The organism is Streptomyces sp. SAS_272 (assembly GCF_052543235.1).
In genome coordinates, this window is record NZ_JBMNDR010000067.1 from 1 (window position 1) to 52,389 (window position 52,389).

The 52,389-nt window shown below is 72.6% G+C and carries 48 protein-coding genes, 5 tRNA genes and 1 pseudogene; 33 read left to right on the forward strand and 21 right to left on the reverse strand.

Translation table 11 applies throughout. The features are described from left to right. Positions 1 to 29: 29 nt before the first annotated feature. The gene (locus ACN6LD_RS30300) at positions 30 to 887 is read right to left on the reverse strand and encodes a 3-hydroxybutyryl-CoA dehydrogenase (RefSeq protein WP_445044869.1); all 858 of its coding nucleotides are present in this window, start codon (positions 885 to 887) and stop codon (positions 30 to 32) included. Positions 888 to 1,068: 181 nt separating this feature from the next. Between ACN6LD_RS30300 and ACN6LD_RS30305 the strand changes: the two genes are divergently transcribed. Next, positions 1,069 to 2,289, forward strand: coding sequence for a glycoside hydrolase family 10 protein (locus ACN6LD_RS30305; RefSeq protein ID WP_319187525.1), 1,221 nt, complete (start codon positions 1,069 to 1,071; stop codon positions 2,287 to 2,289). Between the two features lie 28 nt (positions 2,290 to 2,317). Here the strand turns inward: ACN6LD_RS30305 and ACN6LD_RS30310 are convergent, their stop codons facing one another. Further along, entirely contained in the window at positions 2,318 to 2,521 is a 204-nt protein-coding gene (locus ACN6LD_RS30310) for a DUF1918 domain-containing protein (RefSeq protein ID WP_319187523.1), read from the reverse strand. A 46-nt stretch (positions 2,522 to 2,567) separates the two neighbouring features. Further along, positions 2,568 to 3,482: a DMT family transporter gene (locus ACN6LD_RS30315; protein WP_319187521.1), complete on the reverse strand. Its 915-nt coding sequence runs from the start codon at positions 3,480 to 3,482 to the stop codon at positions 2,568 to 2,570. Between ACN6LD_RS30315 and ACN6LD_RS30320 the strand changes: the two genes are divergently transcribed. From ACN6LD_RS30320 to ACN6LD_RS30330, 3 genes are all read left to right on the forward strand, one after another. Next, the gene (locus ACN6LD_RS30320; RefSeq protein WP_445044870.1) at positions 3,481 to 4,968 is read left to right on the forward strand and encodes an aminotransferase-like domain-containing protein; all 1,488 of its coding nucleotides are present in this window, start codon (positions 3,481 to 3,483) and stop codon (positions 4,966 to 4,968) included. The two genes, ACN6LD_RS30315 and ACN6LD_RS30320, sit on opposite strands and share 2 nt — an antisense overlap. A gap of 42 nt (positions 4,969 to 5,010) precedes the next feature. Next, complete coding sequence (locus ACN6LD_RS30325) at positions 5,011 to 5,463, forward strand: GNAT family N-acetyltransferase (RefSeq protein WP_319187556.1); 453 nt, start codon at positions 5,011 to 5,013, stop codon at positions 5,461 to 5,463. A gap of 113 nt (positions 5,464 to 5,576) precedes the next feature. Beyond that, positions 5,577 to 6,170, forward strand: coding sequence for a histidine phosphatase family protein (locus ACN6LD_RS30330; RefSeq protein WP_319187517.1), 594 nt, complete (start codon positions 5,577 to 5,579; stop codon positions 6,168 to 6,170). Here ACN6LD_RS30330 and ACN6LD_RS30335 read toward each other — a convergent pair. Continuing rightward, positions 6,152 to 6,353 (reverse strand): annotated as a pseudogene (locus ACN6LD_RS30335) (DUF6314 family protein); the annotation flags it as partial. The gene ACN6LD_RS30330 and the pseudogene ACN6LD_RS30335 overlap by 19 nt on opposite strands. Before the next feature lie 201 nt (positions 6,354 to 6,554). Here ACN6LD_RS30335 and ACN6LD_RS30340 point away from each other — a divergent pair. The 6 genes from ACN6LD_RS30340 (at position 6,555) to ACN6LD_RS30365 (ending at position 14,147) form a co-directional block, all read left to right on the forward strand. Further along, positions 6,555 to 9,059, forward strand: a complete 2,505-nt coding sequence (locus ACN6LD_RS30340) for an alpha-L-arabinofuranosidase C-terminal domain-containing protein (protein ID WP_445044871.1) — start codon at positions 6,555 to 6,557, stop codon at positions 9,057 to 9,059. Between the two features lie 260 nt (positions 9,060 to 9,319). Then, complete coding sequence (gene argC / locus ACN6LD_RS30345) at positions 9,320 to 10,348, forward strand: N-acetyl-gamma-glutamyl-phosphate reductase (protein ID WP_445044872.1); 1,029 nt, start codon at positions 9,320 to 9,322, stop codon at positions 10,346 to 10,348. Then, complete coding sequence (gene argJ, locus ACN6LD_RS30350; protein WP_319187511.1) at positions 10,345 to 11,496, forward strand: bifunctional glutamate N-acetyltransferase/amino-acid acetyltransferase ArgJ; 1,152 nt, start codon at positions 10,345 to 10,347, stop codon at positions 11,494 to 11,496. The genes argC and argJ overlap by 4 nt, the downstream gene beginning before the upstream one ends. After that, complete coding sequence (gene argB / locus ACN6LD_RS30355; protein WP_057580417.1) at positions 11,493 to 12,398, forward strand: acetylglutamate kinase; 906 nt, start codon at positions 11,493 to 11,495, stop codon at positions 12,396 to 12,398. Before argJ ends, argB begins: the two co-directional genes overlap by 4 nt. Next, the gene (locus ACN6LD_RS30360; protein WP_445044873.1) at positions 12,395 to 13,594 is read left to right on the forward strand and encodes an acetylornithine transaminase; all 1,200 of its coding nucleotides are present in this window, start codon (positions 12,395 to 12,397) and stop codon (positions 13,592 to 13,594) included. The genes argB and ACN6LD_RS30360 overlap by 4 nt, the downstream gene beginning before the upstream one ends. A gap of 7 nt (positions 13,595 to 13,601) precedes the next feature. Beyond that, entirely contained in the window at positions 13,602 to 14,147 is a 546-nt protein-coding gene (locus tag ACN6LD_RS30365) for an arginine repressor (protein ID WP_057580416.1), read from the forward strand. A 377-nt stretch (positions 14,148 to 14,524) separates the two neighbouring features. Here the strand turns inward: ACN6LD_RS30365 and ACN6LD_RS30370 are convergent, their stop codons facing one another. The 6 genes from ACN6LD_RS30370 to ACN6LD_RS30395 all read right to left on the reverse strand — a co-directional run bounded on the left by ACN6LD_RS30370 (position 14,525) and on the right by ACN6LD_RS30395 (position 20,442). After that, on the reverse strand, positions 14,525 to 15,325 hold the full coding sequence (locus ACN6LD_RS30370) for an FAD:protein FMN transferase (protein WP_319187507.1): 801 nt from the start codon (positions 15,323 to 15,325) through the stop codon (positions 14,525 to 14,527). Next, a complete protein-coding gene (locus ACN6LD_RS30375) occupies positions 15,318 to 16,433 on the reverse strand; it encodes an FMN-binding protein (protein ID WP_445044874.1) in 1,116 nt (371 codons plus the stop codon). The genes ACN6LD_RS30370 and ACN6LD_RS30375 overlap by 8 nt, the downstream gene beginning before the upstream one ends. Before the next feature lie 56 nt (positions 16,434 to 16,489). Beyond that, entirely contained in the window at positions 16,490 to 17,872 is a 1,383-nt protein-coding gene (locus tag ACN6LD_RS30380; RefSeq protein WP_266723678.1) for a ferredoxin reductase family protein, read from the reverse strand. Positions 17,873 to 18,015: 143 nt separating this feature from the next. After that, positions 18,016 to 18,753, reverse strand: coding sequence for a L,D-transpeptidase family protein (locus tag ACN6LD_RS30385; protein WP_319187503.1), 738 nt, complete (start codon positions 18,751 to 18,753; stop codon positions 18,016 to 18,018). A gap of 57 nt (positions 18,754 to 18,810) precedes the next feature. Beyond that, on the reverse strand, positions 18,811 to 19,419 hold the full coding sequence (locus ACN6LD_RS30390) for a pyridoxamine 5'-phosphate oxidase family protein (RefSeq protein WP_445044875.1): 609 nt from the start codon (positions 19,417 to 19,419) through the stop codon (positions 18,811 to 18,813). Positions 19,420 to 19,545: 126 nt separating this feature from the next. Further along, on the reverse strand, positions 19,546 to 20,442 hold the full coding sequence (locus ACN6LD_RS30395) for a hypothetical protein (RefSeq protein ID WP_445044876.1): 897 nt from the start codon (positions 20,440 to 20,442) through the stop codon (positions 19,546 to 19,548). 221 nt (positions 20,443 to 20,663) lie between these two features. Between ACN6LD_RS30395 and argH the strand changes: the two genes are divergently transcribed. The 4 genes from argH (at position 20,664) to ACN6LD_RS30415 (ending at position 25,706) form a co-directional block, all read left to right on the forward strand. Next, positions 20,664 to 22,091 carry an argininosuccinate lyase gene (argH, locus tag ACN6LD_RS30400; protein WP_445044877.1) on the forward strand — a complete coding sequence of 476 codons (1,428 nt, stop codon included), beginning with the start codon at positions 20,664 to 20,666 and terminating at the stop codon, positions 22,089 to 22,091. Positions 22,092 to 22,306: 215 nt separating this feature from the next. Further along, on the forward strand, positions 22,307 to 23,278 hold the full coding sequence (locus ACN6LD_RS30405) for an aldo/keto reductase (RefSeq protein ID WP_445044878.1): 972 nt from the start codon (positions 22,307 to 22,309) through the stop codon (positions 23,276 to 23,278). Positions 23,279 to 23,375: 97 nt separating this feature from the next. Then, positions 23,376 to 23,918 carry a TetR/AcrR family transcriptional regulator gene (locus ACN6LD_RS30410; RefSeq protein WP_266723688.1) on the forward strand — a complete coding sequence of 181 codons (543 nt, stop codon included), beginning with the start codon at positions 23,376 to 23,378 and terminating at the stop codon, positions 23,916 to 23,918. A 264-nt stretch (positions 23,919 to 24,182) separates the two neighbouring features. Next, complete coding sequence (locus tag ACN6LD_RS30415) at positions 24,183 to 25,706, forward strand: MFS transporter (protein WP_319187493.1); 1,524 nt, start codon at positions 24,183 to 24,185, stop codon at positions 25,704 to 25,706. A gap of 188 nt (positions 25,707 to 25,894) precedes the next feature. Here the strand turns inward: ACN6LD_RS30415 and ACN6LD_RS30420 are convergent, their stop codons facing one another. After that, positions 25,895 to 26,566 carry a lysophospholipid acyltransferase family protein gene (locus ACN6LD_RS30420; RefSeq protein ID WP_107444933.1) on the reverse strand — a complete coding sequence of 224 codons (672 nt, stop codon included), beginning with the start codon at positions 26,564 to 26,566 and terminating at the stop codon, positions 25,895 to 25,897. 539 nt (positions 26,567 to 27,105) lie between these two features. On the opposite strand from ACN6LD_RS30420, the gene ACN6LD_RS30425 reads away from it, so the two are divergent. The 3 genes from ACN6LD_RS30425 to ACN6LD_RS30435 all read left to right on the forward strand — a co-directional run bounded on the left by ACN6LD_RS30425 (position 27,106) and on the right by ACN6LD_RS30435 (position 29,401). After that, entirely contained in the window at positions 27,106 to 28,284 is a 1,179-nt protein-coding gene (locus tag ACN6LD_RS30425) for a glycerophosphodiester phosphodiesterase (RefSeq protein WP_319187491.1), read from the forward strand. A gap of 67 nt (positions 28,285 to 28,351) precedes the next feature. Further along, positions 28,352 to 28,858: an RNA polymerase sigma factor gene (locus ACN6LD_RS30430; RefSeq protein WP_319187489.1), complete on the forward strand. Its 507-nt coding sequence runs from the start codon at positions 28,352 to 28,354 to the stop codon at positions 28,856 to 28,858. A 45-nt stretch (positions 28,859 to 28,903) separates the two neighbouring features. Next, positions 28,904 to 29,401: a GNAT family N-acetyltransferase gene (locus ACN6LD_RS30435; protein WP_057580404.1), complete on the forward strand. Its 498-nt coding sequence runs from the start codon at positions 28,904 to 28,906 to the stop codon at positions 29,399 to 29,401. On the opposite strand, the gene ACN6LD_RS30440 is transcribed toward ACN6LD_RS30435, so the two are convergent. Together ACN6LD_RS30440 and ACN6LD_RS30445 are read right to left on the reverse strand one after the other, a co-directional pair. Next, entirely contained in the window at positions 29,391 to 29,807 is a 417-nt protein-coding gene (locus tag ACN6LD_RS30440; protein ID WP_319187487.1) for a hypothetical protein, read from the reverse strand. The two genes, ACN6LD_RS30435 and ACN6LD_RS30440, sit on opposite strands and share 11 nt — an antisense overlap. A 1-nt stretch (position 29,808) precedes the next feature. Continuing rightward, positions 29,809 to 30,168 carry a hypothetical protein gene (locus ACN6LD_RS30445; protein ID WP_319187486.1) on the reverse strand — a complete coding sequence of 120 codons (360 nt, stop codon included), beginning with the start codon at positions 30,166 to 30,168 and terminating at the stop codon, positions 29,809 to 29,811. Positions 30,169 to 30,651: 483 nt separating this feature from the next. Between ACN6LD_RS30445 and ACN6LD_RS30450 the strand changes: the two genes are divergently transcribed. From ACN6LD_RS30450 to ACN6LD_RS30485, 8 genes are all read left to right on the forward strand, one after another. Beyond that, entirely contained in the window at positions 30,652 to 31,695 is a 1,044-nt protein-coding gene (locus ACN6LD_RS30450; RefSeq protein ID WP_319187484.1) for a methionine ABC transporter ATP-binding protein, read from the forward strand. Beyond that, on the forward strand, positions 31,692 to 32,429 hold the full coding sequence (locus ACN6LD_RS30455) for a methionine ABC transporter permease (protein WP_319187482.1): 738 nt from the start codon (positions 31,692 to 31,694) through the stop codon (positions 32,427 to 32,429). The genes ACN6LD_RS30450 and ACN6LD_RS30455 overlap by 4 nt, the downstream gene beginning before the upstream one ends. 76 nt (positions 32,430 to 32,505) lie before the next feature. Further along, a complete protein-coding gene (locus ACN6LD_RS30460; RefSeq protein WP_319187480.1) occupies positions 32,506 to 33,339 on the forward strand; it encodes a MetQ/NlpA family ABC transporter substrate-binding protein in 834 nt (277 codons plus the stop codon). Positions 33,340 to 33,495: 156 nt separating this feature from the next. Continuing rightward, positions 33,496 to 34,134, forward strand: coding sequence for a GNAT family N-acetyltransferase (locus ACN6LD_RS30465; RefSeq protein WP_319187478.1), 639 nt, complete (start codon positions 33,496 to 33,498; stop codon positions 34,132 to 34,134). Between the two features lie 95 nt (positions 34,135 to 34,229). Continuing rightward, entirely contained in the window at positions 34,230 to 35,444 is a 1,215-nt protein-coding gene (gene cbiE, locus ACN6LD_RS30470; protein ID WP_319187476.1) for a precorrin-6y C5,15-methyltransferase (decarboxylating) subunit CbiE, read from the forward strand. A gap of 365 nt (positions 35,445 to 35,809) precedes the next feature. Further along, positions 35,810 to 39,973 carry a nicotinate-nucleotide--dimethylbenzimidazole phosphoribosyltransferase gene (gene cobT / locus ACN6LD_RS30475; RefSeq protein ID WP_445044879.1) on the forward strand — a complete coding sequence of 1,388 codons (4,164 nt, stop codon included), beginning with the start codon at positions 35,810 to 35,812 and terminating at the stop codon, positions 39,971 to 39,973. Between the two features lie 158 nt (positions 39,974 to 40,131). Further along, positions 40,132 to 41,364, forward strand: coding sequence for a uroporphyrinogen-III C-methyltransferase (gene cobA, locus ACN6LD_RS30480; protein ID WP_319194574.1), 1,233 nt, complete (start codon positions 40,132 to 40,134; stop codon positions 41,362 to 41,364). Positions 41,365 to 41,428: 64 nt separating this feature from the next. Beyond that, on the forward strand, positions 41,429 to 42,247 hold the full coding sequence (locus ACN6LD_RS30485) for a TrmH family RNA methyltransferase (RefSeq protein WP_319194576.1): 819 nt from the start codon (positions 41,429 to 41,431) through the stop codon (positions 42,245 to 42,247). A gap of 191 nt (positions 42,248 to 42,438) precedes the next feature. Here ACN6LD_RS30485 and ACN6LD_RS30490 read toward each other — a convergent pair whose 3' ends face one another. Next, complete coding sequence (locus ACN6LD_RS30490) at positions 42,439 to 43,806, reverse strand: protein kinase domain-containing protein (RefSeq protein ID WP_445044883.1); 1,368 nt, start codon at positions 43,804 to 43,806, stop codon at positions 42,439 to 42,441. Positions 43,807 to 44,395: 589 nt separating this feature from the next. On the opposite strand from ACN6LD_RS30490, the gene ACN6LD_RS30495 reads away from it, so the two are divergent. The 3 genes from ACN6LD_RS30495 to ACN6LD_RS30505 all read left to right on the forward strand — a co-directional run bounded on the left by ACN6LD_RS30495 (position 44,396) and on the right by ACN6LD_RS30505 (position 46,166). Next, positions 44,396 to 44,590 (forward strand): hypothetical protein, encoded by a 195-nt coding sequence (locus tag ACN6LD_RS30495; protein WP_319194578.1) that lies wholly within the window; start codon positions 44,396 to 44,398, stop codon positions 44,588 to 44,590. 260 nt (positions 44,591 to 44,850) lie between these two features. After that, entirely contained in the window at positions 44,851 to 45,786 is a 936-nt protein-coding gene (locus tag ACN6LD_RS30500) for a phosphotransferase family protein (protein WP_445044880.1), read from the forward strand. An 80-nt stretch (positions 45,787 to 45,866) separates the two neighbouring features. After that, positions 45,867 to 46,166, forward strand: a complete 300-nt coding sequence (locus tag ACN6LD_RS30505; protein ID WP_189926259.1) for a TFIIB-type zinc ribbon-containing protein — start codon at positions 45,867 to 45,869, stop codon at positions 46,164 to 46,166. Between the two features lie 54 nt (positions 46,167 to 46,220). Here the strand turns inward: ACN6LD_RS30505 and ACN6LD_RS30510 are convergent. The 5 genes from ACN6LD_RS30510 to ACN6LD_RS30530 all read right to left on the reverse strand — a co-directional run bounded on the left by ACN6LD_RS30510 (position 46,221) and on the right by ACN6LD_RS30530 (position 46,681). Continuing rightward, a tRNA-Val gene (locus ACN6LD_RS30510) sits at positions 46,221 to 46,292 on the reverse strand. A 33-nt stretch (positions 46,293 to 46,325) separates the two neighbouring features. Next, positions 46,326 to 46,397 (reverse strand) — tRNA-Val (locus ACN6LD_RS30515). 26 nt (positions 46,398 to 46,423) lie between these two features. After that, positions 46,424 to 46,495 (reverse strand) — tRNA-Val (locus ACN6LD_RS30520). 1 nt (position 46,496) lies between these two features. After that, positions 46,497 to 46,570 (reverse strand) — tRNA-Cys (locus ACN6LD_RS30525). A gap of 38 nt (positions 46,571 to 46,608) precedes the next feature. Then, positions 46,609 to 46,681, reverse strand: a tRNA-Gly gene (locus ACN6LD_RS30530). A gap of 192 nt (positions 46,682 to 46,873) precedes the next feature. On the opposite strand from ACN6LD_RS30530, the gene ACN6LD_RS30535 reads away from it, so the two are divergent. The 3 genes from ACN6LD_RS30535 (at position 46,874) to ACN6LD_RS30545 (ending at position 49,671) form a co-directional block, all read left to right on the forward strand. After that, complete coding sequence (locus ACN6LD_RS30535) at positions 46,874 to 47,938, forward strand: chorismate-binding protein (protein WP_319194584.1); 1,065 nt, start codon at positions 46,874 to 46,876, stop codon at positions 47,936 to 47,938. A gap of 1 nt (position 47,939) precedes the next feature. Next, on the forward strand, positions 47,940 to 48,761 hold the full coding sequence (locus tag ACN6LD_RS30540) for an aminotransferase class IV (RefSeq protein WP_445044881.1): 822 nt from the start codon (positions 47,940 to 47,942) through the stop codon (positions 48,759 to 48,761). 85 nt (positions 48,762 to 48,846) lie between these two features. Beyond that, the gene (locus ACN6LD_RS30545) at positions 48,847 to 49,671 is read left to right on the forward strand and encodes a GNAT family N-acetyltransferase (RefSeq protein ID WP_445044882.1); all 825 of its coding nucleotides are present in this window, start codon (positions 48,847 to 48,849) and stop codon (positions 49,669 to 49,671) included. Between the two features lie 113 nt (positions 49,672 to 49,784). Here the strand turns inward: ACN6LD_RS30545 and ACN6LD_RS30550 are convergent, their stop codons facing one another. Then, entirely contained in the window at positions 49,785 to 50,348 is a 564-nt protein-coding gene (locus ACN6LD_RS30550; protein WP_319194590.1) for a DsbA family protein, read from the reverse strand. A gap of 302 nt (positions 50,349 to 50,650) precedes the next feature. Here ACN6LD_RS30550 and ACN6LD_RS30555 point away from each other — a divergent pair, with 302 nt between their 5' ends. Together ACN6LD_RS30555 and ACN6LD_RS30560 are read left to right on the forward strand one after the other, a co-directional pair. Further along, a complete protein-coding gene (locus tag ACN6LD_RS30555) occupies positions 50,651 to 51,097 on the forward strand; it encodes a hypothetical protein (protein ID WP_319194592.1) in 447 nt (148 codons plus the stop codon). 237 nt (positions 51,098 to 51,334) lie between these two features. Beyond that, positions 51,335 to 51,487 (forward strand): hypothetical protein, encoded by a 153-nt coding sequence (locus ACN6LD_RS30560; RefSeq protein WP_173877776.1) that lies wholly within the window; start codon positions 51,335 to 51,337, stop codon positions 51,485 to 51,487. Between the two features lie 84 nt (positions 51,488 to 51,571). On the opposite strand, the gene ACN6LD_RS30565 is transcribed toward ACN6LD_RS30560, so the two are convergent. After that, positions 51,572 to 52,132: a CGNR zinc finger domain-containing protein gene (locus tag ACN6LD_RS30565; protein ID WP_057580385.1), complete on the reverse strand. Its 561-nt coding sequence runs from the start codon at positions 52,130 to 52,132 to the stop codon at positions 51,572 to 51,574. Positions 52,133 to 52,389 lie beyond the last annotated feature (257 nt).

Sequence of the window (52,389 nt, forward strand, 5' to 3'; positions counted from 1 at the left end):
GCCGGACCCCTCCCGCAGGGCGCCGACGGTCAGTACGTGTAGAAGCCCGAGCCGGTCTTGCGGCCGAGCCGGCCCGCGTCGACCATCCGCTGGAGCAGCGGGGGAGCGGCGTACAGCGGCTCCTTGTACTCGTCGTACATGCTCTGCGCCACCGAGGCCACGGTGTCCAGGCCGATCAGGTCGCTCAGCTTGAGCGGGCCCATCGGGTGGGCGCAGCCCATCTCCATGCCGTTGTCGATGTCCTCGCGGCTGGCGATGCCCGTCTCGAACATCCGGATCGCGGAGAGCAGATACGGGATCAGCAGGGCGTTGACCACGAAGCCGGAACGGTCCTGGGCGCGGATCGCGTGCTTGCCCAGCACCTTCTCCGCGAACAGCTGGGCGCGGCCGAGCGTGCCCTCGGAGGTGGTCAGCGCCGGGATCAGCTCGACGAGCGACTGCACCGGGGCCGGGTTGAAGAAGTGGATGCCGACGACCTGGTCGGCCCGCGAGGTGGCGACCGCCAGCTTCACCAGCGGGATGGAGGAGGTGTTGGAGGCCAGGATCGCGTCCGGGCGGGTCACCACCTGGTCGAGGACCTGGAAGATCTCCGTCTTGACCTGCTCGTTCTCCACCACCGCCTCGACGACCAGGTCGCGGTCGGCGAACTCGCCGAGGTCCGTGGTGAAGCTCAGGCGCGCCAGCGTCGCGTCGCGCTCCTCCTCGGAGATCTTGCCGCGCTCGGCGGCCTTGGCCAGGGAGTTGAAGAGCCGGGTACGGCCGATCTCCAGGGCTTCGCCGGTGGTCTCGGCGACTTTGACGTCGAGACCGGCGCGGGCGCAGACCTCGGCGATGCCCGCCCCCATCTGGCCGCAGCCCACCACTCCGACCCGTTCGATGTCGGTCACATCGTCCCTTTCGCCGCGCTGACTTCGTTGGCAGGAGCACGCCCACCGGATTCCGGCAGGCCTGCTCCGATCGTGCACGTTACTAGCAAGTATCGATGATCGATCGCCGGGGTGGGGGCATGCTGGGGCCCGACACGATCCGTGACCGTACGGATCCGCGGAGTATGTGGGGATGTGTGCGATGGGGCGACTGACCCGGCGGGCGTTCGCGCTGGCAGCGCTGTCGGCGTTCACCACGACGGGTGCGGCGGCCGCTCCCGCGGGGGAGCGAAGAGCGACGAGCGAGATGCGGGGGATGTGGCTGGCGACCGTCTCCAACCGCGACTGGCCGTCCCGCTCGGGCCTGTCCGCGGCGACGCAGCGCGCCGAACTGATCGCGTTGCTCGACCTGGCGGTCAGCAGACGGCTCAACACGGTGGTCTTCCAGGTGCGGCCCACCGCCGACGCGCTGTGGCCCTCGCCGTACGAGCCGTGGTCCCAGGTGCTCACCGGCGTCCAGGGCCGCTCGCCCGGCTGGGACCCGCTCGGCACGGCCGTCACGGAGGCCCACGCGCGCGGCCTCCAGCTGCACGCCTGGTTCAACCCGTACCGCGTCGCCACCCACGACGACCTGACGAGGCTCGTCGCCTCCCACCCCGCACGCAGGCATCCGGACTGGGTGGTCCCGTTCGGCGGGAGGCTCTACTACAACCCCGGCCTGCCCGAGGTCCGCGCCTTCGTCCAGGACGCCATCCTGGACGCGGTCCGCAAGTACCCCCTGGACGCCGTGCACTTCGACGACTACTTCTACCCCTACCCGGTGGCCGGCCAGACCTTCGACGACGAGGCCGCCTACGACGCCCACGGCGGCGCCTTCTCCAGCCGGGCCGCCTGGCGGCGCGACAACGTCGACCGGCTGGTGCTGGAGACCGCCGCCCGGATCAAGGCCGTACGGCCCACGACCCAGTTCGGCATCAGCCCGTTCGGGGTGTGGCGCAACGCCTCCACCGACCCGCGCGGCTCCGACACCCGGGCGCTGCAGTCGTACGACGACATCCACGCCGACACCCGCAAGTGGGTGCGTCAGGGCTGGATCGACTACGTCGTGCCGCAGCTCTACTGGAACATCGGGCTGTCGGTCGCCGACTACGCCAAGCTCGTGCCCTGGTGGGCGGAGGTGGCGAAGGGCAGCCGCACCCGTCTGTACATCGGCGAGGCCCTCTACCGGGCGGGCGATCCCACGCAGCCCGCGGCCTGGCAGGACCCGGCCGAGCTGTCCGACCACCTCGATCTGGCGGCCCGGCACCCCGAGGTGCGCGGCCACGTCTTCTTCGCCGCCAAGGACGTGCGGGCGGACCGGGTCGGGGCGATGGCGCGCGTGGTCGCCGACCACTACCCGAGACGGGCGGAGGCTCCGCGGTGAGCTGCGGCCGCGGAGTCTCCGCGGCGCGTCACGGCCGGTGCTCCCCGGCCGTCCTGTGACGGATCTCGGTGTCGGGACCGGGTGAGCACACGCCGACGTGTCCGTCCTCGAAGCGGACGCGGTACGGGGGGTTGCCCGCCTGGCCCATCACCTCGAGGATCTCGCCGACCTTGTCGTGTTGCCCGACCACCCTGCCGTGCTGGACGAACTGGTCGCCCTCGGTTGCGCGCATCTGTAGGCCTCCTCACCCGATGCGGGAGCGGCGGCGCGTTCCTGGACTAGCCGCGCGCCCGCTGTGTGACGGCGATGCAGACGAGCACGGCTGCCGCCGTCAGCGGAGCGGCGGGCGTGAGGTGCTCGCCCAGCAGCAGCACCGACCACACCAGTGTGAGCAGGGGCTGGGCCAACTGCAACTGGCTGGCCTTGGGAACGCCCACGGCCGCCATGCCCCGGTACCAGACCACGAGGCCGAGGAACTGCGAGCCCGCCGCGACCCACAGCAGCCCGGCCACGCTGTGCGCGGTCAGGTGGGCGCTTTCGTGGGCGAGCGCCAGAAAGGCCGCGGGCACGCCGAGGGGCAGGCAGAGCACCAGCGCCCAGCCGATGACCTGCCAGCCGGGCATCACCCGGGCCAGCCTCCCGCCCTCGGTGTAGCCGGCCGCGCACACCAGCAGCGCCCCGAACAGGTACAGGTCGGCGGTGGTCACGGCTCCGCCGCTCTGCTGCACGGTGAACGCGGCCACCGCGCAGGCGCCGGCCACGGCCGCCGCCCAGAACGTGCGGGACGGCCGCACACCGGTGCGCAGGGCGGACAGCAGCGCCGTCGTCAGCGGCAGCAGACCGACCACGACGGCGGCGTGCGCGGTGGTGGACGTCCGCAGGGCGAGCGTGGTGAGCAGCGGGAAGCCGACGACCACCCCGCCTGCGACGACGGCGATCCCCGCCCAGTGCCGCCGGGCGGGCGGCGGGATGCGCAGCGCGAGCAGGCACCCGCCCGCGATCAGGGCGGCCAGGACGCTGCGCACGGCGACCAGCGACCACGGTCCGAAGCCCTCGAGGCCCCAGGCGGTGGCGGGGAAGGTGAGCGAGAAGGCGACGACGCCGAGGGCGGCCTGCAGGGTGCCGTGACCGCGTGGTCGAGAGGTGCTGACCGCTATCGCCGGCCGTGCAGTAGCGCTACTCTGTACTGTCATGCATGAGCGTAGCAGTGTCGGTGAACTGGCGGATCGACTGCGAGGGGAGCTCGACCGCTACTCTCCTGGTGGAAAGCTCCCATCGAGCCGGGCCCTGGTGGAGCGATTCCGGGTGAGCCCGGTGACCGTCTCGAGGGCGCTGGCGCAGCTGGCCGCCGAGGGCCTGGTGGTGACCCGGCCCGGCGCAGGCGCCTTCCGGACCCGGCCGACGCGCGTCACGGCCGCGCCCGCGGCGGACACCTCCTGGCAGGAGGTCGCGCTGAGCGCGGACGGCGCCGCCGACCTGGTCCCGCGTTCGGTGGACGCCTCGGGCGTCACGGTGTCGCTGTCCGCTCCGCCGCCCGGCGTGATCGAGTTCAACGGCGGCTATCTGCACCCCTCGCTGCAGCCGGAACGCGCCATGGCGGCGGCCCTGGCGCGAGCCGGGCGGCGTCCCGGAGCCTGGGGGCGGCCGCCCATGGAAGGGCTGCCCGAGCTGCGCGAGTGGTTCGCCCGGGCCATCGGCGGCTCGCTCACCGCAGCCGAGGTGCTGGTGAGCGCGGGCGGCCAGGCCGCGCTCACCACCGCCCTGCGCGCCCTCGCCCCGCCCGGCGCCCCGGTCCTCGTCGAGTCGCCGACGTACCCCGGCATGCTGGCGATCGCCCGTTCGGCCGGGCTGCGTCCGGTGCCGGTGCCGGTCGACCCGGACGGGGTGCGGCCGCAGCTGCTCGCCGACGCGTTCCGGGCCACCGGCGCCCGGGTGTTCGTCTGCCAGCCGCTGTTCCAGAACCCGACGGGCGCCGTGCTCGCCGCCGACCGGCGCCCCGAGGTGCTCCGCATCGCCCGGGAGGCGGGCGCGTTCGTCGTCGAGGACGACTTCGTGCGCCGGCTCGCTCACGAGGACGCCGGGCAGCTGCCGAGACCGCTGGTCGCCGACGACCCCGACGGAGTGGTCGTCCACGTGGGTTCGCTGACCAAGGCGACCTCACCGAGCTTCCGGGTCAGCGCGCTGGCCGCGCGCGGGCCGGTCCTGGAGCGGCTGCGCGCCATCCAGGTCGTCGACACCTTCTTCGTGCCCCGCCCGCTGCAGGAGGCGGCGCTCGAACTGGTCGGCTCGCCCGCCTGGCCCCGCCATCTGCGCACCGTCGCGGCCGAGCTGCGGACCCGGCGGGACGCGATGACCTCCGCGCTGCGGCTGCGGCTGCCCGAACTCGACCTGCCGCACATCCCGTCCGGCGGCTACCACCTGTGGCTGCGGCTGCCCGACGGAGCCGGGGACGCCTCCAGGGCTGTCGGCTCCCAGACCGAGGCGGCGTTCACGGCCGCCGCCCTGCGCGCCGGCGTCGCCCTCACCCCCGGCCGGCCCTACTTCAGCGCCGAACCCCCGGCCGCCCACGTGCGGTTGAGCTTCGCCGCCGTCGCCGGGACCGAGGAGATCGCCGAGGGGGTCCGGCGGCTCCGGGCGGCGTGCGACGAGACGCTGCCCGCAAACCGTTCGACAGCGTGAACGCCGTCCTGTGAGGATCCGGCCATGACTGCCACGGACGCCATGAACCTCACCCCGCCCCTCGCCGAGGGATACGAGATCTCCACCGACCCCGCCCGCGTCGACGCCGAGCGCGTGCACCGCTGGCTGTCCACGGACGCGTACTGGGCGGTCGGCCGCGAGCGGGAGAAGCAGGACCGGGCGATCGACGGCTCGCTGAACTTCGGCGTCTACGACACGGCGTCGGGGGAGCAGGTCGCCTACGCGCGGGTCGTGACGGACCTCGCGACCTTCGCGTGGCTGTGCGACGTCTACGTGGACCGGGCGGCGCGGGGCCGGGGCATCGGCACCGCGCTGGTCGCCGCCGTGCGCGACCACCTGCGGCCGCTCGGTCTGCGCCGCGTCCTGCTCGCCACCCAGGACGCGCACGGGGTGTACCGCCAGGTCGGCTTCGAGGCGCTGGAGAAGCCGGACCGCTGGATGGCGCTGATCTTCGACAAGTCCGGCACGGCGTGACGGCGCTGTTTTCTGGCGACTTGTCCCAAGGGCCCTGACCCGCCGGTAAGTTTTCTTCCGGTCGTCCGCCGACACCTCTTGACCTGCGCAGTTGCGCGGCTCACCATCACCGCATGCCACTTCGGGTCACGTTCGTCGCCGCCGCTCGCAGCTCCCCGCTGCTCGCGGAACGCTTCGAGGACGACCGCCCGCTGGACCAGGCGGGCTGGGGCGAGGTGCAGCGCGCGGCCGCCGAGCTGATCCCGCTCGCCGCCGCCGAGCTGCGTTACTGCTCGCCGACCCCGCGCAGCAGGGCCACCGGGGACGCGCTCGGCTACGCCCCGCTGGTGCAGCTCGCACTGCGCGACTGCGACATGGGCCGCTGGCGCGGTTTCACACTCGGCGAGGCGATGGCACGGGAGCCGGAGGCCGTGGACGCCTGGCTGGCCGATCCCCTCGCCACTCCGCACGGCGGCGAGTCCCTCCTCGGGTTCATCTCCCGGGTGGGCGGCTGGCTCGACACCCGGCCGGTGGAGGACGGCGGCCGCATCGTCGCCGTCGCCGAGCCGAGCGTGATCCGCGCCGCCCTGGTGTACGCGCTCAAGGCGCCGCCCTCGACGTACTGGAACATCGACGTGCGCCCGCTGTCCACGACCACCGTCACCGGTCGTGGGGGCCGCTGGAACCTCCGCCTCGAAGGGGCGCCGACTCAGCCCACGCGCGCGTAGTCGGTGATGAGGCGCAGGTCCTCGGCGGGGCCGGCCACGCGCCGGAGCGTCCGCCGGCGGTCGACGTCGGGGGCGGTGAACCCGCCTCGGTAGAGGTCCGCCGAGCAGGGGTGGTCGGCCACGTGCCGTCCGGTCGTGAGATCCAGGTCGCGAAAGGGGCGGCCGGCCGGCGAACCGCACGTCCGGCACTGGCCGGAACTCGCCCACGGGACGCCGCCCTCCGTCACACCCGCCGTCGCACGCCCCATTGACGTGCCTCTCGCACCTCCCTATCTTGCCGTTCGCAGTGCTGATCATCGTCCGATATGCCGAACGAACGATTCGCAGAGCCATTCGCAGAACAACGCGCAGAACAACTCGCATCAACGAGCCGCGGAGTTATTCATGCCACGCAGCGCCACCCCCACCGCCCGCACCCGCACGCGCTGGAGAATCGGCCTTCCCCTCACCGCCCTGCTGACCGCCACCGCACTCCTCCCCGCCCCGGCGCACGCCGAGTCCGTGACCGACTACGCCATCACCGTCGACCCGTCGGCCAAGGGCGCGAAGATCGACGACACGATGTACGGCGTCTTCTTCGAGGACATCAACCGGGCGGCCGACGGCGGCCTGTACGCCGAACTCGTGCAGAACCGCTCCTTCGAGTACGCCGCCGTCGACAACAGGTCGTACACCCCGCTGACCTCCTGGGCGGTCGACGGCGCGGCGCAGGTCCTGAACGACGCCGGCCGTCTCAACGACCGCAACCGCAACTACCTCGCGCTGGGCGCCGGCTCGTCGGTGACGAACTCCGGATACAACACCGGCGTCCGGGTCGAGCAGGGCAAGAAGTACGACTTCTCGGTGTGGGCCCGCGCCGAGCACGGCAGCACCCTCACCGTGAGCCTCCAGGACGCCGACGGCGCGCTGGCCGCCGCCCGCACGGTGGCCGTGCGCACCGGCGGCTGGGTCCGGTACCGGGCGTCCTTCACCGCCGCCCGCACCAGCAGCAACGGCCGTCTGACGGTGGGCTCCTCGGCCGCGGCCGCCCTCGACATGGTGTCGCTGTTCCCCCGGGACACCTACCGCGGCGAGCCCAACGGACTGCGCAAGGATCTCGCCGAGAAGGTCGCCGCCCTGCACCCCGGCTTCGTGCGCTTCCCCGGCGGCTGCCTGGTGAACACCGGTTCCATGCAGGACTACAGCGAGGCGTCCGGCTGGCAGCGCGCCCGCTCCTACCAGTGGAAGGACACCGTCGGGCCCGTCGAGCAGCGCGCCGTCAACTCCAACTTCTGGGGCTACAACCAGAGTTACGGCCTCGGTTACTACGAGTACTTCCGCTTCGCCGAGGATGTCGGCGCGATGCCGCTGCCCGTGGTCCCTGCCCTGGTCACCGGCTGCGGCCAGAACAGGGCCGTGGTCGACGACGCACTGCTGAAGCGCCACATCCAGGACACCCTGGACCTCATCGAGTTCGCCAACGGTCCGGTCACCTCCACCTGGGGCAGGAAGCGCGCACAGATGGGCCACCCCAGGCCCTTCCGCCTCACCCACCTCGAGGTCGGCAACGAGGAGAACCTGCCGGCCGAGTTCTTCGCCCGCTTCAAGGAGTTCCGCGCCGCGATCGCGGCGAAGTACCCGGACGTCACCGTCATCTCCAACTCCGGTCCCGACGATTCCGGTCCGACCTTCGACACGGCCTGGCAGCTCAACCGGGACGCCAAGGTCGACATGGTCGACGAGCACTACTACAACAGTCCGCAGTGGTTCCTGCAGAACAACGACCGCTACGACTCCTATGACCGCAGCGGGCCCAAGGTCTTCCTCGGCGAGTACGCCTCCCAGGGCAACGCCTTCAAGAACGGCCTGGCCGAAGCCGCGTTCATGACCGGCCTCGAACGCAACGCCGACGTCGTCGAGCTCGCCTCCTACGCGCCGCTGTTCGCCAACGAGGACTACGTCCAGTGGCGGCCGGACCTGGTGTGGTTCAACAACCACGCCTCCTGGAACTCCGCCAACTACGAGGTCCAGAAACTGTTCATGACCAACGTCGGCGAGCGTGTGGTGCCCTCGACGGCCACCGGCACCCCCTCCCTCCAGGGCCCGATCGCGGGCGCCGTCGGTCTGTCGACCTGGGCGACGAGCGCCGCGTACGACGACGTGAAGGTGACCGGCGCGGACGGCGCGTCGCTGCTGAGCGACGACTTCTCCGGCGACGCCTCGCGGTGGACGCACACCGGCGGGGGCAGCTGGTCGCTGCAGGACGGGCAGTACGTGCAGACCGACGCCGCCGCCGAGAACACCATGGTCTCGGCCGGTGACACCGCATGGCACGACTACGACCTGCACGTGAAGGCCACCAAGAAGTCCGGAAAGGAAGGGTTCCTCGTCGCGTTCGGCGTCAAGGACACCGGCAACTACTACTGGTGGAACCTGGGCGGCTGGAACAACACCCAGTCGGCCGTCGAGCAGGCCGTGGACGGCGGCAAGTCGACGCTGATCTCCAAGGCCGGGTCCGTCGAGACGGGCCGCGCCTACGACGTCGACGTCAAGGTGCGCGGCCGCCAGGTGACCCTCTACCTCGACGGCCAGGAGTGGGGCCGCTTCACCGACGACAAGCCGGCCGAGCCGTTCCGCCAGGTCGTCACCAAGGACGGGAAGACCGGCGACCTGATCGTCAAGGTCGTCAACGCCCAGTCCTCGGACGCCCGCACGGCCGTCGACCTCGGCGGCGCCAGGGTGGCCTCCAAGGCGAAGGCGACGACCCTCGCCGCGGCCCCGGACGCGGTCAACACGGAGACCGCGACGCCGGTCGCCCCGGTGACCTCCACCGTCACCGGGGTCGCAGGGAAGTTCACCTACACCTTCCCGGCGAACTCGATCACCTTCCTGCGGATCAGGCAGCGTTAGCGGAGCCCGGCGGGCGCGGGCGGACCAGCGCTCACGCCCGCCGGACGTCACAGGCCCCCAGGCGCGTCCCGGCGCCGGCGCCGGGCCCGCCCGCGGCCGTGCCGCCGGTCGGGTCCGGGCCGGTCATCGGCGTCATGGCGACCCCCGGCCGAGGTTAGGCGGGACGGCCCGGCGGGCAAAGATCCCTCCGGGCCGACCCCTGCATGGATTGCATAAACGTGCATGGAAACGTATAGTCATGCCATCCAGGAGGAGGAGTCATGGTGGTACGTGCGGCGGTGGCCGGAGCGAGCGGGTACGCGGGCGGAGAGCTGCTGCGCCTGCTCCTCGCGCACCCCGGGGTCGAGATCGGCGCCCTGACCGGCCATTCCAACGCGGGGCAGAGGCTGGGCGGGCTCCAGCCGCACCTGTTGCCGCTGGCCGACCGCGTACTCCAGGAGACCGCCCCGGAGGTCCTCGCCGGACACGACGTCGTCTTCCTCGCTCTCCCGCACGGCCAGTCGGCTGCCGTGGCCGAGCAGCTCGGCCCGGAGGTCCTCGTCGTCGACATGGGGGCCGACTTCCGGCTGAAGGACCCGGCCGACTGGGAACGGTTCTACGGCTCCGCGCACGCCGGGACCTGGCCCTACGGCCTCCCCGAACTGCCGGGCGGCCGCGCAGCGCTGGAGGGGTCCAAGCGCATCGCGGTCCCCGGCTGCTATCCGACGGCCGTCTCGCTCGCGCTCTTCCCGGCGTACGCGGCGGGCCTGACCGAGCCGGAGGCCGTGATCGTCGCCGCCTCCGGCACCTCCGGCGCCGGCAAGGCGCCCAAGACGCACCTGCTGGGCTCCGAGGTCATGGGGTCCATGTCGCCGTACGGCGTGGGCGGCGGCCACCGGCACACCCCGGAGATGATCCAGAACCTGAGCACCGCCGCGGGGGAGCCCGTCTCCGTCTCCTTCACGCCCACCCTCGTGCCGATGTCCCGCGGCATCCTCGCCACGTGCAGCGCCAAGGCGAAGCCCGGCGTCACCGCCGAGTCCGTACGCGCCGCCTACGCCAAGGCCTTCGCCGACGAGCCGTTCGTCCACCTCCTCCCCGAGGGGCAGTGGCCCGCGACGGCCTCCGTCTACGGCTCCAACGCCGTGCAGGTGCAGGTCGCGTACGACGGGGCCGTGGACCGCGTCATCGTCGTCAGCGCCATCGACAACCTGACCAAGGGCACCGCCGGCGGCGCCCTGCAGAGCATGAACATCGCCCTCGGCCTCGACGAGACCACCGGGCTTTCCACGATCGGAGTCGCACCGTGAGCGTCACGGCAGCCAAGGGATTCACGGCGGCGGGCATCGCCGCCGGAATCAAGGAGAACGGCAACCCGGACCTGGCCCTCGTGGTCAACAACGGACCCCGCCGCGCCGCCGCCGGCGTCTTCACCTCCAACCGCGTGAAGGCCGCGCCCGTGCTGTGGTCCGAGCAGGTCCTGAAGAGCGGCGAGGTGACCGCCGTCGTGCTGAACTCCGGTGGCGCCAACGCGTGTACAGGACCCAAGGGCTTCCAGGACACGCACGCGACGGCCGAGAAGGCCGCCGAGGTGCTGGAGATCGGCGCGGGTGAGGTCGCCGTCGCCTCCACCGGCCTCATCGGCGTCCTGCTCCCGATGGACAAGCTGCTGCCGGGGATCGAGACCGCCGCCGGTCAGCTGTCCGAGCACGGCGGCGAGAAGGCCGCCATCGCCATCAAGACGACGGACACCGTCCACAAGACGTCCGTGGCACAGGGCGACGGCTGGAGTGTCGGCGGCATGGCCAAGGGCGCCGGGATGCTCGCCCCCGGCCTCGCCACCATGCTGGTCGTCCTCACCACCGACGCCGACCTCGACAGCGGGACCCTGGACAAGGCGCTGCGCGACGCCACCCGGGTCACCTTCGACCGCGTCGACTCCGACGGCTGCATGTCGACCAACGACACCGTGCTGCTGCTGGCCTCCGGAGCCGCCGGCGTCACTCCGCCGTACGAGGAGTTCGCCGCGGCCGTGCGCACCGTGTGCGACGACCTCGGCCAGCAGCTCATCCGCGACGCCGAGGGCGCGAGCAAGGACATCAAGGTCGAGGTCGTGGGCGCCGCCAGCGAGGAGGACGCCGTCGAGGTGGGCCGCTCGATCGCCCGCAACAACCTCCTCAAGTGCGCCGTCCACGGAGAGGACCCCAACTGGGGCCGGGTGCTCTCCGCGATCGGCACCACCTCCGCCGCCTTCGAGCCGGACCGCCTCAACGTCGCCATCAACGGCGTCTGGGTCTGCAGGAACGGCGGCGTCGGCGAGGACCGCGACCGGGTCGACATGCGCTACCGCGAGGTGCACATCGTCGCCGACCTGGCCGCCGGCTCGGAGTCGGCCGTCATCTGGACCAACGACCTGACCGCCGACTACGTCCACGAGAACAGCGCGTACTCCTCATGAGCAACACGACCCGCAAACACACCGCGCTCCCCAAGGCGCAGATCCTCATCGAGGCGCTGCCCTGGCTGGTCCGCCACAACGGCAAGACCGTCGTCATCAAGTTCGGCGGCAACGCCATGATCGACGACGACCTGAAGGCCGCCTTCGCGCAGGACGTCGTCTTCCTGCACCACGCCGGCATCAGGCCGGTCGTCGTGCACGGCGGCGGTCCGCAGATCAGCGCCGCCCTCGACCGGCACGGCATCGTCAGCGAGTTCAAGGCCGGCCTGCGCGTCACCACCGAAGAGGCCATGGACGTCGTACGGATGGTGCTCGCCGGGCAGGTCCAGCGCGAGCTGGTCGGCCTGCTCAACCAGCACGGCCCGCTCGCCGTCGGACTGACCGGCGAGGACGCGCACACCATCACCGCCACCAAGCACCAGCCGCAGATCGACGGCGAGTCGGTCGACATCGGGCGGGTCGGCGAGATCACCGCGATCGACACGGGCGCCATCGAGGCACTGCTCGCCGACGGCCGCATCCCGGTCGTCTCGTCGATCGCCAGGAGCCAGGACGACGGACATGTCTACAACGTCAATGCTGATACGGCGGCTGCGGCACTCGCTGCTGCTCTGGGCGCCGAAACCCTCATGGTCCTCACGGACGTCGAGGGCCTCTACGAGGACTGGCCCAACAGCGACGAGGTGATCAGCCGCCTCACCGCCTCCCAACTGGAGAAGCTGCTGCCGGAGTTGAGCTCCGGCATGGTCCCGAAGATGGAGGGCTGCCTGCACGCCGTGCGAGGCGGCGTCACCACCGCCCGGGTCATCGACGGGCGCGTCCAGCACTCGATCCTGCTGGAGATCTTCACCGACGAAGGGATCGGCACGATGGTCGTGCCGGACGGACAGGGGGAGCCGTGAGCGACGCCAACCAGGAACTGACCGCGCGGTGGCAGAGCGCGTTCATGAACAACTACGGCACCCCGCTGCTGCCCCTGGCGCGCGGCGAGGGCAGCCGGGTCTGGGACGCCGACGGCAAGGAGTACCTGGACTTCGTCGGCGGCATCGCGGTCAACGCCCTCGGTCACGCCCACCCGGCCGTCGTCGAGGCGGTGAGCCGCCAGATCGGCTCCCTCGGCCACATCTCCAACTTCTTCATGGCCGAGCCGACCGTCGCGCTCGCCGAACGGCTGCTGCGGCACTTCGGCCGGGACGGCAGGGTCTTCTTCTGCAACTCGGGCGCCGAGGCGAACGAGGCCGCCTTCAAGATCGGCCGGCTGACCGGGCGGACCCATGTCGTCGCCACCGAGGGCGCGTTCCACGGCCGGACCATGGGCGCCCTCGCGCTCACCGGCCAGCAGGGCAAGCGGGAACCGTTCCTGCCGCTGCCCGGCGACGTCACACATGTGCCGTTCGGCGACGCGCAGGCGCTGGCCGCCGCCGTCACCGAGGAGACGGCACTCGTCGTCCTCGAGCCGATCCAGGGCGAGCTGGGCGTCGTCGTGCCGCCCGCCGGGTATCTGAAGGCCGCCCGCGCCATCACCGCCGCGACCGGCGCGCTGCTGGTCCTCGACGAGGTGCAGACCGGCGTCGGCCGGACCGGGCAGTGGTTCGAGTACCAGGCCCACGAGGGCGTCCTGCCGGACGTCGTCACGCTGGCGAAGGGCCTCGGCGGCGGACTGCCGCTGGGCGCGACGGTCGCCTTCGGACGGGCGGCGGAACTGCTGCAGCCGGGCCAGCACGGGACCACCTTCGGCGGCAACCCGGTCGCCTGCGCCGCCGGCCTCGCCGTCCTCGAGACGATCGAGAACGAGGGGTTGCTGGAGAACGTCAAGCGGCAGAGCGAGAAGTTGCGGGACGGAATCGAGGCCGTCGGCCACCCGTTGATCGATTATGTCCGGGGAGCCGGCCTCCTCCTGGGTATCGTGCTCACCGAGCCCCTCGCGCCCCAGGCGCGCCAGGCGGCTCAGGAGGCCGGGTTCCTGGTGAACGTGCCCGCCCCCGACGTCATCCGACTGATGCCGCCGCTGAACCTCGGCGACGACGAGGTGGAGGCGTTCCTCGGGGCGCTGCCCGGCATCCTCGACGCAGTGGACGGGGACCGATCCGGAGAATGAGACGACGATGAGTCAGGCGCAGGACCATGAGCACCCGGGGGCCAACGGGCCCGCCGTGCCGCAGACCCGCACCGCGCGTCACCGCCGGATCGTGGACATCCTCAACCGGCAGGCGGTGCGCTCGCAGAGCCAGCTGGCGAAGCTGCTGTCGGACGACGGGCTGAGCGTCACCCAGGCGACGCTCTCCCGCGACCTCGACGAGCTGAACGCGGTGAAGATCCGCAACACCGACGGCGACCTGATCTACGCGGTGCCCAGCGAGGGGGGATTCCGCACCCCCCGGGCGCCGCTCGGGGAGTCGGCGAAGGAGGAGCGGATGCGGCGGCTGTCGCAGGAGCTGCTGATCTCCGCGGAGGCGTCCGCCAACCTCGTGGTCCTGCGGACCCCTCCGGGGGCCGCGCAGTTCCTCGCCTCGGCGATCGACCAGGCCGAGCTGCACGACATCCTGGGGACCATCGCCGGCGACGACACGCTGCTGCTGATCAGCAGGGAGGCCACCGGAGGGCAGGCGCTCGCCGACCATCTCCTGCGGCTGGCGCAGAACGGCCACTGACGGCTGCCGCCGCGGGGGCCCACGTCTGTGCGCCGGCTGGGGGCCGGTTTGCGCAGTTCCCCGCGCCCCTGAGGGGGTGGTTGCGCGTGTGGGTCGCTGCGGGTCCGGTTGCGCGGTTCCCCGCGCCCCTGTGGCCGCCCGCGTGGGTGGGTGCGGGTCGGTGGGGGCCGGTTTGCGCAGTTCCCCGCGCCCCTGAGGGGGTGGTTGCGCGTGTGGGTCGTTGCGGGTCCGGTGGGGCTGGTTGCGCGGTTCCCGGCGCCCCTGGGGCCGCCCGCGTGGGTGGGTGCGGGTCGGTAGGGGCGGATTTTGAGCCGTTCCCCGCGCCCCTGAGGGGGTGGTCTCGGGGGTGGGTTTCCGTGCCCCCGGAGGGGTGTGGGTCAGCCCAGGCGGGATGCCAAGCCGCCCGTGCAGCGGACCTCGTCGCCTGCCGTGATGAGTAAGGCCTCGACGTCCGGGAGGGACTCCAGCCAGCCCAGCGCCTCCCGCGAACCCATCGCGAAGGCCGCGGTGGCCCAGCAGTCCGCCCAGGTCAGCCGGGGTGTCACCACGGTCACGGCGACCAGGTCGGTCACCGCGGAGCGGCCCGTGCGCGGGTCCACGATGTGCGCGCCGCGCTCCGACGTCCCGGAGGTCGCCACCGCCAGCTCGTCCGCGCCCGCCGCCGAGACCACCGCCGCGAGCCCGCCGGGACGCAGCGGGTCGGAGACGCCGACCCGCCACGGCCGCTCGGGCCCGGGGACGCCGAGCAGCTGCACGTCCCCGCCGCCGTTGACGCTCACCCCGCTCACGTCCGCCGCCGCGATCAGCCGTGCCGCGCGCTCGGCGGCCCAGCCCTTCACGATGCCCGTCGGGTCGAGCCGGCCCTGGTAGCGCATGCTGAACCAGCCGTCGCTCGTCCGTTCCGCCTCGGCGCCCAGCTCCAGCACCTCGGCCACCTCGGGGTCGCACTCCGCGAGCGTCAGCTCGCCGCGCGCCAGGCGGGAGACCTGGCTGTCCTCGCGGTAGGTGCTGAACACCTCGTTCACGCGGTGCAGCGACGCGACCGCCTCGTCCAGCGCCGCCCGCACCGCGTCGGCGTCGCCGCCGCGGACGTCGAACGAGAAGACGGTCCCCATGACCTCTTCCGCGTGCCGCACCACCGCCGGGGCCGCCGCCGACTCGGCCACCGTGTCAGACACCGGCCTTGTCCAGTGCGGACTGCAGGGACTTCTTGTAGCCCTCGCTGGTGTAGGTGGCGCCGGAGACGGAGTCGATGTCGGCGGTGCCGGCGGCGACCGCCTCCTGGTTGAGCTTGGGGACGGACAGCTGGGTCTTCTGGTCGCTGGTGCCGCCCTTGGGCGCCTGTACGGCCTCGGCCTTGGTGATCTTGCCGCCCGCCACCGTGATGCGGACCTGCACCGGCCCGTACTGCGTCTGCTCGACGCTGCCGGTGACGGTCTTGGCCTGCGCGGCGCCGGCGGAGCCGGAGGAGCCCGCGGAGGAGCCGGACGAGGAACCGCCGGCGTTCCCGGAGCCCGACGACGACCCCTTGCCCGCCTTCGCCTTGTCCAGTGCGGACTGCAGGGACTTCTTGTAGCCCTCGCTGGTGTAGGTGGCGCCGGAGACGGAGTCGATGTCGGCGGTGCCGGCGGCGACCGCCTCCTGGTTGAGCTTGGGGACGGACAGCTGGGTCTTCTGGTCGCTGGTGCCGCCCTTGGGCGCCTGTACGGCCTCGGCCTTGGTGATCTTGCCGCCCGCCACCGTGATGCGGACCTGCACGACTCCGTACTGGGTCTGTGCGGCGTCCCCGGTGAACGTGCCGGCGGCCTGCGCGCTCCCGGAGCCCTGGGAGGCTCCGGCGCTCGCGTTCGCCTTGTCGATCGCGGACTGCAGGGACTTCTTGTAGCCCTCGCTGGTGTAGGTGGCGCCGGACACCGTGTCGATGTTCGCGCTCTGCCGGGCGACCACCGCGGCGTTCAGCTTGGGGACGGCCAGCTCCGTCTTCTGGGTGCTGGTGCCGCCCTTGGGGGCCTGAACGGCCTCCGCCTTGGTGATCTTGTTCTCGACGACGGTGATGCGGACCTGCACGGCCCCGTACTGGGTCTGCGCCGCGTCACCGGTCATCGTTCCCGACACGACCGCGCCCGCGCCGCCCTGGGCGGCCTCCTGGGCCGCGCCGGCGCCCGCGCCGGCCGCCTGCGCGGCGTCCGGGTCGGTCGACGGCTTCAGCGACAGCAGCAGCACGACCCCGGACACGGTGGCGGCGGTGGCCAGCACGACCCGCCGAAGCGGGTGACTCTTCCTCATCGCTTCCTGAGCTCCTGATTCCCTTTGGTGGCGAGGTTCCCGTGCGTACGGGTCGCTCACATCTCGAACGACTCGTGGTGGATGCGGCGGGCGGGAACCCCGGCGCCGCGCAGTGCCTCGTACACGCCCTGGGCGAAGCCGTTCGGCCCGCACATGAAGACGTCGTGGCTGTCGATGTCGGGGATCTTCCGCTGCAGGGACTCCGCCGAGATGTCGGGGCGCTCCCCGTCGGGGCTGTTGACGGCGTACATCAGCCGTGCCCCGCGCTCGTCGGCGATCTTCGCCAGCTCGTCCCACAGGGCCAGGTCCTGCGTGCTGTTGGCCCGGTACAGCAGGGTGATGTCACCGGCCGCGCCCGGCAGCGTCTCGAACAGCGCCCGCATCGGGGTGATGCCGACCCCGCCGGCCACCAGCAGCACCTTGCCGCGGCTGCGCCGGGACGCCGTCATCGCACCGTACGGACCCTCGGCCCACACCTTCGTGCCGGGGGTCAGCTCGCGCAGCGCCGCGCTGTGGTCGCCGATCGCCTTGACGGTGATCCGCAGCAGCTCCGGGCGGGGCGCCGCGGACAGCGAGTAGGGGTGGGAGCTCATGCGCATCCCCGGCGCCATGAACCGCCAGCGGAAGAACTGACCGGCCTCCGCGCCCATCCGGTGCAGCTTGCGTCCGCCGATGAGCACCGACACGATGCCCGGCGTCTCCTCGATGACCGCCTCGACGTACAGGCGGTGACGCAGGTTCAGCCGCACGGGGGTGATGACCCGGTACCAGACGACCAGCGCGGTGACCGAGCCGTACAGCGCGTACCAGGCGGTCTTCGCGGTCGGTTCGACGGCGAAGTCGTTGCCGGTGGTGATCTGGTGCCAGAACGTGAAGAACACGGCCGCGTACGTCATCAGGTGGATGTGGTACCAGGTGTCGTACGGCATCTTGCGCCGCACCGGGCCGATGGACACCACGCCGATGAGCAGCAGCAGACCGGTGCCGATGGCGGCCTTGCCCATGTCGGGCAGCTGGTTCACCGAGTCGACGGTCTGCGAGACGATGTCGCCGAGCGACTTCCCGGCCTGCAGCGCGTATCCCCACATGATGAGGAACACGTGCGCGAACGTCAGGCAGAGCGTGTACCGGCCGCTCATCGCGTGCCAGCGGGCGACCCGGTCCGAGCCCACCCGGCGCTCCAGCGCCGGCACCCGGGCCATCTGCAGCACGACGAGAGCCATCAGGTATCCGGCGAGCAGGCCGGTGATCCGCCCCGCGTTGAGGATCTTGCTGTTGTCGTCCGCGATGTTGGGCGTGTTGTTCCACCACAGCCACAGCACGCCCGCGGCTCCCGCCCAGACGGCGATCAGCAGCGGCACGGCCGGTGAGCGGCGCGGACGGATGCGGCGCATCGTCTGGCGGCGGGCGGCACGGCCGCCGGCGATCGTCGTGGTCACTGTTCCTCCGTGGGTGCGGACCCTTGGCCCTCAGATACGGGCCACGGGCGCGGAGCGTTCAGTCTCGGCGAGAGTCCGCGTACAGGGCCGCCGACGGACGTGACCCCCGGTAACCGGTGCTGAAGGGGGGAGCGGCGCCGGGCTCAGTACCGCGTGATGGCGGTCCGCCCGCTCGCCGTGCCGATCGCCATGTGCGGCCGCTTCTCCGGCCGCGCCCACGCGAGCAGCCGTCGCATCGCGCCGGCCGGCACCGACACGCACCCCGCCGTCGCCCCGCGTCCGTCGACGTGCAGAAAGATGCCCGCACCGCGATCGCGCACGGGCTTGCGGTAGTTGAAGCCGATGACCAGGGCGTGCGCGTACTGCGCGCGGTAGCCGACCAGGTGCTCGGACTCGCCGGCCCGGCAGTCGGCCGGCCGCGGCTCGGTCCAGCGGTTGTAGGCGCGGGAGGCGTTGTCCTGGCACCACCAGGAGTCCTCGTGGACCGGACGGTACGGGTACGACGTCCCGCGGGGCGGGGCCTGGACGCCGAAGGCGAAGGGGAGGTCGTACAGGCCCGTGGGCGTGGTGTTCGTGCCCTGCCGGCGCTCGGCGCCCTCGACGAGTCCCTTCGCGCCGAAGCGGGCGGGTGCTGAACCGGCCCGCACCCATCGCCCGTCCCGCAGGTCCCACCAGGAGACGACGCCCGCGACGGAGCCGGTCCTCGGCGCCAGGGCGGTGATCAGCTGGGCGCCGGGGCCCGGGTCCGCCATCAGGGCGGGCAGGGGCGCGTCATGCGGCGCCGGCGCCTCGGCGTGCGGGACCGCCCCGGCCCCGGGGGCCGCGCCGAGCACGAGCAGGGAAGCGACGACGAGGCCGGCGGCGACGACACGAGGAGACATGCGAAGACGCTAAGGGCCCCCGTCGTCGTGGGCAGTCCGGGAGGGTCCGACCGTGCGTCAGACCGGCGGCCGCGGCGGCAGAGCCTGCAACGGAGGGAGCGGCAGCGGCAGACCGGGCAGCCCGTCGATGCTCGTGGCGATGTGGTCCTTCTTCGCGAAGTACGCGTCGAGCGAGACGTCGTCCTCCCGGGCGAAGCGCTTGCCGTGCAGCTCGCGTTCCTCGTCGTAGGTCATGAAGGGCACCGCGTAACCGCAGGTGTCCCGGACGAGTTCGGCGTGCACCACGATGATCGCGCGCAGTCCGTGGGCGCTCGGGTCGATGTCCGGGAAGCGGTCCAGGAGCTCGCCGAAGCGCGGGTCGTCGCGGAAGACCGGCTCGCCCCGGCCGTGCACCCGCACGATGTTCGGCGGCCCCTCGAAGGCGCACCACATCAGGGTGATCCGGCCGTTCTCCCGCAGGTGCGCGACGGTCTCGGCATTGGAGCCGGCGAAGTCGAGGTAGGCCACGGTGTGCTCGTCGAGCACCGCGAACGAGCCCTTGAGGCCCTTGGGGGAGAGGTTGACCGTGCCGTCGCCGGACAGGGGCGCGGTCGCGGTGAAGAAGAGGGGCTGCTCCTCGATGAACGAACGGAGCCTTCCGTCTATGCGCTCGTAGGTCTTTCCCATGGTTACGAAGTATCCGGGAAAGTATTTCGGTCGTCTAAGGAAATACGGGATCCGGCCGGACGTGCGTGCGCCGCGGCGGCCGCCCCGTGCCGGTGCTGTCCCGGGGCGGCCGCCGCACCTGTCACCTCACTTGTTCAGCTGGCAGGCGGCGAGGGCGTTCAGGCCCTGCGGCTTGGTGCCCTTGCGGCCGATCGAGATGGCGATGCGGTCGATCGTGGACTCGCGCTTGCCCTGCAGCGGGCCGAGGATCGCGTTCTGCACGAAGTTGGGGCCGCCCTGGCCGACGGTGTTCTGGAGGCGGGTGTTGGCCTCGTTGATCTGCGTCTGGAGGAGGGCGAGGTTGCGGTCGACCTCGGCCTTGGCGGTGGCGGGGACCGCGGGCAGCTGCGAGGCCACGTCCGGGCAGGTGATCGTGCCGACGCCATTGGCGTTGCCCGCGTTACCGGCGTTACCGGCGTTACCGGCGTTGCCCTTGTTCCCCGCGTTTGCGTTGTTCCCGGCGTTCGCGTTGTTTCCCTTGTTGCCCGCGTTACCGGCCGCCGGGGCGGCCGCGCCGCCGTTGTTCGCCGCGCCGCCCGCGTTCAGCGCGCAGCCGGCGAGGGCGTTCAGGCCCTGCGGCTTGGTGCCCTTGCGGCCGATCGAGATGGCGATACGGTCGATCGTGGACTCGCGCTTGCCCTTCAGCGGGCCGAGAATCGCGTTCTGCACGAAGTTGGGGCCGCCCTGGCCGACGGTGTTCTGGAGGCGAGTGTTGGCCTCGTTGATCTGCGTCTGGAGGAGGGCGAGGTTGCGGTCCACCTCGGCCTTGGCGGTGGCGGGGACCGCGGGCAGCTGCGAGGCCACGTCCGGGCAGGTGATCGTGCCGGGACCGGCGGCCAGCGTCTGGGCGTTGGTCGCACCGCCCTTGGACGACTCACCGGCGAGCGCGGAGTTCACGACCACCGCACCGGTCAGGGCCAGAGCGGCGGCCGCGCCGATGACGACCACACGACGCTTGTTGTACTTCGGAAGAGCCCTGGACATGCGGTGCCTCACTTGGGTCAGGAGTGGGTTTGTTTGACGCGGCCGGCGTTCAGCGGTGAGTACGGGTAAGCGGTTGCCGTTGTTCAAGGCATCTTCAAAAAGTCTTCGCAACTCATCCGGGCACGCACTGGCCCTCTCCTCCGGACACTCGGATTGACGAATCATGCAGACCTCTGCATAATCATGCAGGTCGGAGAATGCAGCGGTGAGGAGCAACGCAAGTGAGCAGCAACAGCGGTGACGTACGGCTCTGGGGCGGTCGTTTCGCCGACGGTCCCGCCGAGGCCCTGGCGAAGCTGTCCGCGTCCGTCCACTTCGACTGGCGGCTCGCTCCCTACGACATCGCCGGTTCCCGCGCCCACGCGCGCGTGCTGCACAAGGCCGGCCTGCTCACCGAGGACGAGCTGACCCGGATGATCGCGGGCCTCGGCACGCTCGAGGCGGACGTCGCCGACGGCTCCTTCGTGGGCACGATCGCCGACGAGGACGTCCACACCGCTCTGGAACGCGGTCTCCTGGAGCGCGTCGGCCCCGACCTCGGGGGCAAACTGCGCGCCGGCCGCTCGCGCAACGACCAGATCGCCACCCTCTTCCGGATGTACCTGCGCGACCACGCCCGGATCGTCGGCGGGCTGATCGCCGATCTCCAGGACGCCCTGGTCGGCCTGGCGGAGGCCCACCCCGACGTGGCCATGCCGGGCCGCACCCACCTCCAGCACGCCCAGCCGGTGCTCTTCGCCCATCACGTCCTCGCCCATGTGCAGTCCCTCTCCCGGGACGCCGAGCGGCTGCGTCAGTGGGACGAGCGCACGGCCGTCTCGCCGTACGGCTCGGGCGCCCTCGCCGGCTCCTCCCTCGGCCTGGACCCGGAGGCTGTGGCCGAGGACCTCGGTTTCGAGAACGGCAGCGTCGGCAACTCCATCGACGGCACCGCCTCGCGGGACTTCGTCGCGGAGTTCGCGTTCATCACCGCGATGATCGGCGTGAACCTCTCCCGGATCGCCGAGGAGATCATCATCTGGAACACGAAGGAGTTCTCCTTCGTGACGCTGCACGACGCCTTCTCCACGGGTTCGTCGATCATGCCGCAGAAGAAGAACCCCGACATCGCGGAGCTGGCGCGCGGCAAGTCCGGCCGTCTGATCGGCAACCTGACCGGGCTGATGGCCACCCTCAAGGCCCTCCCCCTCGCCTACAACCGCGACCTCCAGGAGGACAAGGAGCCGGTCTTCGACTCCTGCGACCAGCTCGAGGTGCTGCTGCCCGCCTTCACCGGCATGGTCGCCACCCTGACCGTGCACCGTGAGCGCATGGAGGAACTGGCCCCGGCCGGCTTCTCGCTCGCCACCGACATCGCCGAGTGGCTCGTCAAGCAGGGTGTGCCGTTCCGTGTCGCGCACGAGGTCGCCGGCGAGTGCGTCAAGGCGGCGGAGGCCGAGGGCAAGGAGCTGGACGAGCTGACGGACGACCAGTTCGCGAAGATCAGCGCCCATCTGACCCCCGAGGTCCGCTCGGTCCTGAACGTCCAGGGCGCGCTGGCCTCCCGCAACGGCCGGGGCGGCACCGCCCCGAGCGCGGTCGCGATCCAGCTGGCCGAGGTGAAGGCGAACGTGCGGGCACAGCACGACTGGGCCACCGCCAAGCAGTGACGCGACGGGGTGCGGGGGGCCGCGCCGGCCGTGGCAGCCTCGCGTGGACGTGGACGTGGACGTGGACGTGGACGTGGACGTGGACGTGGGCGATCGCGACGCGCCCCGCACGCGCGGACGTTCCACACTCCCGCACACCCCGCACGCCGAACGGAGCGCCGTCGCGGGTTACGTTGGTCGTCAGCCGTACCGGAGCCGACCGAACGGAGCCCGCGATGCCCTTCGCCCGCCTCGCTTCAGCGACCACCCCCACCTGCCACATCGGCTTCGGACTCGCCGCCGTGGGCCGCCCCGGCTACCTCAACCTCGGTCGTGACCGGGACCTCCCGCAGGACCGCAGCGTCGAGGCGCTCCGCGCCCGGACGCACGAACTCCTGGACGCCGCCTACGCCCAGGGGGTCCGCTACTTCGACGCGGCCCGCTCCTACGGCCGCTCCGAGGAGTTCCTCGCGGGCTGGCTCGCCGCCCGGCCCGACGTCGACGACGCCGTCGTGGGCAGCAAATGGGGGTACACCTACACGGCCGGCTGGTCGGCGGACGCCGAGACGCACGAGGTCAAGGACCACGGCCTCGCCACTTACGAGCGTCAGCGCCGGGAGACGGACGGCCTGCTCGGCGACCGGCTCGACCTCTACCAGATCCACTCGGTGACCCCGGACAGCCCGGCCCTCACCGACAAGGAGCTGCACGCGAAACTGGCGGAGGCCGCGGCGCGCGGCCGCACGGTCGGCTTCTCCACCAGCGGCCCCGCCCAGGCCGACGCCATCCGTGCCGCGCTCGCCGTGACGGTCGACGGCGAGCCCCTCTTCCGGACCGTCCAGTCGACCTACAACCTCCTGGAGACCTCGGCCGGCCCGGCCCTCGCCGAGGCCCGCGAAGCCGGACTGACGGTGATCGTGAAGGAGGGCATGGCCAACGGACGTCTCGCCGGTCCGGCCGCACCCGACGCCCTCAAGGCGGTTGCCCAGGAGACGGGCCTCGGCTGTGACGCCGTCGCGCTCGCTGTGATCCTGAGCCGGCCCTGGGCCGGCGTCGTCCTCTCCGGCGCGGCGACCACCGCCCAGCTCGCGTCCAACCTGCACGCGGCGGCCGTCGACCTCGACGACGACCGTCTGGAGCGGTTGGCCCAGCTGTCGGAGGACCCGCAGGCCTACTGGGAGCGGCGCAGCCGGCTGCCCTGGCACTGAGCCCACGGCGTCCGGCGGATCCCCGCCCGACCGCCTCGGGTGAGTCGCGCATGCCCAGGGTGAGACATGAATGTCTCACATGGGTTACTCTTGTCTCATGGCTGTCGACCGTGACCATGTGCTGCGCAGTGCCGCGGCCCTGCTGACCCGAAAGTCCACCGCGACGATGGACGAGGTCGCCAGGGCGGCCGGGATCAGCCGCGCCACGCTGCACCGCCACTTCGCCGGCCGCGACGCGCTCGTGCGCGCCCTGGAGTCCCTCGGCATCGCGGAGTGCGAGTCCGCCCTCGAGGCGGCCCGACCGGACGAGGGCCCGGCGCCCGACGCCGTGCGCCGGCTGGTGCGGGAGATCGAACCGGCCGCCGCGCTGCTCGCCTTCCTCTACACCGAGAACCAGCTGTTCGAGGGCGAGCAGCAGAATCCGGGCTGGACCAGGATCGACGAGCGCATCGCGGCCCTGTTCCGGCGCGGCCAGGCCGACGGCGAGTTCCGCATCGACCTCACCCCCGCCTGGCTCACCGAGGCGCTCTACGGCCTGCTGGCCTCCGGCGCCTGGGCGGTCTCCGAGGGCAGGGTCGCCGGCAAGGACTTCACCCACATGATCACCGAGCTGTTGCTCGGCGGCGCACTGCGTCACTAGGGCCGGCGGCACGACCGACCTGCGGCCCGCTGCTCGGCGGCACGACCGACCTGCGGCCTGCTGTCCGGCGGCACGACGGGCTTGGCGCCCGCCGCCCGGCAGCACGACCGGCCTGCCGCCCGCTGCTCGGTGCCCCACCGCCTGAGGCCCGCAGCTCGAGCTCACCGCCACAGGACCGCCGGCTCGAGCAGCCCCCGTCCCCGTCACCCGATCCTTCGAATCATCCGGCTCACCCGGCCGACCCAGCTCACGAACAGAGGAACCATGACCAGCACCCTGCAGCCGGCGACCACGACCGAGGCGGTGAGGCGCCCCGACCGTTGGCTGGCGCTCTCCGTCCTCGTGCTCGCCGTGCTGCTGGTGGCCGTCGACGCGACCGTCCTCGGTCTCGCGACCCCGTACATCAGCGAGGACCTCGAACCCTCCGGCGCCCAGCTGCTCTGGATCGGCGACGTCTACTCGTTCGTCATCGCCGGTCTGCTCGTCTCGATGGGCAGCCTCGGCGACCGCATCGGCCGCAAGCGGATCCTGCTGATCGGCGCCACCGCGTTCGGCCTGATATCGGTCCTCAACGCCTACGCGACGTCGCCGGAGACGATGATCGCGGCCCGCGCGCTGCTGGGAGTGGCCGGAGCGACCCTCATGCCGGCCACCCTCGCCCTGATCCGCAACCTCTTCCACGACCCGCGCGAACGCAGTCTGGCCGTCGGCATCTGGGGTGCGACGGCCTCGGCGGGCACCGCGGTCGGTCCCATCGTGGGCGGATTCCTCCTCGAGCACTTCTGGTGGGGCTCGGTCTTCCTCATCAATCTGCCCGTCATGGTGGTGCTCGTGGTGGTCGGCGTGAAGACGCTGCCCGAGTCCAGGAACCCCGACCACGGCCCCTGGGACCTGCTCAGCGTCACGCTGTCACTGGTCGGCGTGATCGCCGTCGTGTACGCCGTGAAGGAGGTCGCCGCTCACGGCCCGAGCGGCGAGGCCCTCGCCTCGGCCGTGGTCGGCGCCGCGGCGCTGTACGGCTTCGTGCGCCGTCAGTTCGCGCTCCCGGTCCCGCTGCTGGACATGCGGCTCTTCCGCAGCCGCGGTTTCAGCGGTGCGGTGCTGGCCGACCTGCTGACCGTGCTCGGCATGTCCGGCCTGGTGTTCTTCCTCTCCCAGTACCTGCAGTCGGTACAGGGCAGGCGGCCCCTGGAGGCGGGGCTGGCCGAACTGCCGGCAGCGGTCGGCGCGGTGACGGCCGGTCTGCTGGCAGGCCGCGTGGCGCGCCGCTTCTCGGTGCGGTCCGTGGTCTCCTGCGGTCTCGCGGCGATCGGCCTGGCGCTGGCCGCGCTGACGACGGTCACCGGGACCACCGGCTATCCCATGCTGGGCGCGGCCCTGCTGGTGGTGGGCGTGGGCGCCGGGTTCTCCTTCACGGTGACCGCGGACGTCATCCTGGGCTCGGTGCCGAAGAACCAGGCGGGCGCTGCCTCGGCCGTCTCCGAGACGGCGTACGAACTGGGCGCGGCGCTCGGCATCGCCCTGCTCGGCTCGATCGTGACCGGTGTCTACCGGGGCTTCGCGGCCCCGGCCGGCACACCGCAAGAGGCGCACGAGTCGTTGGGCGGCGCGGTGGAGGCGGCGGGGCATCTGCCGCCGGCCGCGGGCGCGGAGATGCTGGCGTCGGCCCGCGCGGCCTTCGTCGACGGCCTGGCGGTGGCGTCCGGAGTGGGCGCGGCGGTTCTGCTGGCGGCGGCGGTGGCGGCGTGGTTCCTGCTCAGGGGACAGCGCCTGGAGACCGCCGGCTGAGGGAAGCGGGCCACGGGCGCGCGGAACGGCGCCCGCACGTCACCAGGGAGGTCCCGCAGTCCGAGGGGTGCGGCGCACCGCCCTCCGGGCCCCGGCGCGCCCGCACAGGACGACGCACCCCGCACCGGACGACGATGCACCCCGTCGGTCGATGCACCCCGTCGGTCGACGCACCCCGTCGGAGGCGCTTACGCAGCCTTGGCCTTGGTGGCGTACATGTCCACGTACTCCTGACCCGACAGCCGCATGACCTCGGTCATCACGGAGTCGGTGACGGCGCGCAGCACATAGCGGTCCCGGTCCATCCCGTCGTACCGGGAGAACTCCATCGCCTCGCCGAAGCGGACCGTCACCCGGCCCGGACGGGGCATGCCCGCTCCGCCCGGCTGAAGCTTGTCCGTGCCGATCATCGCGAACGGCACGACGGGCGCGCCCGTCATCAGCGTCAGCCGCGCGATGCCGGTACGGCCCCGGTAGAGACGGCCGTCGGGGGACCGCGTGCCCTCGGGGTAGATCCCGAAGACGTTGCCCTCCTCCAGGATCCGGCGTCCGGTCATCAGTGCGGCGACGCCGCCGCGGCCGCCGTCCCGGTCCACCGGGATCATGCCGACCCCGGTGAAGAACCAGGCCATCAGCCGGCCCTTGAGGCTCTTGCCGGTGACGTACTCGTCCTTGCCGATGAAGAAGACCTGTCGGTCGCACACCAGCGGCAGGATCATCGAGTCGATGAAGGTGAGGTGATTGCCCGCCAGGATCACGGGGCCGTCGCCCGGGATGTGCTCCGCGCCCTCGACCCGGGGGCGGAACATCAGGCGCATGACCGGTCCGAGCACTGCCTTGATGAGCGCGAAGCGCGACAACGAGCCCTCCGATGTCAAGGGAAAAGGGTATGAGTCTGTGCAGGTGAGGACGATACTCGCGGGCCGGGGGCCGACGCACATCGGGTCACCCAGGTCTTACGCACTGTTGACGTTTGTTTACCTGTACGGCCGCATGGCCGCCCGCCCGTAGCCCGTCCGTCATCCGCACGGAACGGGGTGGACCACACTCGACACGGGAGGGCCGGCGCCTTGCCGCAGCCTTCGCCGGGCTGCCCGAGGACCGGGCCGCGCCAGGACCCGGGCGCTCGTGCGTCCGGCGCGCCGCCCGGCTCCGACCGGGACCGCCGTGCCAGGGCTCGGAACGGGTTCCCCGGCCGGCCGCGCCGAATCCCCGCGTCCGACGACCCGTCACCTCGACGTACCGCATGGACCGCATCCGTCGTAGGCGACCTCGCGCACCCGGCGTACACCAGGTGCCGTCCGACGTCCTCCGCGTGTTGGGGCCGAGGTCTCCCGCAGGTCATGTCCACGCCCCTACCATCGGCCCGCACGGACGAGCCGACGGCTGGAGGCCCCGCATGGGAACGCAGGACACGCAGGAGTCGAACGAGCAGGCGCGCGCGGGCGGCACCGGCCGACGGGCGCTTCTGGGCGCGGCCGTGCTCGGCGCCGGAGGCGTGCTCGGTCTGTCCGGCACGGCGGCGGCCGCCGAGGCACGCCACGGGGGAGGCGGCCTCAGGAGCCTTCCGGTGCCCACCGTCATCGGTCATCGCGGCGCCAGCGGCTACCGCCCCGAGCACACCTTCGGCTCCTACCAGCTCGCCCTCGACCTGGGGGCCGACATCGTGGAGGCCGGCGACCTCGTCCCCACCCGGGACGGCCACCTCGTCTGCCGGCACGAGCCGGAGATCGGCGGCACGACGGACGTCGCCGCCCACCCCGAGTTCGCCGACCGCCGGACGACGAAGGTGCTCGACGGCGTCCCCACCACCGGTTGGTTCACCGAGGACTTCACGCTCGCCGAGCTGAAGAGACTGCGGGCGGTCGAGCGCATCCCGGCCAATCGCCCGCACAACACGCTCTACGACGGCCGTTGGGGGATCCCCACCTTCGAGGAGGTCCTCAAGTGGCAGGACGAGCAGACCCGTAAGCGCGGCAAACAGGTCTGGATCTACCCCGAGACCAAGCACCCCACCTACTTCCGCAAGCAGGGCCTGGGACTGGAGGAGCGGGTCGCCAAACTGCTGCACAAGTACGGCAAGGACAGGAAGAACTCGCCGGTCGTCCTGCAGTCCTTCGAGCCGACCAGCATCCAGCGCCTGAACAAGCTGGTCGACAACCCGCTCGTCGTGCTGTTGTCCACCGCCGGCTCCCGCCCCTGGGACTTCGTCGAGACGGGCGACCCGCGCACCGTCGCCGACCTGATCACGCGGGCCGGCCTGCGGGAGATCGCCGGGTACGCGCAGGGCATCGGACCCACCCTCGACCTGGTCATCCCGAAGGACGCGGCCGGCAACCTGACCAGGCCGACCACCCTGGTGAAGGACGCCCATGCGGTCGGCCTGATCCTGCACCCCTACACCATGCGCAACGAGAACCCCTTCCTGCCCGCGGACTTCCGCAAGGGCTCGGACGTGGATGCCTACGGCGACTCCTTCGGCGCGTTCCGCACCTACTTCGCGACCGGCATCGACGGGGTCTTCACGGACAACCCGGACACCGGAGTGCTGGCCCGCGCGGACTTCGTCAACGGCTGAGTCCTCGTTGGGGTGACAGTCGGCCGCCCGGGCAACCGACCGCCCGGGCCGCCGCATCGTGTGGCATATGACCCCCGACTTGCTCGCCTCCCTGCACCCGCTGCTCAGTGCGGAGGCCTCCGCGGAGGCCCCTGCCGCCGGCGCCGAACCCGGTGACCTGGAGCAGGCCGTCTGGCTCCGTCTCCTCGAGCGCCTCGCCGCCGACGGCCCGCCCCGAGATCCCGAGGGCTGGCTGCGCCGGGCCGTCCGGGCCGAGGTCCGCCGTACCCGCCGCACCGCCCGTCGTGAACAGCCTTACGAGACCGAGCCCGCCGACGAAGCGGAACGCGGACCCGAACACCTGGCCCTGACCGCCGCCCGCCATCGAGCCCTGCGCGAGGCCGTGCACCGGCTGCCCGGTCGCTGCTCGCGTCTTCTGCAGGCCCTCCTCTCGCCCGAGGACCTCACCTACCGGGAGATCGCGGGGAAGTTGGGTATCTCACAGGGCAGTCTCGGACCGGAACGTTCCAGATGTCTGGGATGTCTTCGCCGATTGCTCGCACCGGAGGTTGCGGCTCCCGAAGTGCGGGGATAGGAGTGAGGGACCACAGGCGATCAGGTGAGCGAGAGGCGTGCGCACATGGGCATGAGCGTGACCATCTCGGTGGCGACCGAGCAGGATGCCGAGCAGATCTTCAGACTGCAGTACCTGTGCTTCCAGAGCGAAGCCGCGCTGTACGGGAACTACCGCATCGCCCCGCTCGTCCAGAGCCTCGACTCCGTCCGGCAGGAACTCGCCGCCGACTGCGTCTTCGTGGCCCGGCTGGGCGACGAGGTGGTCGGCTCGGTACGCGGCACCCTCACCGAGGACGGCGCCGCCGCCATCGGCAAGCTCTGCGTCCACCCCCGCCTCCAGGGGCACGGCATCGGCGCACGGCTGCTGCGCGCCGCCGAGTCGGCGCTGGGAGGCGAGCGCGGCGCCAAGAAGTTCCGCCTTTTCGCCGGCCACCGCAGCGAGGGCAACCTCCGCCTCTACCGCCGGGTCGGCTACGAGACGGTCGGCACCTCGCAGGGCACGGACGGCGTGCCGATGATCGTCCTGGAGAAGCAGGCCGGGGAGTACGCGGCTACGGCGTAGTCGTGCGGGAGGTGCGCAGCCAGTACAGGGCCGACACGGGCAGCAGCACGGGGATGAAGACGTACCCCATCCCGTAGTCGGACCACACGGTCGCCTCGGGGAAGGCGGAGGGCTGCACCAGGGTCCAGGTCCCGACGACCAGTACGCCCGCGAGTTCGGCGGCGCAGCACAGCCGCGCCGCCCTGCGGGCCGTCTCGCCGCCCCGCACCAGCGAATAGGTGATGAAGCCGTACACCACGCCCGCCACCGCCGACAGCGTGTACGACAGCGGCGCGCGGTCGAAGTGCGCGGCGATCTCGTACGCCGACCGCGACACCGCGCCGACCACCATCACGCCGTAGAACCACACCAGCAGCATCCCGGGCCCGCTGATCAGCCGGTCCGGCTTCTCCTGCACCGCCGCCATCTCAGCCTCCCCAGATGTCGAAGAGCCGCACCTCGAGCACGGCGAGGACCACGCCGCCCGCGGCGACCGTCACCGAACCCCAGCGGGTCCGTTCGGCCAGCGACATGAACCCCGCGGTCGGCACGCACGCGAACGCGCCCAGCAGATACGCCACGAACAGCGTCGTGCCCTGCTCCGGCTTCTCGCCCCGCGCCAGCTGAACGATCCCGATCACCAGCTGGACCGTCGCCAGCAGGGAGACCACGGCCATCCCGATGAAGTGCCAGTCCTTGGTCGGCTGGTCGCGGTAGGCGGCCCAACCGCACCAGGCGGCGAGCAGCAACGCGGCGGCGCCGGTCGCCGCCGTCAGGGCATCAAGCATGCAGTGACCTTAATACGGCGTAACAGACACTCCGCGGTCGGCCCCGGGGACCCGCGCGACCGGGGGCGCGGGGATCTCCGTGCAGGGGCGGGGGACGCCGAAGGCCGTCCACGGATGTCCAGAATGCGGACAGCTGTTTCTTGGTCAGCACCGTACGTCTGCTTTACTGATGCTCATGACCACTACGAGCTGCCGCACCCGTGCGACCGAGGCGACCCTGACGCCCGGTGCTCGTTGCATGTGTCGAATGTGCGCCTTCTAGAGGGCCCCCGCACCACCCCCGAGCTCGCGCCCCGAAGCGAGACGCCGTGGCAGGTCCGTACGCCGCATCTCTGCCGTACATGACCTGAGCCGCGCCCCGCGCGCATGTTTCTCACCGTTCCCTTTCCGCCACGGCGAGAACCGTGTCGCGTCCTGACAGCCTGCATCCGTGCGCCCGGGCACACCCACGCCCGCGCACTCGACAGTGACGGAAACCCCCACGTGATCACCACCACGGGCCTGACCAAGGTCTACCGCTCGCGCGGCCGTGAGGTCACCGCCCTCGACGGCGTCGACCTGCATGTACGCGAAGGCGAGGTGTACGGCGTCATCGGCCGGTCCGGCGCCGGAAAGTCCTCGCTCATCCGCTGCGTCAACCTCCTGGAACGCCCCACCGCCGGAACGGTCACCGTCGACGGGCGGGACCTCACCGCGCTCGCCGGGCGGGGCCCCCGCGCCGGCAAGGAACTGCGGCAGGCGCGCAGCCGGATCGGCATGGTCTTCCAGCACTTCAACCTGCTGTCCTCGCGGACCGTGCAGGACAACGTCGAACTGCCGCTGGAGATCCTCGGCTCCTCCGGGAAGGAACGATCCCGCAGGGCGCTGGAGCTGCTCGACCTGGTCGGGCTCGCCGATCAGGCGAAGGCCTACCCGGCGCAGCTGTCCGGCGGCCAGAAACAGCGCGTCGGCATCGCCCGCGCGCTGGCCGGCGACCCGAAGGTGCTGCTCTCCGACGAGGCGACCAGCGCACTCGACCCCGAGACCACCCGCTCCATCCTCCAGTTGCTGCGCGACCTGAACCGGCAGCTGGGCCTGACGGTCCTGCTCATCACGCACGAGATGGACGTGGTGAAGTCGATCTGCGACTCCGCCGCGCTCATGGAACACGGCAGGGTCGTCGAGTCCGGCACGGTCAGTGAACTGCTCGCCGCCCCGGGCTCCGAACTGGCCGCCGCTCTCTTCCCGGTCGGCGGCGATGCGAGCGACCACGACCGCACCGTCGTGGACGTCACCTTTCACGGCGAGGCCGCCACCCAGCCCGTCATCTCCCAGCTGTCGCGCACCTACAACATCGACATATCGATCCTCGGCGCCGCAGTCGACACCGTCGGCGGCCTCCAGATCGGCCGGATGCGCATCGAGCTGCCCGGCCGCTACGAGGACAACGTCGTGCCGATCGGCTTCCTGCGCGAACAGGGCCTGCAGATCGACGTCGTGGACCACGCGCCCCAGGAACCCGCGCTCATCGAGGGAGGCGTCAAGTGAGCTGGTCGGAGATGCAGCCCCTGCTGGCGCAGGCCTGTTGGGACACCCTCTACATGGTCGGCTGGTCCACCCTCGTGGCCGTCGCCGGCGGCCTCCCGCTCGGCGTCCTGCTGGTCCTGACCGACCGCGGCGGGCTGCTCGAGAACATCTTCGCCAACAAGGTCATCGGGCAGATCGTGAACGTCGCCCGCTCGATGCCCTTCATCATCCTGATGGTGGCGCTGATGAACTTCACGCGCACGATCACCGGCACCACCATCGGCCGTGAGGCCGCGATCGTGCCGCTCGCCATCGGGGCCATCCCGTTCTTCGCGCGCCTGGTCGAGACGGCTGTCCGCGAAGTGGACGGCGGGCTCGTCGAGGCCGTGCAGTCGATGGGGGGCGACACCTGGACGATCGTGCGCAAGGTCCTCGTCCCGGAGTCCCTGCCCTCCCTCGTCGCCGGCGCCACGACCACGGTCGTCACCCTCATCGGCTACTCCGCCATGGCCGGCACCGTCGGCGCCGGCGGGCTCGGCGACATCGCCATCCGCTACGGCTACCAGCGCTTCCAGACCGAACTGATGTGGATCACGGTGGCGATCCTCGCCGTCGTCATCTCGCTCATCCAGTTCGCCGGCGACCACGCGGCCCGCGCCCTGCACCGCCGCGGCGGCAGTTCGGGCCCCGCCCCCAGGCTCCGCCTGCTGAAGGCGAAGGAGCCGGCCGCCGCCGACGTCGGCAAGGTCGCCTGAGCCCCCGGGCCGCCCGTCAGACTCCCCGCACCACCCGACGCGGGGCCGCACCACCTTTTCAGGAAAGGCACTTTTCGTGCGTAACACCACCAAGATCACCACTGCTGTCCTCGCCGCCGGAGCCCTCACCCTCGGACTCACCGCCTGCGGCTCGGACAAGGACTCCGGCGCCGACGCGAACGCCACGCTGACCGTCGCCGCCACACCCACCCCGCAGGGCGAGATCCTCGACTACATCAAGGACAACCTCGTGGCGAAGGCCGGCCTCAAGCTCGAGGTCAAGGAGTTCACGGACTACGTCACGCCCAACACGGCGGTCCAGCAGGGTGAGGTCGACGCCAACTACTTCCAGCACCAGCCCTACCTCGACGACTTCAACAAGAAGAACGGCACCGACATCGTCGCCGTGCCCGGCGCCACGGTGCACCTCGAGCCGCTCGGCCTGTACTCCCGCAGCGTCAAGAAGCTCGACGCCCTGAAGAAGGGCGCCACCGTCGCCCTGCCGAACGACACCACCAACGAGGCCCGCGCGCTGAAGCTCCTGGAGGCAGGCGGCCTCATCGGCCTGAAGCCGGGCGTCGGCTACGACGCGACCCCCAAGGACGTCGCCTCCAACCCCAGGGGCCTGAAGTTCAAGGAGCTCGAGGCGGCCCAGCTGCCGCGCTCCCTCTCCGACGTCGACGCCGCCGTGATCAACGGCAACTACGCGCTGGAGGCCAAGCTCAGCCCGGCGAAGGACGCCCTGGTGGCCGAGTCCGCGAAGGGCAACCCGTACGCCAACTTCCTCGCCGTGAAGAAGGGCGACGAGGGCGACCCGCGCGTGAAGAAGCTGGCCGGGCTGCTCACCTCTGCCGAGGTGAAGAAGTTCATCGAGGACAAGTACGACGGAGCCGTCGTGGCGGCCTTCTGACCCACGCCCCCGACGCACACGCACGGGGTCCGCGCCTTCACCCGGTGTGGACCCCGTGGTGGGGTTCCGGGCCCACATGCTGCATGCTGGGCAGTTCAGTCGGCCCTGACGGGGCGGCAGGTCTCACCAGAGGTCCCGAAGGTTACGGAGCGGCGCATGACGAGCACCTTCCCCAACATCTCCATCAGCACGGAGCGGTTGGGCTTGCGTCCCCTCGACGAGGACGACGTGCCCGCCCTGGCCGACATGATGAACGACGAGCAGGTCACGGCATGGACCGCCGTGCCCCAGCCCTTCGACGAGGCGGCCGCCCGCCGCTGGATCGCCGAGTACGCGCCCGAGGAACGCACCGCGGGACGCGGCCTCGACCTCGCGGTCACCGAGTTCCTCACCCAGCGCCTGGTCGGCGTCGTCCAGCTCGCCAAGACCAACTGGCACGTGCGCTCCACCGAACTGTCGTACATCATCGCCCCCTGGGCGCGCGGCGAGGGCTACGCCTCCGAGGCGGCGCTCGCCACCGCCCAATGGCTGTTCACCGATCAGAAGTTCGAGCGCATCGAGCTGCGCACGGCCGCCGACAACACCGCCGCCCAGCAGGTCGCGCAGAAGATCGGCTGCATCAGCGAGGGCGTGCTGCGCGGCGCCTGCATAGCGCGCGCCCGCGCCGAGGACGGCGCCTGGAACGAGGTGCGCACCGACTACATCGTCTACAGCCTCCTCCCGGAGGACCTGGACGGCGGCGGCGAGCACTTCGCGGAGAGCGGCGGATTCACGTCGTACACCGACTGGAACTGATCCCGCCGCAGGTGTCACCGCCGCCGCCCGCGCCCGCCGACCAGGTACCCTCACGGAGCCCGCTGCCTGCGTGAACCCGGGGGAGACTGACGACGATGGCCGACCGCGTCACGGTGATCGGCTGGGACGGCTCGCCGCTGACCGACGCGGCCCGCTCCGCTCTGAGCGCCGCCACGCTGGTGGCCGGCGCCGCCCACCACCTGGCGCTGCCCGAGGTGCCGCCCGGCGCGGAACGCATCCGGCTCGGCAGCGTCGCGCTCGCGGCCCGCCGTATCACCGGCCACCGCGGCACCGCCGTCGTCCTCGCCGACGGCGACCCTGGCTTCTTCGGCGTCGTACGGACCCTGCGCGCACCCGAGTTCGGCCTGGAGGTCGAGGTCGTCCCGGCCGTCTCCGCCGTCGCCGCCGCCTTCGCCCGCGCCGGGATGCCCTGGGACGACGCCCAGGTGGTCGTCGCCCACCGGCGCACGCTGCGACGGGCGGTCAACGTGTGCCGCGCGCACACCAAGGTGGCCGTCCTCACCTCCCCGGGCGCCGGTCCCGCCGAGCTCGGCCTGCTCATGGAGGGCGTGCACCGCACCTTCGTGGTCTGCGAGGAACTCGGCACCGGCCGCGAGCAGGTCAGCGTCGTCACCTCCGACAAGGCGGCCGACCACACCTGGCGCGACCCCAACGTCGTCATCGTCATCGGCCCCGCCGTCCCGGCCGCCGCCGGGGACGGCGGCTGGATCGCCGGCCGTGACCCGGGCGCCGGCCCGCGCGGCTGGACCCTGCCCGCCGACGCCTACGGCGGCGGGCTGGGCGAGGGGGAGGCGCCGTTGCTGCGCGCCGCCCAACTGGCCCACCTCGGGCCGCGGACGGGCGACCTCGTCTGGGACATCGGCTGCGGCAGCGGCGCCTTCGCCGCCGACGCCGCGCGGGCGGGCGCCGCCGTCATCGCCGTCGACCGGGACATGCAGGCGTGCGCCCGCACCGACGCCGCCGCGCGCCGGCACGGGGTCCAGCTCCAGATCGTCCGCGGAGACGCCCCGCACGTGCTGGAGAACCTGCCGGAACCGGACGTCGTCCGGGTCGGCGGCGGGGGAGCGGCCGTCGTCTCCGCGGTCGCCGACCGCCGCCCGCAGCGCATCGTCACCCATGCGGCCACCCGGGACGCCGCCGAACTCGTGGGCCGCGACCTGACCGAGCACGACTACCGCGTCGAGTGCGCCCTCGTGCAGGCCGTCGAACTCGACACCAGGGCCTGGACGGAGACGGAGCGGAGCGTCGCGTTCCTGCTCACGGGGGTTCTCGCGGACCGTCGGCCCTGACCCGGTTCGCCCGCCCGGTGATCCTGTTGTCGTACCGCGCGCGGTAGGCTGGCCGATCGTCGTACCGCTTACGGTCACCCGGCGCTTCGTCGGCCAATGTCCGGAAAACACCTCCCTTTTGGGCTGGGTGTGGTACGGCAGAACCGGAGGACGCGCAACGTGGCGCAGTCCACAGCGGAGCGTTGCGGATCAAGCTGTCGCGACGACCCGACGGCCGCGACAATGCCACTGTATGGCTTTGTCGCTTTTTCGAGCGGGTCGTTCGTGCCGCTGGGCACGGACGCTCGTTCTCACTGCGGGGCGGTCGGTGCGCCGCTCCGGGCGAGCTGGTCGTAAGAGCACTAACCGATGGGCGAGGGGTACGCATGACCGACACCGGCCAGGTCCCGGGCGAGGCGCTGCCGGAGAACGCAGGCATGGTGGAGCAGCCGGGCGCCCCCGCGCACGGTGCGTACACCTACCTCTCCGAGACCCCCGCCGAGGACGAAGACCTCCTGCTGCTGCCGGGCGCCCAGAGCGCCTGGGGCAACGAGGTGGCCCCGCCCGCCCCGGAGCCGGTGGTCGAGACGGTGCACGAGCCCGGCCCGCACGAGACGGACGGCCGCGACAGCGGCTCGGTCGACCTCAGCGCAGTCCGCCTGCCGGGTGCGTCGGCGCCCCAGGCGGCCCCGCGCCGGCCGCTGCACCTCGGCCCGCCGATCCCCGACGCCTCCGCCAGTCCGGTCCGCTCCCTCGCCGACCGCGGCCCCGCGGGCGCTCCGGTCCGCCAGCCCGGCCCGTCCGCCTCCGGGCCCGAGTACCTCGACGTGCCGCAGTTGCGCGAGATGCCGCTGCAGGGCGCGGCGCCCTGGGGCGCCGCACACGTCACGGCGCAGACGCCGGCCGCTTCCGGGGTGACGACCGCGGAGGCGACCGTGCCGGCCCCGGTCGCGGCGCAGCAGCAGGGCGAACCGGCGGGCGCCGCCCAGGCCCTGGTGGCCCGGATGGCGACCGAGGCGATCGCCGCGACCGCCCCGCAGGAACCCGAAGCCGGGCACACGGCCGAAGACGAAGGCGCGTCGCCGCAGACGCCGTCCACCGGGACGTACGGGGTCGTCGACCCCGGTCAGCTGCTGGGCGCCGCCATGATGGCGGAGGCCGGCGAGGAGCTGGCCGAGGCTGCGGGCTCGCCCGTGTCCGGCGGTGACCAGCCGGCGGACGCCTCTGCCGAGCGGACGCCGTCGCCGGCCGACGAGGACGCCGCCGTGGCCTCCCGGACGCCGGAAGCCGTGGAACCGGACGGGCACGGCGCCGCCGAGGCCGTAGAGCCCACCGAGCCTCCCGTACAGGTACAGGCGGACGTGCCGCAGACGCCGCAGACGGCGGACGCCGGCGAGGCGGGCCCCGCGGCGGAAGCCGCCGAGGAGTCCGAGTCTCGACCTCAGGTCCACGCATCGGACCCGGACGCGCATTCCGCCGACGTGCCTGCCCCGGCTCCGCAGACGTCGGCGCAGACCGCTCCGGTCGCCGACGCGTTCGCCGTCCCGGAGGCGGTGCCGGCCGTCGAGCCCGCCGCGGCCCCGGAGCCCGAGCCCGCTCTGGGCGGAGGTCCCGAAGAAGCCGGGGTTCCGCAGCCCGTCGAGGCCGTGACCGAGGAAGCGGCAGAAGAGCCGGAGCCGGCGGCGCAGGCCCCCGCGCCGGAATCCGGGACCGTCCGGAGCGCCGACGCCGACGCCGACGCCGACGCCGTCGCCGAGACGATCGTCCCGCAGGCCGAGACCGCATCCGAGGAGGAGCAGCCGGCCGAACCGGCCGCGGACGCCCTGCCCGCGCCGCAGGAGATCCAGGCGGCGGACCCGGAGCCGGAGAACCGGTCCGAGCCCGAGCCCCTGATCCCCGCCGCACCCCACATCGCGGACCCGGCATCCCACGCACCGGACACCCCGCAGCCCGCGCTCGCCCACGAGGAGTCCTCGCAGCCCGCCCCCGACACGGTGGTCGCCCCCGAAGCACCCCTCGCGGAGCCGCAGCCCGAGGCGGAACCCGAGCCCGGACCGGACGAGGCGGCGCAGGCACAGCCGGCGCCCCACCCGGAGCCCACGGTCGTGCCGGATCCGGTCGCCGAGCCGGTCGCCGAGCCGGTCGCCGTGCCGGCGGTCGCTTCCACAGCCGCCCCCGAGCCCCGGACCTTCCTCGCGGACGCAGTCCCCGCCCCGCAGCCCGTGCCCTCGGGGGCGAGCGACGGGACCGGCGACGATCTCGCGACCGCCGCCCCCCAGGGCCCCCAGCCCGCGCCGCTGCCGACGGACGCGGACCACGCGGTGCACCAGGCGGGGGAAGCCCTGCCCGGACGCGGGCACGCCGTCGCCGAGCCCGCACCGCGGCAATTCCTGGGGGAGTTCGTGCCGGTCGAGGGCGCGGCGACCGCCCCTACGCAGCTCGCCCCGACCCCGCCGCACCCGCCCGTGCCCGCGACCGAGGACGGGTCGGTTCCGGAGCCGGCCCCCGAGGCGGCCACGGAAGCGGCCGGTGAGGCGCAGTCCGCCGCCGAGGCCACCCCCTCCGGCCCGCCCGCCGCCACGGTTCCCCTCGCCACGGTTCCCGCCCCTCGCGAGACCGCGCCCGGAGAGACCGCCCCGGGCGAGGCCGACCCCGCCGCGGGCGTCCAGGCAGCCCCGGACGCCCGGCAGGAGGCCGGCGTCGCCGCGTCCGGAGCCGTCGACCCCGAGGTCGTGCAGAGCCCGGAGGACCTGCAGACCAGAGCCGCCGAGCAGGACGAGGGCCCGGCCGCCGGGGAAGGCGCGCGCGTGTCGTCGGGTCCCGCCGCGCCCGGGTACGACGACGCGGAGCGCGAGGCCGTCCTGAAGGTCATGCGCGAGCGCCGGGACATCCGCAACGGCTTCCGCGACGACCCGATCCCGCACGAGGTGCTGCTGCGCGTCCTGGAGGCCGCCCACACCGCGCCCTCCGTCGGTCACTCGCAGCCCTGGGACTTCGTCGTCATCCGCTCCGCCGACACCCGGCGCGCCATGCACGAGCTGGCGGTCCGACAGCGTGACGCGTACGCGAAGTCGCTGCCCAAGGGCCGGGCGAAGCAGTTCAAGGAACTCAAGATCGAGGCCATCCTCGACACCCCGGTGAACATCGTCGTCACCGCCGACCCGACCCGCGGCGGCCGTCACACCCTCGGCCGTCACACCCAGCCGCAGATGGCGCCGTACTCCTCGGCGCTGGCGGTCGAGAACCTCTGGCTCGCCGCCCGCGCCGAGGGCCTCGGCGTCGGCTGGGTCAGCTTCTTCGACGAGCGCGAGATGGTCCGCGCGCTGGGACTGCCGGAGCACCTCGAGGTGGTCGCCTACCTCTGCGTCGGCTACGTCGACGAGTTCCCGGAGGAGCCCGAGCTGATGCAGGCGGGCTGGGCCAAGCGCCGTCCGCTGTCGTGGGTCGTCCACGAGGAGACGTACGGCCGTCGCGCGCTGCCCGGCGAGGACCCGCACGATCTGCTCGCCGAGACCGTCGCCAGCGTCCGCCCGCTGGACGCCAAGGCGCTCGGCGAGGCCTGGGAGCGGCAGAAGCGGATGACGAAGCCGGCCGGGGCGCTCGGCATGCTGGAGATCATCTCCGCGCAGCTGTCCGGTCTGTCCCGGCAGTGCCCGCCGCCGATCCCGGAGCCCGCGGCCGTCGCGATCTTCGCCGGCGACCACGGCGTCCACGCGCAGGGGGTCACCCCGTGGCCGCAGGAGGTCACGGCCCAGATGGTCGCCAACTTCCTGGGCGGCGGAGCGGTCTGCAACGCCTTCGCGAGCCAGGTGGGCGCCGAGGTGTGCGTGGTGGACGTGGGCGTCGCCGCCGAACTGCCCGCGACCCCCGGGCTGCTGCCCCGCAAGGTCCGCGCCGGCACGTCCGACATGACCACCGGTCCCGCGATGTCCCGCGAGGAGGCCAAGCAGGCCATCGAGGTCGGCATCGAGACGGCCCGCGACCTGGTGGCGGCCGGCAACAAGGCGCTCCTCACAGGCGAGATGGGCATCGCGAACACGACTGCGTCCGCGGCCCTCATCTCGGTCTTCACGGGCGCCGACCCCGCCGAGGTCACCGGTCGCGGCACCGGCATCAACGACGAGACGCTCGCGCGCAAGACGGAGGTCGTGCGCCGTGCCCTGGACTTCCACCAGCCGGACCCGGCGGACCCGATCGGCGTCCTGGCCGCGATCGGCGGCTTCGAGCACGCGGCGATGGTCGGTCTGCTCCTGGGCGGGGCATCGCTTCGCACGCCGGTGATCCTGGACGGCGTCAGCGCCGGCGCCGCCGCCCTGGTGGCCCGTGCGATCGCCCCCGAGGTCCTCGCGGCCTGCATCGCGGGTCACCGCAGCGCCGAACCCGGTCACGTGGCCGCCCTGAACAAGCTGGGTCTGCGTCCTCTCGTGGACCTCGACCTCCGTCTCGGCGAGGGCACGGGCGCGCTGCTGGCCCTGCCCCTGGTGCAGAGCACGGCCCGGGCGATGCACGAGGTGGCCACGTTCGACTCGGCGGGCGTGACGGAGAAGTAGGGCCCCCGCGGGGCCGGCGGGCGCGCTTGTGCGCGCCCCTGGCCCCGCCGCATGCTGAACACACCTGAACACACCTTTAAAATGCGCACGTCAGGGCTGCTCCAGAGTCGCAGCGCCCGCTCACTGCACGCCTCTGCCCGTACGAGGAGCCGCCCCTCATGGCCGAACACCCCGCCTACCCCGTAGGTCTCCGCCTCACCGGCCGCAGGGTCGTCGTCCTCGGCGGCGGCCAGGTCGCCCAGCGCCGCCTGCCCGCCCTGATCGCCGCGGGCGCGGTCGTCGAGCTCGTCTCCCCGAGCGCCACCCCGTCCGTGGAGGCGATGGCCGACGCGGGCGAGATCACCTGGTCCCGGCGCCGGTACGCGGAAGGCGACCTCGACGGGGCCTGGTACGCCCTGATCGCGACGAGCGACGCCGAGGCGAACGTCCTGGCGTCCGCGGAGGCGGAGGCGCACCGTATCTGGTGCGTGCGCTCCGACGACGCCGAGGCCGCGACCGCCTGGACTCCCGCGACCGGCCACAGCGAGGGTGTGACGGTCGCCGTCCTCACCACCGACGGCCGCGGCCGCGACCCCCGGCACACCGCCGCCATCCGCGACGCGGTCGTCGAGGGCCTGCGCGACGGCACCCTCGTCGCCCCCCACCACCGCACCCGGACCCCCGGCGTGGCGCTGGTCGGCGGCGGTCCCGGCGACCCCGACCTGATCACCGTCCGCGGCCGCCGTCTGCTCGCCGAGGCGGACGTCGTGATCGCCGACCGACTCGGCCCGCGCGACCTCCTCGCCGAGCTCCCGCCGCACGTCGAGGTGATCGACGCGGCGAAGATCCCCTACGGCCGGTTCATGGCCCAGGAGGCCATCAACAACGCGCTGATCGAGCATGCCAAGCAGGGCAAGTCCGTGGTCCGCCTCAAGGGCGGCGACCCGTACGTCTTCGGCCGCGGCATGGAGGAGCTCCAGGCCCTCGCCGAGGCCGGCATCGCCTGTACGGTCGTCCCGGGGATCTCGAGTTCGATCTCGGTGCCGGGCGCGGCCGGCATCCCCGTCACCCACCGGGGCGTCGCCCATGAGTTCACGGTGGTCAGCGGCCATGTGGCACCCGACGACGAACGCTCGCTGGTCGACTGGGAGTCCCTCGCGAAGCTCACCGGCACCCTGGTGATCCTGATGGGCGTCGACAAGATCGGGAAGATCGCCGAGGCCCTCGTGGCGCACGGCAAGTCGCCCGAGACCCCGGTCGCCCTCGTCCAGGAGGGCACGACGGCCGCCCAGCGTCGGGTCGACGCCACGCTCGCCACGGTCGCCGAGGCGGTCCGCGTCCAGGAGGTCAAGCCCCCGGCGGTCGTCGTCATCGGCCCGGTCGTCGGCGTCGGGCCGCGGACCTCAGAGTAACCCCGGGTAACACAACCGTTCCGAGCCGTTGGCACCGCACCCAGGACAAGGCAGTATCACCCCTGTGGCCGATCTCATCACCGTGGAAGATCCCGACGACCCGCGCCTGCGCGACTACACCGGCCTGACCGACGTCGAGCTGCGCCGCAGACGCGAGCCCGCCGAGGGCCTGTTCATCGCCGAGGGCGAGAAGGTCATCCGGCGCGCCAAGGACGCAGGGTACGAGATGCGCTCGATGCTGCTCTCGGCCAAGTGGATCGACGTCATGCGCGACGTCATCGACGAGCTCCCGGCGCCGGTCTACGCCGTCAGCCCCGACCTCGCCGAACGGGTCACCGGCTACCACGTCCACCGGGGCGCCCTGGCCTCGATGCAGCGCAGGCCGCTGCCCACGGCGGCCGACCTGCTCCACACCGCCCGGCGGGTGGTGGTCATGGAGTCGGTCAACGACCACACCAACATCGGCGCCATCTTCCGCTCGGCCGCCGCCCTCGGGATGGACGCCGTGCTGCTCTCCCCGGACTGTGCGGACCCTCTCTACCGTCGCAGCGTGAAGGTCTCGATGGGCGCGGTCTTCTCCGTTCCGTACGCCCGTCTGGACACCTGGCCGAAGGGCCTGGACTCGGTCCGCGAGGCCGGCTTCACCCTGCTCGCGCTCACCCCGGACGAGAAGGCCCGCAGCCTCGACGAGGCTGCCCCGCACCGGATGGACCGCGTGGCCCTCATGCTCGGCGCGGAGGGCGACGGCCTCTCCACCCAGGCACTCGTCGCCGCCGACGAATGGGTCCGCATCCCGATGTCCCACGGCGTGGACTCGCTGAACGTGGGCGCCGCGGCGGCGGTCGCCTTCTACGCGGTGGCGACGGGCCGTCCGCGCACCTAGCCCGCGGGAGACGGCCGGCGCCGTGTTCGACGGCCGGGCGGGTACGCCGAAGGCGGCCGTATCGTCGTGATTCCCGGCACCGGGGAAGGCCCCGTCCTGTCGCGCGCCGGAGGGCCCCCGGCCTCACCTGCGGGTCGTCCACTCCCGCGGGCGTTCCGACGTCGACCGCGCGCCCGCGCGGTGCCGGCCGGTCAGCCGGCGGGCGTACCGCCCTCGTCCGGCGCCGACGGCAGGTGCGGCCGCGCGTGCCGGACGACGCCGTCGCCCCCGCCGAGGCCGCGTGCCGGTCCCTCACAACCCTGGACGAGGGCGATGCCCAGCGCCACGAACAGCGTCACCACCACGAACACGAACAGCCGCTGACGCAGCAGGCGCGGGTTGGCGGGCCGCAGTCTGCCCCCCGTCGTCCTCGGCCCGGGACGCCCGGCGCCGCTGCGGGGCCCCGGTCGGCTGCCACTGCCGGGCCGGGTGTTGCGGGCGCCGGGAACAGGCCGGGCCCCGGACCGCGAGGAAGCCCCGCCGCCCCCGCGGGACGGGTTCGTGCCCCGCGGCGGTGAGCCGCCCCGCGCGGGGGCAGGACCTCGAGAGGACGGCGTCGCCCCGCGCGGCGGGGGAGTGCCGGGGCCCGGATGACGCAGCGTGCGCTCCGGATGGCCGGGCTCCGCCAGCCGTCCCGTGGGCCGGTCCGCCTCGGCCGCCCGGGGCGCCGGAGGCCGCGCGTCCGCCAGGCCCTGGGCCTCCCGGGTGGCGATCTCCTTCAGCCGCAGGGAGAGTTCGAGCGTGCTGGGCCGCTCTTCGGGGTCCTTCGCCAGACAGGCCCGCACCAACGGGGCCAGCGCGTCCGGAACGCCGTGAAGCTGCGGCTCCTCGTGCACCACGCGGTACAGCATCACCTCCGAACTGCCCTGTCCGAAGGGGGAGTCGGCCGTCGAGGCGTAAGCGAGCGTGGCGCCGAGCGAGAACACGTCGGTGGCCGGTGTGACCAGCGCCCCGCGCACCTGCTCCGGCGCGAGGAATCCGGGGGAGCCGACCGCCGTGCCGACATGGGTGAGCGTGGACGCGCCCGTCGCCCACGCGATGCCGAAGTCGATGATCCGCGGGCCCTTGGGGGAGAGCAGGATGTTGGAGGGCTTCAGGTCCCGGTGCACGACTCCGGCCTCGTGGACGGCGACGAGCCCCTCCGACAGCGCGGCCCCGATCGCGGCGAGCTCCGCGGCTCCGAGCGGCCCCTCGTCGTTCACCTTGTCGTGCAGGGAGGGGCCGGGCACGTACTGCGTGGCGAACCACGGACGGTCGGCGTCCAGATCCGCCGCGACGAGCCGCGCCGTGCAGCCGCCCCGGATCCGCCGGGCGGCCGACACCTCGCGTGCGAAGCGCGAGCGGAACTCCTGGTCCTCCGCCAGATCGGGCCGGATCACCTTCAGCGCGACCCGCTGCCCCTTCTTGTCGGAGCCCAGGTAGACGACGCCCATCCCGCCCGCGCCGAGCCGCCGGTGAAGCCGGAACGAGCCGACGACGCGCGGGTCCTCGCGCCTCAGGCGCATCATCGCCATGTTCATCCCCGCTGCCCGGTCCGTCTGACGTGGCACAGCTTACGTTTACCCGGCCGCTCGCGCGCAGAGGCCGCGCCCTCTCGTCCCGATGGATTGTCAGTGCCGGACGGGAGAGTTGAGGAGTGGTCAGGAGCCCTGGGAAAAGCCGCACTTTGTCCACCGCGCCTCCCCAACCACCGGTCCCGGAAGGGGGATTGAACCCATGAAGGGTGACCGGCCGCACACCGCCCCGGACGTCGGCGATGCTGCCCGGACCCATGACGTGAAGGCGGGGGGAGCGGGCCGCCCACGACCGGCCGCGGTACCGGCAGAGGAGCCGGAAGTGAGCGAAGTCACGACAACCCCAGGGAAAAACGGCCCGGACCGGGCACCCCCTCCGGGAAGACCCCGAGACGTAGGACCTTCTCTCCACCCAGGGGAGTACTCCCCTGGTGACGGCTCATCCTCCGGGAGGCCCGCCGATCGGTACGAGGGCATGACGACCGGAGCCCGCCGCAAGCCTAGATTTGAGGTCAAGCGGCGGGTGCAGCACTCGTCCCCCGAGGTCAGACACCCGCCGCTGCCAACGACAACTGATCAGGTCAGGAGAGGGACCATGGCCCTTACGGCACCGCGGACGACGCTCCGCACCCCGGGACGCGGTACGCGCCCCCGTCGCACGGGCCGCCGCCACCCCTTGGTGGCGACGCTGATGGCCCTTCCTCTGGCGGTCCTGCTCCTCGTCGTCTTCGACGGCTGGGAGACGGTGGCCACACAGGCGTCGTCCGTGGGAGTGATGCTGGGGCGCTGAGCGGCGACCCCAGGCCCGGAAGAGCGGTCCGGGCGGGGACATCCACCCATGAAACCCCGTGGGGACGGGGGTGCGGCGGACGGCAAAAGATGCAGGCGCAGCTGGGGAGCTGCGCCTGCATTGTTTTGCCCGCCCGCGTCGCTCTTCCCGCCGTCGAAGGGGCTTCCTCCTACCGCCGAAGCTCCGAAGCCCGACCTCGCCGAGGCCCTGTGCGTACCCTCGCGAGGAGACCGACCCGCACGCCGCCTTCCAGGAGCCACGTGACCCCGCACCCCCTGCTCGCCGAGCTCGCCCACCGGGCCGCGGCCCGGGCGCACGCGGCCGCGGCGACCTGCCCGTGCGGAGCGGCCACCCTCGCGGACCGCCCCGACGCCACCGTCGTCCGGCACGCCGACACCGTCGCCAAGGCGCACGCACCCGACACCGACCCGGCCGGTCTGGCGCCCCGCGTCGCCGTGGCGGCCGCCCTCCCGGGCGTCCTCCTGCCGCCGCTCGCCCCCGCCCCGACGCTGCTCCACGGACGTCTGGTGACGTTCTGGCCGTACGGCGCCCCGGTGGACCCCGAAGATCCCGACGCGGCTCCCTGGGAGGCGGCGGGAGCCCTGCTCGCGGAGCTGCACCGAGCCCCGGTCCCGGCCGGCCTGCCCGCGATGCGCGGTCCCGCCAAGGCCGCCCGGGCCGTGGCGCTCCTGCACACCGCGGGAGCGCACCCGGCCGTCGCCCCCGTCCTCGGCGCCTGGCGCGCGCTCCCGGCCTGGGCCCGGGCCGAGGCCCCCATGCCCGGCGCCGGAGCCCTCTGCCACGGCGACCTCCACCTCGGCCAGCTCGTCCGCCGCCCCGCCCCGGACGGCCCGTGGCGGCTGATCGACGTCGACGACCTCGGAGTCGGCGACCCGGCCTGGGACCTGGCCCGCCCCGCCGCCTGGTTCGCCTGCGGGCTGCTTCCGCCCGACGAGTGGACCCGCTTCCTCGTCGCCTACCGTGCGGCGGCGGGCCCCGCCGTGCCGGACGCCGGCGATCCCTGGCCCCGGCTCGACGTCCCGGCGCGCGCACTCACCGTGCAGACCGCCGCACGGGCCGTCACCAAGGCGGCCATGGCCGGCCGTCCGCTCGACGAGGTCGAACAGTGCCTGGTCGACGCCTGTGCGCGGATGGGTTCCCTCCCCTCGCAGGTCGCGGCGGACTTCGCGAAGTAGGGTGCAACCGACCGCAGCCGGACAGTGTCTGTCCTGGCGGTAGGCGAAACAGCACCGACCGGCGAGGAGTTGAGCCGAACATGCAGTGCCCGAAGTGTCACGCTCAGATGCACACGTACAACCGCAACGGCGTCCAGATCGAACAGTGCAGCAACTGCCGCGGGATCTTCCTGGACTACGGCGAGCTGGAGGCGCTGACCCGGGTGGAGTCCCAGTGGTCCCAGCCCGCGCCGCCGCCCCCGGGCGCCCCGCAGGCGTACCCCGCGGCGCCGGCCGCTCCCGCCTGGGGAGCCCCGCACGGCGGCGGTCATCACGGTGGCGGTCACTACGGCGGCCACCACCGCCACAAGAGCTTCGGCCACATGCTGTTCTCCAGCTGAACCGGCGCACGGAAGAGCCCCCGACCGCGAAGGCGGCCGGGGGCTCTCGGCGTGTGGACGATACTGGGATTGAACCAGTGACCTCTTCCGTGTCAGGGAAGCGCTCTCCCGCTGAGCTAATCGTCCTCGGGACCACGATCCGCGGACCGTGACACTGCGTGCGCGATACTGGGATTGAACCAGTGACCTCTTCCGTGTCAGGGAAGCGCTCTCCCGCTGAGCTAATCGCGCGGGTAAGGATCTTCGAGCAGATCCAGTGGACGATACTGGGATTGAACCAGTGACCTCTTCCGTGTCAGGGAAGCGCTCTCCCGCTGAGCTAATCGTCCTTGGAGGTGGAGACGGGATTTGAACCCGTGTAGACGGCTTTGCAGGCCGTTGCCTCGCCTCTCGGCCACTCCACCAGGAGTGTAGGGGGCCGGGAAGACCCCTTCTTCCTTCGAGCGGACGACGAGGCTCGAACTCGCGACCTCAACCTTGGCAAGGTTGCGCTCTACCAACTGAGCTACGTCCGCTTGTCGTTTCGTTCCGCTCTCACGGCCCGGCGACGAGTTGAACTCTAGCGGATTCCCGGGCCAGCACAAAAACGCGTTTGTGCAGCGTGCTGCGCTGCGCTCACGCGCGCACCCGGTCAGCGCCCCCCGGAGGCCGTGACCTGCGGAGCACGAGAGGACGGTCTCCGAAGCGCCCGCCCTACACTCGACCATGTGCTCGACCTCCCTCCGCTCGCCCGTTTCGGCAGCCGCCTCGCCACCGGTCTCCTCGATGTGACCAGCGATCCCGCCGCTCTCGACGGCGCCGGGTTCTGGGCCGTCTGCGCGGACTTCGAGGGCCGTCTGGTCTGCGCCCGCTTCGCCGACGTGCGCGAGGAGCCGGTCCCCGCCCCCGTGCCGGGGGCCTGGCGGGGGCCTGCGGCCGGTGACTGGACGTCCTCCCTCGACCATGCCGCGTACACGGCGGGGGTGCGCCGCATCCGGGAGCACATCGCGGCCGGCGAGGTGTACCAGGCCAATCTGTGCCGGGTGCTGACCGCGCCCGTGGCGCCCGACGCCGACGTGGACGCGCTGACCGGCCTGCTGGCCCGGGGCAACCCCGCACCGTACGCAGGAACGATTCGTCTGCCCGCGTACGGCGTGGAGACGGCCACCGCGTCACCCGAGCTCTTCCTGCGCCGCGCCGGCCGGACGGTCGAGTCCGGCCCCATCAAGGGCACCGGCCGCACCGAGGCGGACCTCCTCGCCAAGGACTACGCCGAGAACGTGATGATCGTGGACCTCGTCCGCAACGATCTGGGACGGGTCTGCGCCACCGGCACCGTGACGGTCCCCGACCTGTGCGTCGTCGAGAAGCATCCCGGTCTGGTCCACCTCGTCTCCACGGTCCGCGGCGAGCTGCGTGCGGGCGCCGGCTGGCCCGAGCTGCTGGACGGCGCCTTCCCGCCGGGCTCGGTCACCGGCGCCCCCAAGGCCAGCGCGCTCGGGATCATCGACGCGCTGGAGACGTCGCCGCGCGGTCCGTACTGCGGCGGCATCGGCTGGGTCGACGCCGACCGGGGCACGGGCGAGCTGGCCGTCGGCATCCGCACCTTCTGGATCGACCGGGCCGCCGACGGCGCGGCCGTGCTGCGCTTCGGCACCGGCGCCGGCATCACCTGGGGCTCCGATCCCGAGGCCGAGTGGGGGGAGACCGAGCTGAAGGCATCCCGGCTGCTCGCGGTAGCGTCGGGTGCGTACGAGGTCACGGGAGCGTACGAGGCCGAGGAGAGGAACTGACGTGAAGATCTGGCTCGACGGCGGGCTGCAGGACGGCGAGACCGCCCGCGTCTCGGTCTTCGACCACGGACTGACCGTGGGCGACGGCGTCTTCGAGACGGTGAAGGCGATGCACGGGGAGACCTTCGCGCTCACCCGGCATCTCGACCGGCTCACCCGCTCCGCACGCGGCCTCGGCCTGCCCGACCCGGACCAGGACGAGATCCGCCGCGCCTGTGCCGCCGTCCTCGAGGCCGACCCGATGCCGCTCGGCAGGCTGCGCATCACCTACACCGGCGGCCACGGCCCCCTCGGCTCCGACCGCGGGGACCAGGGCCCCACGCTCGTCGTCGCGCTCGGCGGGACGGCACGGCGCGCCGACTCCACGGCCGTCGTCACCGTCCCGTGGACCCGCAACGAACGAGGGGCGCTCACCGGCCTCAAGACGACCTCGTACGCCGAGAACGTCGTAGCGCTGGCCCGGGCCCACGAGCAGGGCGCCACCGAGGCGCTGTTCGCCAACACGGTCGGGCAGCTGTGCGAAGGCACCGGCTCCAACGTCTTCGTCGTCCTCGACGGTGAGATCCACACCCCGCCGGTGGCCTCCGGCTGCCTCGCGGGCATCACGCGCGAGCTGACCGTCGAGTGGACCGGCGCCCGGGAGACCGACCTGCCGCTGGACGTGCTGGAGCGGGCCGACGAGGTCTTCCTCACGTCCACGCTGCGCGACGTCCAGGCCGTCCACCGGGTCGACGACCGCGAACTGCCGGGCGCGCCCGGACCGGTGACCGCCAAGGCCATGCGGATCTTCGCCGAGCGCGCGGCGGACGACCTCGATCCGTGAGGCCCGGCCGGACACCCGCGGGTCGCGCCGGCCATCGGCGGAAATCGAGCTGACGCGGCGCTCCGCGTTGGGTAGAAAGCCCCTGATGACCACGACCCTGCGGCCGACCGAGCCGCTCCAGCGCGCTGCCGACGGGGCGCTGTCGCGCCACTACCAGGTGTGTGTGAACAGCCGTCCCGTCGGAGCGGTCCATCTCTCGACGTCCTCTTCCTTCGGGCCACGCGTCGCCGTGATCGCCGGTCTGCGCATCGAGGAACCGGACCGCAGGCGCGGCCGGGGCACGGTGGCCGCGCTGGCCGCCGAGGAGGTGGCCCGCGGCTGGGGCTGCAGGCGGATCGACATCCGGGTGCCGGCGGACGCGTCGGCCGGGCTGCGGATGGCGACGACGCTCGGCTACGTCCACCGCAACCGCGGCATGGAGAAACCGCTCGGCCCCGTGCTTCCCCGGCTGCCCGAGGGCAGCCGCGGCCGGTCGATGACGGAGGCCGAGTACGACACCTGGCAACGGCGCGCCGTGGCCGAGTACGCCCAGGACTGGCGGGACCGTGGAGTGCCCGAGGACGAGGCCCTGGCCAAGGCGCGGCGCGACCACGAACAGGAGCTGCCGCAGGGCCGCGCGACGCCGAACATGCGGTTCAGCGTGCTGGAGCACGACGGCGTCGCGGTGGGCAGGCTCTGGCTGGCGCTGGTCGGCGACAAGGCGTTCGTCTTCGACGTCGAGGCCGACCAGGCCTTGCGCGGCCGCGGCCACGGCCGATCCCTGATGCTGCTGGCCGAGACGCAGGCGGTCGAAGCGGGCAAGCGGGTCCTCGGCCTCAACGTGTTCGCCGGCAACACCCCGGCGGAGCGGCTGTACGAGTCGCTGGGATACACGTCGGTCGCCTACTCGATGTACAAGGCACTGGTCTGAACGGCCGCCCGGCGATCGCTCGGCGGACCTGGCCGGCGGACCGGTCGGCGGGCCGGCAGCGCCCCGGCCGCCTCAGAGGTTCGGACGGCCGGGCGTAGGGCGTGGGCCGGAGCTCACGCCTGCTCGGCGAGCAACCGGTCGGCGATCTCCTCGATGCGCCCGCGCAGCCCGTCCTGGCTCTTGCCCCCGTCGAGGCGCTCGCCGCCGATGACGTACGTCGGGGTTCCGGTGACGCCGATCGCCTTGCCCTCGGCCTGGTCGGCGTCCACGATCAGGATGTGCCGGCCGTCGATCAGGGCGGTGTCGAACTCCTCCGCGTCCAGACCCAGTTCGCCCGCGATCTCGACCAGGAGGGGTTCGCCCCTACGGTCCAGCTCCTCGACCCGGGCCAGCACGGCCTCGATGTACTGCCAGCCCTGTCCCTGCACCAGGGCCTCCTCGGCGGCCTGCGCGGCGGCGAAGGCGTGCCGGTGCTTCTCCAGCGGGAAGTGCCGCAGCCGCGGTTCCAGGCGGTCGCCGTAGCGCTCGCGCAGCGCGTGCAGGTCGCCGAGCGCGGAACGGCAGTCGGGGCACTGCAGCTCGCACCAGACGTCGAGGACGACGGCCGGGCGGGCGTCGGCCGGGGAGGAGACGGAAGAGGTGGCCGGGGACGAGTGTGCCGGGGACGTGTCGCTCATGCCGCCAGTCTTCCAGCCCCTGCGCGACCGTCCCAATCCGGACGGCTTCCAGCTCGCCGCCGCCGGTCGCCGCGCCCGGTCGCGGCCGTCGCACGCCGCCGCCGCAGCGCCCGGAGCGGCAGCGGGGGGCGGGTCCGTACGGCACCTGCGGAGGAGCCGACCCGGAGATGTCCCTGATGTCCCGCTGCGGCATGGCCCCTGGGCCGTGCCCAGGTGCAGGATGGAGGGGACGAGGCGCAGGCCTGCCGGTTGTGCCGCCGAGTCAGCCCGACCTTGCCCGCACGCCCTGCCTGGAGGACCGGATGATTGCCGAGACCGTCTGTTCCGCCGTCGCCGTGGCCGGCTTGGGCATCGCGGTGGTCACGGCCTACCGCAAGCGCTACCTCGCGGCGGCCCGTATCGCCGCCTACGCCCTCGTGCCCCTCGGCCTCGTGATGACCGGCATCGTCGAATGGGTGGCCGACACGGCCTTCAGCCCTACGGCCTGGGCCGGCTTCGCCGTGCTGGGCGGGGCCTGGGCCCTCTTCGCCACGACGCGCGCGGTGGAACGCCGCCGCGGCGGCACCCGCAAGGAGCGCAGGGCTGCGGCCCGTGCCGCACACTCCGAGGCGGTGGCGCCCGCCGCTTCGGCGCCATCTCTGGGGCAGTCCTCCCGGCCGGCCTCCCGCCCGGCGGCCGCGCCGCGGGCGACCGGCGGCTCGGAGGACTTCAGCGACATCGAGGCCATCCTGAAGAAGCACGGCATATGAAGCCGGCCCTCGACCCGCGGAGGGTGCGGCACGGCAGGTGAGGGGCGGTCCGGCCGGCGGGCGGTCCGGTCTGCGGGTGATCGAAGGGTGAAACGACACAGTCGGGCCGCCCCTGCGCGGAAATGATCACACCCTGGACACGGCCTGAAACCGACCTCACGGATTCCAGCGAAGTCCCGCTCATTCCGTGCGTGTTGATCGCGCGGGAGATCCCCCCTGCGTCATCATCGCCGCGAGATGCTGGACACGACACAGAGCGACGCCGCGCCGCCGAAGGACGAGCCGCGCGGGTGCCTCTTCGCCCTTTCCCAGCCACCGCTGATGATCTTCCTAGCGGTGATCGGGTGTCTGCTGCTCATGGCCTCGCTGCATGATCTGCTGCTGCTCTGAGCCGTACCCGCGGTCCCCGGCGTCACCCGCCGGGGCCGCGTCGGCATCGCACATCCCGACGGAGCCCCTGCACGACGGGCGCGGTCAGCCCGCTGCCTCCTTGCGACGCGCCCGGTAGGCGGCCACGTGCAGACGGTTGCCGCAGGTACGGCTGTCGCAGTACCGGCGGGACCGGTTGCGGGAGAGGTCGACGAAGGCCCGCCGGCAGTCCGGGGCCTCGCAGCGCCGCAGCCGCTCCTGCTCACCGGCCACCACGAAGAACGCCAGCGCCATCCCGCAGTCGGCGGCCAGGTGGTCGGCGACCGAGGCGCCGGGCGCGAAGTAGTGGACATGCCAGTCGTAGCCGTCGTGATCGGTGAGGCGCGGCGTGGTGCCCGCGGCGGCGACCAGCTCGTTGATCAGCTGGGCGGCCGTACGCGGGTCCTGCGCCGCGAAGATCCCGGCGAACCGGCCACGGACCTTGCGCACGGCGGACAGATCGAACTCGGAGAGCGTGCCGACATCGCTGATGTCGTGCTTTCGTACGAAGTCTCCGAGGGTGGCGACGTCCGGCAGCCCGTCCGGAGTCGTGTCGTCCTCCGGCGCGGAGTTCACCAGATCCACCACGGCGTCGAGCGCGCACCGGGTGTCGTGGGTGATCAGCACGTTTCGCTCCCTGGCCTGACGGTCGGGCGGACGCCCGCCGATGCTGGCCGATGGTAGCCGCACCCGGGCCCGAGGCGATGGGCGGTCGCGAGCCGGATCCCGCGGGGGGCGGCGCTCGCGAGGCGCAGACGGGGTTCCGCGGCCCGGGGGAGTGGCGCCCGCATCAGCCCGGCAGCCTTCCGGGCCGTACCGGCGTGGGACTGCCTCGCCGTGTCGAGGACTGCCTCGTCGTGTCGGGGACGCACGCACGCCGACGC

Coding starts and splice junctions, on each gene's coding strand:
- ACN6LD_RS30305 (WP_319187525.1), top strand. CDS start 1,069: ATGGGGCGACTGACCCGGCGGGCGTTCGCGCTGGCAGCGCTGTCGGCG.
- ACN6LD_RS30310 (WP_319187523.1), bottom strand. CDS start 2,521: ATGCGCGCAACCGAGGGCGACCAGTTCGTCCAGCACGGCAGGGTGGTC.
- ACN6LD_RS30320 (WP_445044870.1), top strand. CDS start 3,481: ATGCATGAGCGTAGCAGTGTCGGTGAACTGGCGGATCGACTGCGAGGG.
- ACN6LD_RS30315 (WP_319187521.1), bottom strand. CDS start 3,482: ATGACAGTACAGAGTAGCGCTACTGCACGGCCGGCGATAGCGGTCAGC.
- ACN6LD_RS30325 (WP_319187556.1), top strand. CDS start 5,011: ATGAACCTCACCCCGCCCCTCGCCGAGGGATACGAGATCTCCACCGAC.
- ACN6LD_RS30330 (WP_319187517.1), top strand. CDS start 5,577: ATGCCACTTCGGGTCACGTTCGTCGCCGCCGCTCGCAGCTCCCCGCTG.
- ACN6LD_RS30340 (WP_445044871.1), top strand. CDS start 6,555: ATGCCACGCAGCGCCACCCCCACCGCCCGCACCCGCACGCGCTGGAGA.
- argC (WP_445044872.1), top strand. CDS start 9,320: ATGGTGGTACGTGCGGCGGTGGCCGGAGCGAGCGGGTACGCGGGCGGA.
- argB (WP_057580417.1), top strand. CDS start 11,493: ATGAGCAACACGACCCGCAAACACACCGCGCTCCCCAAGGCGCAGATC.
- ACN6LD_RS30365 (WP_057580416.1), top strand. CDS start 13,602: ATGAGTCAGGCGCAGGACCATGAGCACCCGGGGGCCAACGGGCCCGCC.
- ACN6LD_RS30375 (WP_445044874.1), bottom strand. CDS start 16,433: ATGAGGAAGAGTCACCCGCTTCGGCGGGTCGTGCTGGCCACCGCCGCC.
- ACN6LD_RS30385 (WP_319187503.1), bottom strand. CDS start 18,753: ATGTCTCCTCGTGTCGTCGCCGCCGGCCTCGTCGTCGCTTCCCTGCTC.
- ACN6LD_RS30390 (WP_445044875.1), bottom strand. CDS start 19,419: ATGGGAAAGACCTACGAGCGCATAGACGGAAGGCTCCGTTCGTTCATC.
- ACN6LD_RS30395 (WP_445044876.1), bottom strand. CDS start 20,442: ATGTCCAGGGCTCTTCCGAAGTACAACAAGCGTCGTGTGGTCGTCATC.
- ACN6LD_RS30405 (WP_445044878.1), top strand. CDS start 22,307: ATGCCCTTCGCCCGCCTCGCTTCAGCGACCACCCCCACCTGCCACATC.
- ACN6LD_RS30410 (WP_266723688.1), top strand. CDS start 23,376: ATGGCTGTCGACCGTGACCATGTGCTGCGCAGTGCCGCGGCCCTGCTG.
- ACN6LD_RS30415 (WP_319187493.1), top strand. CDS start 24,183: ATGACCAGCACCCTGCAGCCGGCGACCACGACCGAGGCGGTGAGGCGC.
- ACN6LD_RS30425 (WP_319187491.1), top strand. CDS start 27,106: ATGGGAACGCAGGACACGCAGGAGTCGAACGAGCAGGCGCGCGCGGGC.
- ACN6LD_RS30430 (WP_319187489.1), top strand. CDS start 28,352: ATGACCCCCGACTTGCTCGCCTCCCTGCACCCGCTGCTCAGTGCGGAG.
- ACN6LD_RS30435 (WP_057580404.1), top strand. CDS start 28,904: ATGGGCATGAGCGTGACCATCTCGGTGGCGACCGAGCAGGATGCCGAG.
- ACN6LD_RS30440 (WP_319187487.1), bottom strand. CDS start 29,807: ATGGCGGCGGTGCAGGAGAAGCCGGACCGGCTGATCAGCGGGCCCGGG.
- ACN6LD_RS30445 (WP_319187486.1), bottom strand. CDS start 30,168: ATGCTTGATGCCCTGACGGCGGCGACCGGCGCCGCCGCGTTGCTGCTC.
- ACN6LD_RS30465 (WP_319187478.1), top strand. CDS start 33,496: ATGACGAGCACCTTCCCCAACATCTCCATCAGCACGGAGCGGTTGGGC.
- cbiE (WP_319187476.1), top strand. CDS start 34,230: ATGGCCGACCGCGTCACGGTGATCGGCTGGGACGGCTCGCCGCTGACC.
- cobT (WP_445044879.1), top strand. CDS start 35,810: ATGACCGACACCGGCCAGGTCCCGGGCGAGGCGCTGCCGGAGAACGCA.
- cobA (WP_319194574.1), top strand. CDS start 40,132: ATGGCCGAACACCCCGCCTACCCCGTAGGTCTCCGCCTCACCGGCCGC.
- ACN6LD_RS30490 (WP_445044883.1), bottom strand. CDS start 43,806: ATGAACATGGCGATGATGCGCCTGAGGCGCGAGGACCCGCGCGTCGTC.
- ACN6LD_RS30495 (WP_319194578.1), top strand. CDS start 44,396: ATGGCCCTTACGGCACCGCGGACGACGCTCCGCACCCCGGGACGCGGT.
- ACN6LD_RS30505 (WP_189926259.1), top strand. CDS start 45,867: ATGCAGTGCCCGAAGTGTCACGCTCAGATGCACACGTACAACCGCAAC.
- ACN6LD_RS30545 (WP_445044882.1), top strand. CDS start 48,847: ATGACCACGACCCTGCGGCCGACCGAGCCGCTCCAGCGCGCTGCCGAC.
- ACN6LD_RS30550 (WP_319194590.1), bottom strand. CDS start 50,348: ATGAGCGACACGTCCCCGGCACACTCGTCCCCGGCCACCTCTTCCGTC.
- ACN6LD_RS30555 (WP_319194592.1), top strand. CDS start 50,651: ATGATTGCCGAGACCGTCTGTTCCGCCGTCGCCGTGGCCGGCTTGGGC.
- ACN6LD_RS30560 (WP_173877776.1), top strand. CDS start 51,335: ATGCTGGACACGACACAGAGCGACGCCGCGCCGCCGAAGGACGAGCCG.